The following is a 57,671-nucleotide window of genomic DNA, read 5'->3' on the forward strand; positions in this document are numbered from 1 at the left end:
GATCCGCTCGGACTCGACCGTCGTCGCGGGCTGGGCAGTGGGCTCCGGCTGGCGGTTCTCCAGCTTGATCCCGCACTTGCTGACCAGCGCGACCCCCGCGCCGATCGTCGTGGCCACCGGAGCGGCGAACGCGGCGACCACCCCGAGGGCGACCGGCACCTCCAGGACCACCTCGTCCTTGCTGTCCCGCACCACCACGCGGCGGTTGAGGCCTTCGCTGACCAGCCCGCGAACGGCGTCGACCACCGAGTCGACGGCGGAACGGGCGGACTCGGACTTGGACTCGCTCATTGTTCTCCCTGCACTGCGGATCTCCCCTGACAACATCCAGCTTGCCCGCGATCGCGCAAGCTGCCATCAGGGTTTCTCCCTGACCTCCTCCTGAATTGCCCCTCAGGACGGTTGATCTCGGTGTCAGGCGTGGTTCAGCCGCACCGCGTGAACGTCCGCTCCGTCGGCGATCGTCGACGGGAAGAACGCGATGGTGTTGTTGCCGGAGATCGTTTCGAGCCCCGAGTAGTCACCGAGGAACAAGCCCCTCGGATCGCCCGGCGCGAAGTACGAGACCGGTGCCCGGTAGTGGTCGAACGGGCCGTGCAGGTGCTGTTCGGGTTCCCAGCTCAGCGTGCCGTTGTGCGAGTGGCGGACCCAGATGTCGGTGGTCGCGACACCGTCACCGGGCACGTTGTTCCGGTCGTCCCAGTAGGTCAGGGTGACCGTGCCGGTGTCCGACACGTCGATCGCGTGGTTGTAGGACTGCACGCCGGCGCCACCGGTGGCGACCACCGCCGGGCTGCTCCAGTGCCGGCCGCCGTCGGTGGAGCGGACCAGCACGACCTTGTTCAGCGCGGTGCCGAGGCCGTCGGCCCAGACCACGTAGATCGCGCCGCTGGTCATGTCGACGGCGATGTCGGGGATGTAGTCGCCCGCCCGGATCGGGAAGTTGTCGTCGGGCACGAACAGCTGCGCGAACCGGATCGGCGCGATCTTCGCGGGAGCCGACCAGTGCAGGCCGGCGTCGCGGGAGGTCATGACGGCCATGTACACGCCGTTGTCGTTGAAGGTTCCACCGGTGAACAGATTCGCGGCGACGTCGTACAGCGTGCCGTCCGGGCCGACCGCGATCTGGTTGCCCTGCATGTAGGTGTTCGAGTTGCGCATCGGCACCGGGGTGGACCACGTCAGCCCGGCGTCGGTGGTCCGGGAGAACATCGGCTGGCCGCGGTAGGCGAACGAGTGCAGATCCGCGATCGGGTTCTGCTTGCCGTTGTTCGGGTAGTCGCCGCGGATCCAGGTCGCGTAGGCGTAGCCGGCGCGGGTCGGGTCGCCCGTGATGGAGATCTTGTCGTTGAAGACGCCGCGGTCGCCGGGGTCCTCCTGGATGATCTGGGGCGGCCGCCAGGTGCCGGTGGACCGGTCGAGGCTGGTCACCGAGACCGCGGACTGGCCGAGCGCGGCCGAGTCGATGGGCTGGCCGAGGAAGTAGGCGTTGCCCGCCTTGTCGTAGCTCACCCACGGGTCGGTGACGCGGCCGAACCGGACCGGGCCGCCCTGGCAGGCGCTCCACGGCACGTCGGGCAGCTTGGTCCAGGACGCGCCGCCGTTGTGCGAGATCCACGAGGTCAGGCCGCGCGCGCCGCCGTCGGGCCAGCGGTCCTGCTGGCTCGCGCCGATCATCTCGGCCGGGTTGACCGGGTTGACCGCGACCTGGGGTTCGACCTCGGTGTTGTCGTAGGCGGCGGCGAAGTCGGCCGAGCCGCCGAACGGGCACGACGTCAGCGCCGACGGGCCGCTGACCAGCACGTCAGCGCCGACGGAGAAGGGTGCCGCCGACGCTGCCGGTGCCAGGCTGAACAGAATCAGAACAACGACCGCCGCAGCGGCGGTGAGCCGTCTGGTCGCACGCATGAGGGTACCTCCGCATGTCTGCTTCCCCCTCATGGGTGAATCGTCCTGAGTCAGCCCGGTGTTGCGCTCCACCGCCGGCGCAGCCACAAACTCACGTGGACGAGCGCCACGAGCACCGGCACCTCGATCAGCGGGCCGACCACACCCGCGAGCGCCTGCCCGGAGGTCACGCCGAACACTCCGATCGCGACCGCGATGGCGAGCTCGAAGTTGTTGCCCGCGGCGGTGAACGCCAGCGTCGTGGTGCGCTCGTAGGACAGCCCGGACGCCTTGCCGAGCGCGTACGAGCCCGCCCACATGATCGCGAAGTAGACCAGCAGCGGGAGTGCGATGCGGGCGACGTCGACTGGCCGGCCCGTGATGGTCTCGCCCTGCAGGGCGAACAGGACGACGATCGTGAACAGCAGTCCGCACAGGGCGATCGGGCCGACTCGGGGCAGGAATTTCGCCTCGTACCAGTCGCGGCCGCGGGACCGCTCCCCCAGCTTCCGGCTCAGGTAGCCGGCCAGCAGCGGGATGCCGAGGAAGATCAGCACGGACCTGGCGATCTCCCAGGCGGAGAAGTTCACGGACGTGGTGTCGAGGCCCAGCCAGCCGGGCAGCACGTCGAGGTAGAACCAGCCGAGCACACCGAACATGACGACCTGGAACACGGAGTTGAGCGCGACCAGCACGGCCGCGGCTTCTCGGTCGCCGCGGGCGAGGTCGTTCCAGATGATGACCATGGCGATGCAGCGGGCGAGGCCGACGATGATCAGGCCGGTGCGGTACTCCGGCAGGTCGGCGAGGAAGATCCAGGCCAGCGCGAACATCAGGGCCGGGCCGAGCACCCAGTTCAGCACCAGCGACAACAGCATCGTGCGGCGGTCGCGGGTGACGGTGCCGAGCCTGTCGTAGCGGACCTTCGCGAGCACCGGGTACATCATCAGCAGCAGCCCGAGCGCGATCGGCAGCGACACCTCGCCGATCTTCACCGCGTCCAGCACGCCCTGCAGGCCGGGGACGAACCGGCCGAGCAGCAGGCCGGCGAGCATGGCGACGCCGATCCACACCGGCAGCAGTCTGTCCAGAAAGGACAGTCGAGGCAGCACGTCCGGTGCCGCGGATTCCTTGATGCTCAACGAGGTTCTCCGGTCAGTCGCAGCAGGTGCTGGCGTCGCGCAACGGCCCGCCGGGCGCGAGCGCCGCGGCGAGGGTGTCGATGGCGGCGTTCTCGATGCGGTACCAGCTCCAGGTGCCGCGGCGCTCACGGCTGAGCAGGCCGGCCTGCACGAGGATCTTGAGGTGGTGGCTGAGCGAGGACTGCGGCATGTCGAACTGGTCCGCGAGGTCGCAGAAGCACGCCTCCTGCCCCTCGGTCCTGCACACCAGGCCGACCAGCTCGACGCGGATCGGGTCGCCGAGCGCCTTGAACAGGCGTGCGGCGGCCGTCGAGTCGAGCAGCGTCCGGTCCGGGCTGGTCATGACGATCACCCTAGCCGCTTGGATTGACAAAAGTCGATGCAGGAGGTGTGATCTGACCGTGCCCAACACTCCCGAGGTGCTGTTCGTCTGCGTGCACAACGCGGGCCGTTCCCAGATGGCCGCCGCCCTGCTGCAGCACCACGGCATGGGCCGGATCGCCGTGCGTTCGGCGGGATCGGCGCCCGCCGAGAAGGTCAACCCCTCCGCTGCCGCCGCGCTGGCGGAGTGGGGGCTCGACATCACCGCCGAGGTGCCCTCGAAGCTCACCACCGACGACGTCGAGGCCTCGGACGTCGTCATCACGATGGGCTGCGGCGACACCTGCCCGGTGTTCCCCGGCAAGCGCTACCTGGACTGGCAGCTCGACGACCCCGCCGGTCAGGGCGTCGACGCCGTCCGGCCGATCCGCGACGAGATCGACCGTCGCGTGCGCGGGCTGGTGGCCGAACTGCTCGACTAGCGCGGCACGCTGGCCGTCGACAACGCGGCCGCCAGCACCCCGATCACGCCCAGCACCACGAACACGGCCGGATAGCCGCCGAGCCAGGCCGCCAGTGCGCTGCCCGCCCACGGTGCGACCGCCGCGGTGAGCATGACGGGCGCGGTGAGCACACCGTTGAGTTGTCCGTAGTGGACAGAACCCCACCTGTCCGTGATCGCGGTCGCCTGCACCAGGGTGAAGATCCCGCGTGCGACTCCGGCGAGCACCGAGCCCGCGATCAGCAGCAGCGCCGGACCGGGCACCACGCCCAGCAGCGCGGTCACCACCGCGCTGACCAGCAGCACCAGCAACGTGCGGGTGCGCACCGAGGTTCGCGCGGCCAGCCGGGCGTAGCCGAGCCGGCCGGCCACCTGTCCGAGCCCGCCCAGACCGAGCGCGACCGCGGCGGCCGAGGTCGTCATGCCGCGCCCGGTCAGCAGCGGCACGAGGTTGATCACCACCGCGTACACGCTGAACGCGGCCAGGCTCATCGCGACCACGAGCACCAGGAACGGCCTGCTGCGCGCCACCGCCGACGGGGTGTGCGCGGTCTCGTGCTCGATCGCGGGCCACGGCAGCCGCAAACCCCACAGGTGCAGCGGAATCGTGGTGACGGCGAGGAATCCGGCGAGCACGAGGTAGGTGCCGCGCCAGTCGACGGCGGTGTTCAGCACGGCGGTCAGCGGCGCGAACACCGTGCTGGCGAGGCCCGCGACCAGGGTGAGCGCGGTCAGCGCGGACACCCGGCGCGGCCCGTACCAGCGGGTCAGCGCGGCGAAGGCGGGAGCGTAGAAGATCCCCGCCATCGCCACCCCGGCAACCAGCCAAGCGGCGGTGAACAAGGCCAGCGAGCGCGCGCTCGCGAGCGCGACCAGCGCCAGCACGGCCACGACCGAGCCGGTGGTCATGATGGCGCGCGGGCCGTGCCGGTCGAGCAGCCTGCCCACCGGGATGCCCACCAGGCCCGCCACGATCTGGCTCCCGGAGAACCCGGCCGTGATCGCCGCGAGCGACCACCCCGTCTGCGAGCTGATGGTCGGCAGCAGCACGGGGAAGGCGTAGTAGAGCACGCCCCAGCTGATGATCTCGGTGGTGCACAACACGATCAGCACGCGACGCAGCCCGGTGCCGGGCCGCGTCGCCGTGTCAGCCCGCATTGGGCGCGAGGCCGATCGTCACGTCGACGGGCTCGCCGCAGCATCCGCTGGTCTGGTCCGGGGCGTCGAACACGCCGGCACCGCCGCACACACCGGTCTCCGGCAGCACGAGCTCCACCCGCGCGGACGCCTCGTGATCGCCCGCGAGCGCCGCGACGACCGACCTGACCTGCTCGTACCCGGTGAGCGCGAGGAACGTCGGCGCGCGGCCGTAGCTCTTCATGCCCACCAGGTAAACACCCCGCTCGGGGTGCCGCAGCTCCTTTTCGCCGTGCGGGTACACGGTGCCGCACGAGTGGACGTTCGGGTCGATCAACGGCGCGAGCTCTGCCGGCGCCTGCAGCACCGGGTCCAGGTCGAGCCGGATCTCGGACAGCCAGGACAGGTCGGGCCGGAACCCGGTCAGCACCACGACTTCGTCAATTCCTTCGACGCGATGGCCGTCGAACGACTCCAACACGAGCTTGCCGTCGACACGCTCCACCGCGGCCGTCCGGAAGCCGGAAACGATCTCGACGTGACCGGCTTCGACCGCCTTCTGCGCCCGCAGCCCCAGAGCTCCCCGCGCGGGCAACTGGTCCGCCTCGCCGCCGCCGAAGACGTTGCCGACGGCACCGCGCCTCAGCAACCACACGATCTTCGTGGCAGGCTCCAGCTCGGCGAGCGCGACCAACGCGGTGAGCGCCGAGTGCCCGCTGCCCGCGACGGCGATCCGCTTGCCCGCGTACCGGGCACGTTCAGTCGCGAGGTCCGGCACGCGATAGCTGATCTGCGAAGCCGCCGCTTGCTCCCCCACCGCCGGCAGTCCGTCTCCGCCGAGCGGGTTGGGCGAACCCCACGTGCCGGAAGCGTCGATCACTGCGCGGGCTGCTATGCGCTCCTCGCCCACGTGCACGGTCAGCGGTTCGTCCTCACGACCGGCGTCAACGACGCGGTCCCGGCCGCGTCGCGCGACCCCGACGACACGCGCCCCGAACCGCACCACGTCACCGAGAACCTCAGCCAGCGGCGCCAGGTAATGGTCGGTCCACTCCGCACCGGTCGGATACACGTCGCCGCCCGGACGCACCCACCCGGCCTTGATCAGCAGTCGTTCGGCAGCCGGGTCGACCAGCTCGCCCCACTGCGAGAACAGCCGAACGTGATTCCACTGCGACACGGCCGCACCGGCCCGATCGCCTGCCTCCAGCACGAGCACCTGCTCGCCCCGTTCGACCAGGTGTGCCGCCGCGGCCAAACCGGCTGGCCCGGCACCGACCACGACCACTGGCAGCTCAGTCACCGCGCACCCCCTGCATCGAATCTTTTCGAATCAGCGCGGGACTCTATCGATCGGGATCGATGGACGCAACCATCGATCGGCATCGATACTTCGCTCGGCTGTCTCAGGCCGGCTCCACCGCCACCAGGTTTCCCTTTCGTCCCACCGGATCGGTGAGCTGGGCGTGGTACCCGACCGCACCCGGCGGCACGGTGCGGGTGAAGGTGGCGGACCCCGGCAGGGTGACGCGGGTACTACGGCCGGGCCGTTGCCGCGATGACCGTCGAGGAGATGTGCCCGTGCGCGGGATCGGCCGGGAAGAAGAGCGTCTCAATGCCGCTGAGGTGCAGGTTCATCTGCGCCATCGGCAACTCGTGCACCAGGTCGCGCTTGGTGCGCGCGCCTCGCACGATCACGCCGATGTCGTGCGCGCGGCAGTAGTCGACGAGCAGCTGCCCGGTGCTGGAGTCCAACGCGACGTTGGGCAGCTCGCTGGTCATCTCCGCAAGAACGGCCAGTCGTTCGGCGAGCGGGAGCCGGCCGGTCTTCCGAGGGTTCGTGAAGACGCACACGACGAGCTCGTCGAACAGGCCCGCGGCCCGGCGCGCCACGTCGAGGTGGCCCTGGGTGGCCGGGTCGAAGGAGCCGGGGAACAAGGCGCGCATGCTCGCCATGCTAACGATCAGCTGGTGCTCGCGGAGGCCGCGAGCACCAGCTGACCGACATCACCGGGCGGCGCGCACGCCGTTCTCGAAGAACGCGAGCCGAACCTCGCGGTCCACGGCCCGTTCCGGGTGGTCCATCAGGCCGAACGACAGACCGTCGAGGCTGGTGATGCCCGCGATGTTGTCGAACGAGCCGTCCGGGTTGGACTCCTTCTCGTAGCGCAGCGCGACGCGGTACGCGGCACCCTCGGCGTCGGGGTGGAAGCGGCCCTCGCCGTGCGCACACGGGAACTCGAGGGTCTGCCCGGCCAGACCCGTGAGCCACGGGCTGTCGTTGTCCTCCTCGACGACGTGGCGAACGTGCTCGTCGTTGCGGAAGGTGCCGGAGCTGTTCACCTTCAGGCCCACCTTGCCGAAGCAGCCTCCGCGCACGGCGATCTGGAAGCCGTTGCAGATGCCGATCAGCGGGCGGGTGCGACAGGCCTCGAACTGGTCCGCGAGGTGGCTGCGCAGCAACGCGCCCGCCACCGCACCGGCACCGAGGTGGTCACCGAACGAGAAGCCGCCCGGGATGCAGAGGATGTCCGCGTCGTCCAGGCGCTCGGCGCCGGACAGCAGGTCGGCCGCGAAACGCAGCCGCGGCGTCGCTCCCGCGGCAGCGAACGCCTTGACGGTCTCCTCCTGGCAGTTGGTGCCGGGGAGGTACAGGACGTTGACGGTCGGCTTCATGCGATCCTCGCCGTGAACGAGTTGAGCCAGCCGTCGCGCGCGGCCGGGGTGAACAGGTCGGTGCCGTCGAGCTGGATGCCGGCGCCGGGCACGAGGGTGCCGAGCACGACGGGGTTCAGCTCCGCGGGCAGCTTGCCGACGTCGGACTGCGCGACCTCGACGACCGCGCCCACGCGGTGCTCGGCGAAGAGCGACTCGGTGGTCGCGGACTCCAGCCGCACACCGGTGCCGCTCGCGAGCACGCCCTGGGCGAGCACTCCGGCCACACCGCCGGAGCCGATGCGGGCGCCGCTGCGGAACAGGTTCCGGTGCGCGGCCAGCGCGGCCAGATAACCGTCCACATCGGACAGTGCCAGGTCGTCCAGAGCTCCACCGGGCAGGTCGAGCTTGCGTGCCGCGACCGTGCCCACCGGCGACGAGGTGGACAGGCCGATCCGGACGAGGACGTTGTCCGGCGCGGTCCACTGCTCGCGCAGCAGGTCGTCGTGGTGCGGCACCTTGCCCAGCGCGGTCAGGAACACCGCGGGCGGCACGCTGACGAGACCCTCGTCGGTGTGCACGGAACCGGCCGAGGAGTCCTTGCCGGAGATCAGCGGCACGCCGAAGTGACGGACCAGCGCGGCCAGCTCGTCGACCATGCCGACCAGCCACTCGCGCCAGTTCTCCGACAGGTGCGGGGTGTAGAAGTTGTCGCACATGCAGATGTCGTGCACCGCGACGCCCGCGAGCACCTGGCCCGCGATCGCCGAGCAGAACATCTGGCGCGTCGCGGCCACCGGGTCCGCGTCGAACATCCACGGGTTGAACGCGGTGTTCAGCACGGCGGCGGCGGGCGAACCCGCGACCGGGGTGCCCGCCCAGTAGGCCGTGCGGACCGGCTGCGCGGTGCCGTAGTGCGGGCCGTAGAACGTGTTGCCCTGCACCGTGGAGTCGTACTGCGAGTCGGCGTAGTGCTGCGACGCCACCTCCGCGTCGGAGACGACCTGCTCCAGCAGCCCGGCCAGCTCGGCCGGCGCCAGCGACGGCCACTCCGGCACACCGGACGGACGCGGCGGCGCGCCCACCTCAACACGTTCGACCTCGATGTCGAGCAGGTCGTACGCCACGTCGAAGCCGGTCTCGCCCTGGTGCGCGGGCACGGTGTCCGGCGCGGAGGCGATCAATGCCTCCTCGGTCAGGTCCGGTGCGTGGAACACGTGGTAGCGACCCGTGTCCGCGAACCGGCCGATGACCGTGGAGCGGACCATGTGCTTGTCGAGGATCTTCCGCGCACGCTCCTGGTGCTCCGGCGGCACGGCGAGCAGCATGCGTTCCTGCGACTCGGACAGCAGGATCCGCCACATCGGCAGCGCCGCGGTCTTCAGCGGCACGAGCGCGGTGTTGATCCACACCCCGCACGCCTCGCCGATCTCACCGACGGCGCTGTTCAGGCCCGCGCCACCGACGTCGGTCAGCGCGCTCATGCAGCCCTCTTCGCGCAGCTCGATCAGCGCCTTGCGGAACTTGACCTGCTCCAGCGGGGCGCCGATCTGCACCGCGGCGGTGTCCATCGTGGCGCCGGCCGAGCTGGCGGACGCGCCGTGGATGCCCTCGTTGCCGGTCAGCCCGCCGATCAGCACGACGAAGTCGCCGGGACGGGGGGTGCCGCGCTGCGCCGCCGACACCGGCAGCAGGCCGATGCTGCCGCCGAGCGCGAACGGCTTGGCGCGGTACGCGGGGTGGAACGTCATGCGCGACGACATCATCGGCACGCCGAACGTGTTGCCGTACTCCTTGATCGCCCGGATCGTCTCGCCGGCGAGCCTGCGCGCGTCCGGCCGGCCCGCGATCGGCGCCGGTGCCTCGGGCTCGCCGACCGCCGTGTACTCGAAGCTGCCGATCGGGTCGGCACTCAGGCCGGTGCCCAGGATGTCGCGCAGCACGCCGCCGAGCTTGGTCAGCTGGCCGAAGTAGCCGGAGATCGCGGAGGGGCCGTTGTGCGTCTCGGCCTTGATCGCGATGGCGTGGCCGTCGTAGAAGTCCCACACGCCCGCGTTGTCGTGGAACATGCTGAGCACGTTGGAGTTGTCGACGTCCTTCGCGGCCTGGACGAGCCGGCCGAGCAGGCTGCCGAGCGACTTCCAGGTGGTGTGCGCGCAGTGGTCGCTCCAGCGGGCGTCCAGCGCCTCCAGCAGGACGTCCGTGACGTACTCGTCGCCGAGCGTCACCTGGACGTGCTGCACGTGCTTCATCTGCGCGAGAGAGAGGTTGCGGCCGCCGGCCACGCCCAGCTCGGCGAGCGCCGCGTCGTCGAGCCCGCGCAGGTCGTGCTGCGCGGCGGGCTCGTAGTGGCCCTGCGGCACGAGCGTGTCGTACTGCGGCTCCGCGTCGTGCACCTCTTCGATCGTCGCGTTGAACCGCGTCGACACGACCAGGTCGCGCAGCTTCGGCGACTCCGACCGGTACGTGGTCGCGACCTTGCCCGCGCGCGCCTTGACGCCGAGCAGACCGCACACGGTGATGATCGAGTCGCTCTCGTTGTCGACCACACCGCGCTTGTAGGCGACCTGCACGGCGCCCGGTTCCAGCGGCTGGTCCACGGAGACCTCGACGTCCAGCTGGTCGCCGAGCACGGCGGCCACGTCCGTCAGCGCGGCCGGATCCGGCGCGCCCTCGAACTCGACGTAGTAGTCGCGCCACACCTCGAGGTCGTCGAGCTCCCACGAGCGGCCGAGTTCGCGGATGTCGGGCTCCGCGACGCCGGCGGAGCGAACCGAGAACTTGTGGATCAACAATCCTCCTGGAGCCGGACCGGGTGGTCTGGAGGAGATTCTCCCAAGTACGTCCGCGCCCGCAGCACTAACCCCCGGTAGACCGCTTGGAGGATCATCGGGCTCGACCGCGCGTGATCGGGTTTGGCCGGCGTGGCGAGATGACGTTGAGCGATGACGCCACCCTGGCGCTGCCCGAGTTCGACGCACCATCCGCCGATCCGGCCGCGCTGCTGAGCCCCCAGGCCGTTCTGCCGGAGGCAGGACGACCCGCTCACTTGGATTTAGTCAACACTGAAGCTATAGAGTAGGATCACCACGTGCGCATCGTGTCCTTGCTGCCCGCCGCGACCGACATCGTCGCCGAACTGGGGCTGCTACCCGCCCTGGTCGGCCGCACCCACGAGTGCGACTGGCCTGCCGAGGTGAGCTCGGTACCGGTGGTCACCACGACCGGCATCGACCAGAACGTGTTGACCAGCAAGGAGATCTCCGCCGCGGTGGGCGGGAGTCACCAGGGCTCGGGGCTGTACGACATCGACGCGGAACTGCTCGCCGCACTCGCACCTGACGTCGTGCTCACCCAGGACCTGTGCGACGTGTGCGCGGTGTCCTACCAGCGGGTCTCCGAGGCCGTGCGGGTGCTCGACGCCGGGCCGCGGGTGCTCAGCCTGGAACCCCGCACCCTGGACGAGGTGCTCGGCTGCCTGGACACGGTGGCCACGGCGCTCGGCACCACGGCGTCGGCGCGGATCGCCGCACTCCGGGCGCGGCTCGACGCGGTGCACGCCGAGGTCGGGGGACGGCCTCGGCCGCGGGTGGCCGCGATCGAGTGGCTGGACCCGATCTGGCCCGCCGGGCACTGGGTGCCGGAGCAGATCACCTGCGCCGGAGGCATTCCGCTGCTGGCCTCGTCCGGTGAGCACACCAGGCCGATCGCGTGGCAGGCGGTCCTCGACGCGCGCCCGGACGTGGTTCTGCTGCTGCCGTGCGGGTTCCCGCCGGACCGGACGATGGCCGAGCTCCACGTGATGACCGGCCTGCCCGGCTGGGACGACCTGCCCGAGGTGTGGGTGCTCGACGGGCCGTCCTACTTCAACCGGCCTGGCCCACGAGTGGTGCGCGGCGCCGAGGTGCTCGCTCACGTCCTGCACGGCGCCGGTTCGATCAGCCCGGCCGAGGCACGCCGGATCCGCTGAGGGACCAGGTGGGGAGAGGCCGGCGAGCCTCTCCCCACTTCTGATCACTTCAGCGTGTACGCCTGGAGCACCGTCTGCTCGGCAGACCCGTGCGCGTCAGCGACCTTCGTCCTGAAGGACACCGACTTCGCGTCCTTCGGATGGACGAGCGTGGTCAGCCACTTGTGCCCCGCCCTGAACACGACGATCCGCTGCCACGTCCTGCCCTCGTCGTAGGACACCTCGGCCTGCGGCGTGCGGACATCCGTGACGTCGGCCTTGGAACCGTTGCGCTGCACCGTGATCGGCACCGTGAGCAGGCTGCCCGCCCGCGCCTGGTTGTGGTCGTCGAGCTTCGGCGCGAACCGCACCGCGAGCAGCGGCAGGTCCTGCGTCGCGGTGCCCGGGACGGTCTCGGACGTGAACGTCCAGTCCGCGGTCACCTTCGACGTCAACGGGGTGCGGTTGCCCTCGGTGTGCAGCTGATACGTCGTCTTCGCCGCGGGCACCGGCGTGACGAGGTGGCCCGGGACCGTGGAGGAGGCCACCACGGTGCCGTTCGCCGTCAGCCTGGTGCCGCCGGTCGTGCTGTCGAAGTCGAACACCGAGTGCTCACCGGTGCCGTCGGCGTACAGCTGTGCGTTCACGATCAGCTGGTCGCCCCGCCGGCCCGCCCAGTAACCGGGCATGTCGGCTGCGGGGAACGCCGGGCCGAAGACCGCCGTGTTCCACTGCTCGGTGCTCCTGGCGCCGCGCCGGAACGTCTTCGGCCGGGCGTCGTCGTGGAACACCGGCATCGCGGTCGGGCCGGTGTCCTCCATCAGCGAGCGGCTCCACGCCACGCCGGGCGTGTAGTACTCGGTCAGCTTGAACGGCAACGGGCCGTAGACGCCGTTGTTGCGGCCGCCGTTCGCGCCGGGGACGCGGGCCTTGTGCGTGGCCTCGACCCTCGCCATGTCCCGTTCGCGGTCGCGGTGCCTGATCGCGGCGGGCATGCCCTCCTTGCCGCCGGTCTGCGAGTGGAACTGGTACGGGCTGCCGTAGAACCGGCCCTCGGCGTTCTTCTTCGCGAGCACGCTGCCCGCCGACCACTCGAAGGCCGGGTGCGCCGTCGCGGACGACTGGACGTAGAAGCCGTCCCAGTCGCGCAGGCCCCAGCCGCCGACGTAGCCGAAGTCCTGAGTGGACATTCGCACGGTCAGCGAACCCGACGCGAGCGAGGCCTCCTCGCGGTCGACGGTGATCGACGGCTGGACCGCCTTGCGGGCGTCGAAGGTGAAGGTGCCGGTCCCGGTGACCTCGATGGCCGGCTCGTACGCCGTGATCAGCTTGGGACGTACGGCCGGGTCGGTGGTGGGCGTCACGTAGACGGTGTTCAGGAAGTACTTTCCCTTGGGCAGCCGGAGCTTGGCCGTGCCGGTCGGAGCGGCACCTTCGTACCCGGTGGGATTGTCGTGGCTGATCAGCAGGTAGCGCAACGCATCGGCCGGTTTGCCGTCGTGGCCGACGTAGTTGAGCGTGACGTCGTAGCTCTCCTGTTCCTTGTGCACGCCGATCGGCACGCGGATGCCGCTGGAGGCGACGACCGCGGCGCCGTACACGCCGTCCGGGCCGGCCACGCGGGTGTCCGCGGTGACCGAGGCCTCGGCCGTGCCACCCACCGGGACGGTCAGCTTCGCCGGCGACAAGCTGAACAGACCGGCCGCCGCCGGCTTCTGCTCGGCGACGGACAGGTCGAGCGCGAGCGGCTCGGTGCCGGTGTTGCGATAGGTGATCTTCTTGGTGACCGGCTGGTCGTCGTCGTGCGGCCACTGGGCCGTGCCGAAGCTGACGCTGGCCGGGGTCGCGACCGGGCTGGTGGCGACCGCGCGGGCCACGTCGACGCGTCCGGCGCCCTGGTCGAACACACCGGCGTCGGCGCTGGGCCTGGCGCTGTGCATCAACGCGGTCTTGATGTCCGCCGGCGACCACGCCGGATTCTTCGCCGCGAGGATCGCCGCGGCGCCCGCGACGTGCGGGGTCGCCATCGACGTGCCGGACAGCGCCACGTGGTTCGCGTCGACCGGGGTGCCGATGGTGCCGTTCTTCGCCTTCGCCGCGACGATGTCCACGCCGGGCGCGGTGATGTCCGGCTTGATCGCGCCGTCACCGGCGCGCGGGCCGCGGCTGGAGAAGTCCGCCAGCCCGTCGGCGCGATCGACCGCGCCGACGGTCAGCGCGGCGTCGGCGGCCGCGGGCGAGGAGACCGCGCGGCCCGAGTTGCCCGCCGCCACCACGAACAACGCGCCGTGCTCCGCGGTGAGCCGGTTGACGGCCTGCGACACGATGTCGGTGCCGTCGCTCGGGCTGTCGCCGCCCAGGCTCATGTTGACGATCTTGGCCTTGGTGGCGGCCCACTCCATGCCCTCGATGACGCCGGACTCGGAGCCGCTGCCGTGGTCGTCGAGCACCTTGCCGTTGACGAGCTTCGCATCCGGCGCGATGCCCTTGTACTTGCCCTCACCGGTGATCGTCGACGCGACGTGCGTGCCGTGCCCGAACTTGTCGTCGGTCGTGGCGGCCGGGGTGAAGTTCTTCTCCTCCACCACGGCACCCTGCAGATCGGGGTGCGTGACGTCGATGCCGGTGTCGAGCACGGCGACCGTGGTGCCGGCGCCGGTGAAGCCCTGCTGCCACGCCTGCGGCGCACCGATCTGCGCGGCGCTGCGGTCCAGCGTGGCGGTGATCTTGCCGTCGAGCCACACCCTGGCCGCGCCACTGGTCCGCGCCGCGCTGAAGAACCCGCCCTTCTTGTCCGCCTTGACGGCGAACGCGTTGATGCTGGGCAACGACTTCGCGTCCGCCGACCGCAGTCCCCCGCCGCCCTGGACGATCAACGGGATCGTGTCGCGGCTCGCGTCGTCGTAACCGGACCGCGCGAGCAATGAGACGTCGAACAGCCGATCGTCAAGCGCACCAGCGGTGATCTGCCGCTGCACGTCCATCGGGATGACGTGCAGGTCGCCCCGCGCGTCGGTGTAGTGGTGGAAGCGGACGTCCTCACGCCCCTTGGCGGCGTGCGTCCGCACCTGCCCGTTCGCCACGTGCACGAGATCGCCCGTGATCAACGTGACCGTTGTCGTCAGCCCACCTGGTTGCGGTGCGGTGGTCTCCCCCACGGCCGGGGGCACGGTCACCGCGGTCGCGGCCACGGCGGCCGCGAGCCCTGCGGCGAGAATGGATTTCTTCAACGCGAACTCCCCTTGTTCGGCGTCGAAGGGCGAGGTCGCCCTCCGTGACACAGATACCGCAGAGAGTGGCCGCGTTGCGTCGCTTCAGGCGATCTGTCCCGATTGCGGCCGGGCCCGCCGATCCGGCCGTTCGATCCGGAAGTGTGGCGCTCTCAGCGTTTCGTCTCGTACCTCGTCAGCACCACGCCGCCGGGGAACGTCCGCGTCTCGGCCAGGTCGAGGTTCACCCAGCTGTCGAGCGCGGTGAAGAACGGCGTGCCGCCACCGATCAGGACCGGGTGGGTGACGACCAGGTACTCGTCGATCAGCCCGGCGCGCATGGCCGCCGCGGCGAGCGTGGCGCCGCCGACACTGATCTGCGCGCCGTCCCCGGCCTTGAGCCGGGTGATCTCGGCGACGGCGTCGGTCTGCACCACGCGGGTGTTCCAGTCGGCCTTCTCGATCGTGGAGGAGAACACGACCTTCGGCGTGTCGCGCCAGTTCCGGGCGAACTCGACCTGCGCGGGGGTGGCATCGGGCTGCTCGTCGCCGGTCGGCCAGTAGGAGCTCATCGCCTCCCACAGCTTGCGCCCGTACAGGACCAGCCCGTTCGCCTTCTCGTGGTCGAGCCAGAACTGGAACAGCTCGTCGGACGGCCCGCCCCAGCTGATGTCGTCGCCGGGAGCGGCGACATATCCGTCGAGGGTCAGGTTCATGCCGTAGATGAGTTTGCGCACGGCGAATTAGACCAGCGCGGTGCGGCGAACTCATCGCCCAAGCCCGCTAATGAGACTGATGAACCTGAACACGTTAGCTAGACGGTTGCTTCCCAGGCGTTGGCCCTGCTGGCGTCTGCAAGGACCACCAACTCTTGAAATCGCCGCTGACCACACCCAACCGGCCATCGCCGACGCCGCGTGGCGCGGCGCTCCATGAACGGCTGTGCGCGGTGCCCACGACGATGGGAAGGCTCGAACCTGCTAATGTCGAATCAAAGTGGCAGAGGGTTAGGACGAGCGTGCGCACGACACTGGCCGAGTTCCAGGCCGCCGGCTTCCCGATGGCCGCCGAGCCGGTCGTCGCGCTCGACCTGGTGGACACGCTGATGCTCGCCACGGACACCGACCTCCTCGGCGACGACACGAAGTACGCGAAGTGGTGGGAGCTGCAGGCCGACCGGCTCCCGGACGCACCGCCGCCGCCCGTCAGCGCGACCCGCCGGCTGCGTTCCGTGCTGCGCGAACTGTTCGACGCCGCGCTGACCGAACGCGACCCCGAGCCGTCCGCGATCGAGGATCTCAACGCGTTCTCGGCCGGGGCGCCGACCAGCCCGCGGCTCGAAGGCTGGGGTGAGCGGGCCGAACTCGTGGTCCGGTGGCACGACGACTACAACGGCCACCCGGCGCTCGCGGCGATCGCGGGCGGGGCGATCGGGCTGCTGTCCGATCCCGCCAGGCTGTCCTCGTTGCGCCGCTGTGCGAACCCCGCGTGCTCGATGCTGTTCCTGGCCGAGAACAAGCGGCGCGTGTGGTGCACCGCCAACCTCTGCGGCAACCGCGCCCGCGTCGCCCGGCACTACGAACGCACCCGCGGCTGACCCAGCTCGCTCCTCCTCGTGCCCGAGTCCACAAAGGACGGCTTATCAGGCGCTCTCATGGGCGGCATGACTCGCTCGTACAAGATCGCCTGACCAGCGCTTGTGCGCTCGTGACAGCGTCCCGTGCGCGGCGTGACAGCGGATCTCGGCAACCTGGCCGTGTTGCCGAGATCCGGCTGCGGAGGGGGATTTCACAGATGTACGACGTGGTGATCGTGGGCGCGGGCCCGGTCGGCCTGCTGCTCGCCTGCGAGCTCGGCCTGCGGGACTGTTCCGTCCTGGTGCTGGAACGGGAGCCGGAGCCCGGTTCCCCGTGGCGGGCCGCGCCGCTCGGGATGCGGGGCCTGTTCGGGGCGTCCCTGCAGGCCTTCCAGCGGCGCGGACTGCTGGACCAGCTGCTGGCGGCGTCGCCCAGCACGGCCGGGCGTCTTCGCGGTGCCGGACATTTCGCCGGCATCATGCTCGATCCGGCCAAAGCCGACCTCGACACGCTGCCGTTCCGCCTGCCGAGTCCCGGGCCGGAGGCGATGATGACGAACCTCGAAGCGGTCGAGCAGGTGCTGGCCGAGCGAGCCGTCAAGCTGGGCGTCGAAATCCGTTACGGCGTCCTGGTTTCCGCGGTCGACCAGGACGACGAGACCGTCATCGTCAGCGACGGTGAGCACGAGTACCCGGCACGCTGGGTCGTCGGCTGCGACGGCGGCCGGAGTGCGGTCCGCAAGCTCGCGGGCTTCGATTTCACCGGAACCGAGCCGAACTTCACCGGCTACGTGCTGCTCGCCGACGTCGCCGAACCGGAGCAGCTCACGCCGGGGTTCAACCTGACCCCGAACGGCATGTACATCCAGATGCCCACTTCCGGGCACATCGGGATCATGGACTTCGACGGCGGCGCGTTCGACCGCACGCAAGAGCTCACGCGCGAGCACCTCCAGGCCGTGCTGCGCCGCGTGTCCGGCATCGACGTGACGCTGACCGACGTCCAGCGCGCTTCCAGCTTCACCGACCGCGCGATGCAGGCGACGACCTACCGGCGGGGACGTGTCCTGCTCGCGGGCGACGCCGCGCACATCATGTCCCCCCTGGGCGGCCAGGGCCTCAACACCGGCCTCGGCGACGCCGTGAACCTGGGGTGGAAGCTCGCCGCGACCGTGCGCGGGCAGGCGCCGGAAGGCCTGCTCGACACCTACACCGGCGAACGCCATCCCGTTGGCGCGTGGGCACTCGACTGGACCCGTGCGCAGGTCGCGATCATGCGACCCGATCCGCACGGCCAGGCGATCCAGGCCGTCGTCCGGGATCTGCTCGCGACGGGTGACGGCACGAACTACGTGCTCCAGAAGATCACGGGCGGGTCGGCCCGGTACGACCTCGGGAGCGAGCACCCGCTGGTGGGGCGCAACTCCCCGGACTTCTGCCTGGCGGACGGCACCCGCCTCGGCGACCTGATGCAGGACGGCAGAGGGGTCGTGCTCGACTTCAGCGCCGACGGTGTCCTGGCGGGGTGGGCCGCGGGCCGGGAACGCGAGCTGCGGTACGCGGCCGGTCCCGCCGCCGAGGACTTCGGGCTCGGGGCGGTCCTGGTCCGGCCCGACGGCATCGTCGCCTGGGCGGGCGAACCTGACCGGGAAGCCTTCGGCCGAGCCGCCCGGCAGTGGTTCGGAGCCTAGGGCCCGGAGCGGGCGGACACGGTGTGGGCGGTGATCTCCTCCCCGCAACACCGGCACGCCAGGTACGCGTCGCCTACCTGCCCGCACACCGTGTGCTCCAGCACGATCGGCGGCCCGTCGGGATCCGGCACGTACCGGTCACCCCACTTCATCAGGATCACGATCGCCGGGAACAGCTCCAGCCCCGCCGGAGTCAGCCGGTACTCCTCGCGGTCCTCCGCGTACGGCACCCGGTGCAGCAACCCGAGCTCCACCAGTGACTTCAGGCGGGCGGACAGCGTGGGCCGCGGGATGTTGAGGTTCCGCACGAACTGGCCGTAGCGGCGCACGCCGAAGAAGGCCTCGCGCAGGATCAGCAACGTCCACCGCTCCCCCACGACGTCCAGCGCCCGCCCGACGGACTCGCCGCGGAACCGGCGGTCGAGGGAGTCGGTCATCGGTGTCCCTTCGTCAGCAGTGGGGAGAGCGTGGTCAGCAGCCGGGCGCCGGCCGGATCCTCGGCCGTCGCGGGCACCAGGCCGACGTGCGAGGCGCCCGCGTCGAAGTAGGCGGAGACGCGATCGGCGATGGCGGACGCCGACCCGATGGCACCCACGGCTTCAAGCAGTGCCAACGGAACATCGGCGGCCAGCGACGCACGGGGTTCACCGGCTCTGGCACGGTCCACCAGCGGACCGTGCCCGAGCGCGGTGAACATCTCGCCGTAGCCGGGAGGCGCGAGGTAGACGGCGAGCTGCGACCGCAACTGCCGCAACGTCTGAACCCCGGGCTCGAGCGCTGCCGGAATCCACACCGCGATCGGTGGCGGCACGGGCGTCACCCCGGAAAGCGTGTCGACCACGTCAGCGACGTGATCAACGCTGACCAGGTTCAGCACCACCTCGTCGCCCTCCGCGGCCGCCACCCGCATCAGCGCGGGGCCGAACGCCGCGACCGAGATCGACGTGCCCGGAACCGGTTGCCGCAAGCGGAAACCATCGACCCGGTTGCCGTCCAGCAGCGCCCGCGTGTCCCGCACGGCAGCACGCACCGAGGCCACCGGCGTGAACGGCCGACCGTGCCACGACGACACGATCAGCGGACTCGAAGCACCCAATGCCAGCCGCGCTCGCCGACCAGTGCAGGCGACCACTGTGGACAGTCCGAGCGCCAGCGCGACGGGACTCCGCACACCGGCCGCCAGCGGACCGATCGTCAACGAGATGTTCGACGTCCGCGCACCGATCGCCGTCGCCAGCGCGAACGCGTCGAACGTGGCCATCTCCCCGATCCACAGCCTCCCGAACCCGGCCTCGTCCGCGGCGGCCGCGATCGACAGGGCTTCCGCTGGCGGACGGTCGAGCCAGAACGGCGTCACCACGCCGACAGACTTCACAGCTGCCCCGTCTGCGCGGGCAGCCCCAGCAGCACCTTGCCCGGCAACTCGTACGAGGCGAGGTTCACCTGGAAGTGCGCGGTCGCCGTGTGCGCGTCGCGGAACCGTCGCTGGATCGCCGCCCCGTCGTAGATCGCGCCGCCACCCGACAGGTCGTAGAGGCTCGACACCACCGACCGCGCCGTCCGGGTCGCATGCGTGGCCGCCAGCCGCAACGCCGCCCGAGCCGGTACGGACACCGAGCCAGCCTGTGCGGCCTCCCAAGCCTCGTCCACCGCCGCGTGGAAGAACGCCCGAGCAGCCCGCAGCGAAGCCGACGCCTCGGCAACGGCGGCCTGGGTCGACGACCGTTCCGCCAGTGTCCGGCTGGATCCCAACGGGCTGCGGCCCACCGCCAGCTCGACGAAGTCGTCCAGCGCGCCGAAGGCGTTGCCCAGCGCGGCCGCGGCCACCGACAGGGCGAAGAACCCGAAGATCGGGAACCGGTACAGCGCGGGAGCGTCCGGCGGCGGACCGTCCACAACGGACAGCACCCGGGCAGACGGCACGAACACGTCACGTGCCACCGCGTCGTGGCTGCCGGTGCCACGCAACCCGGTCGTGTGCCAGGTGTCCAGCACCTCCAGCGACGACTTCGGCAGCGCCGCCACCTTCAACGCCCCGGCCGAGTCCACGAACCCGGCGAACAACCAGGAAGCGTGCCCGATCCCGGAGCAGAACGACCACTGCCCGGACACCACCACACCGCCGTCGGCGTCGACCGCACGCCCACGAGGTGCCCACACGCCGGCGGCCACGGCCCGGGGATCCCCGAACACCTCCTGCGCACCCGCGGCAGGCAGGTAGGCACCGAGCAGCCCGCTCGTCGCCGCGATCGACACGCACCACCCGGCGGAGGCGTCACCCCGGGCGATCGTCTCGGCGACGGCCAGCGTCTCGCCGGGCGGACGTTCGCTCCCACCCAGCGACCGCGGCACGCCGAGCCCGAACATCCGCTCCGAGTGGAGGAGTTCCAGCAGCTCGGGGGCCAGCGCCCGGCCGGCCTCGGTCTTCGGTGCGACCGAACGGGCCAGATCGGCCACGGTCTGCGCGGCAGCCGGCACGGGTTCCTCCAGGTTCAGTTTTCTTACCGGTTCAATTTCCTTACCGTAGCCACGGTGGTCCCGGCAAAGCAAGAGGGACCCCACCCGGCACGGGTGAGGTCCCTCCAGCAAACGACGATCAGGCGAACGGCCCCTTGTCGATGCCGCACGTCTTCTGCGTGGGCAGAACACCGGTGAAGAGGTACTCCCGCTTCACCTTCTCCGCGCACGCGCTGTGCACGTACATCGACGTGTGCCCGTACCCCTCGACCGTCAGGAACCCGGTGCGGGACATCTCGGCAGCGCCGTCATGCGCACCGTGCAACGGCGTCGACGGGTCGAACCTGTTGTTGATGAACAGGACCGGCGCCGACGTCCAGCGGTTCCACGGACCGGTGTAACGGTCGTTGTCACGACCCTGCCAGAACGCGCAGGCCATCATGTCGTAGACCACCGGACGGCCCCAGTACGGCACGCGCTCGTCCTCGCTCTTGCCGTACGCCGTGTACGCGGCCGTGTCACGCGGGAAGTTGCTGTCCGCGCACTGGATCGCGTTGTAGCTCTCGAACCGGTTGGTGATGTAGGGCTCGCCGGCCGCCCGGAGCGTTGCCGGTGCGTCCCACACCCCCTGCAGGATCCTGGCGGTGTCCTGCCAGGTCTCCGGCTGCGCCAGCGCGTCCCAGACGGTGCTGATCAGCGTGACGCGGTCGAACCGGCCGTCCGGAGTGGTGACGGGCGAGGCCGTCACCTTGGCCACGAGCGTTGCCCACTTCTGCTTCAGGTCGCCACCCGCGAACGCGCACTTCGCTCCAGGAGCCGCACACAGCGACAGGAACTGGTCGAACGTCTCGGCGACCCCGCGCGGCACGTCCTGGCGCGTGTCCAGCGGCACCGTGGTGCCCTGGTTCCCGTGCCCGGTCGCGTTGCCGACGAAGTCGAGCGAGCCGTCGAACGCGAGCGCGCGAACCTTGTCCGGGAACATGTTCGCGTAGATCGCGCCGAGGTGCGTGCCGTAGGAAATGCCGTGGTACGTCAGCTTCTTGTCCCCGACCGCCTTGCGCAGCAGGTCGAGATCCCGCGCCGTGTTGGCGGACGAGACGTGGTCCAGCAGGTCGCCGGACTTCGCCTCGCAGCGCCGCACGAACTCCCGGTACGACTCGTAGAACGCCGGCTCCTGAGCCGCCGTGTCCGGGTAGACCGGGATCGAGTTGAGGAAGTTCTGCTGCTCCTCGACGCTGTCGAAGCACCGCACCGTCGCGGACCGCCCGATGCCGCGCGGATCCCACGACACCAGGTCGAACCTCGCCCGCAGTTCGGGCGAGAACAGCCACTCCCACTTGCCGCGGCCCCGCAGCCGGTCCACACCGGACGCACCGGGCCCGCCGAAGTTGACGAACAGCGAGCCGATGCGCTTGGCCGGATCCGTCGCGGGCAACCGGATGACCGCGAGGTCGATCTTCGTGCCGCTGGGCTGGTCGTAGTCCAGCGGCACCTTCGCGGTCGAGCACTGGAACCCGTCCTGACAGTCCTGCCACGTCAGGACGGGTGTGGCGGCTTCTTCCGCGGCGCCGGCAGCCGGCGCCAGCCCGATCACCAGCGCAGCCGTGATCAGCAGTGATTTCACATTGAGCTCCCCAGGTCTGACCTCTCGATCATGAAGACGCGAGAAGGCCTCCCGAGGTTGCCCGGACGTCAGCGGATGTTGAAGCAGGGCGCGCCGCGCAGCGCGTACCCTCCGCCGGTGTTCTCCCAGAGGTTCGCGCAGAAGCGCGTGCCGATGGCCACGAACTTCTCCACGGTCGTGTCCCGCGAGCCGGCCAGCCACACGTCACCGGACTGCGGCTCGTTGCGGATGTGCCCGCTGCTGTCGCGGAACTCCCAGTGCCCGACCAGGCCGATCGAACGGGTCACCGTCACCCGCACCCCGCCGATGAAGTTGCCGCAGTTGAACCTCTCCAGCCTGGCCGACACGTGCGAGCTGCTCCCGCACGCCTGGGCGCCCACGTCGGACGCCGAGGCCGCGCCGGCACCGAGCAGTACCGCCGAGAACGCCACGACCGCACCGATTGCTGCTGTCTTGCGCATGTGTTTCTCCTCCCCAGTTTCCCTGCGGAGTCGACGCCAGGCGCGGCAAGTTGATTGCGATCGGCACTCACCGGCTGAACAACAACCGGTGACCAATTCAGCCGCACGGCGGGCGGAAATCGAGGCCGGGGAAGTACTTCTGCCACTCCTGAGGTGTGATCGCGGGATGAGCCTTCGAGCAGATGCGTTGTGCCACCCGGGAAGGATCGACCTCCCACAGCCGCGCGGTGTCGTCCTCGCTACCGGTGCTGAGCAGCTGGCCGTCCGGGCTGAACGCGACGGAGTACACCCGGTCCTCATGTCCTGACAGCACAGCGGAAAGCATCGGCGAGTGAAGGTTCGACACGTCCCAGAGCCGTGCGGTGCGGTCGAAGCTCGCGGTCGCGAGCCGGCGGCCGTCCGGGCTGAACGTGACCGACCAGATCGCGTCGAGGTGGCCGGACGCGGTCGACAGGTGGCGCGGTGAGCCGGGATCGCCGATGTCCCACAACTGCGCGGTGCGGTCGATTCCGGCGGTGGCCAACGTTCTGCCGTCCGGGGAGAACGACATCGAGTACACGCGATCGGTGTGGCCACGTGCCTCGCCGAGCCGCCGTGGGTGAGCCCGGTCCGTGATGTCGTACAACCGCACCAGATCGCTCATCGCCACCGCGAGCAGCCGGCCGTCGGGACTGAACTGGATCATCGGGAGCGCGTCGGTGAAGTCCTCGATCACCGCGACCAGCGCGGCCGACCCGACGTCCCACAGCCGCACGGCGTGCTCGGTGCCCGCGCCGGCCACGGTCCTGCCGTCCGGGGTGATCGCCACCGCCCGCAACGGCGCCGGGTGCTGGAGCACCGCGCCGTTCGACAGCCGGATCGTCTGGTCGATGCCGGCCGTGGCGAGCAGAGAACCGCTGAACGCCGCCATCTTCACCTCGTGCTGATGTCCGGCCAGCGTCTCCCGCAGCACCGGGTGGAACGGATCGGTGACGTCCCAGCGGCGTGCGGTGTGGTCCTCGCCGCCGGTCGCCACCGTCTTGCCGTCCGGGCTGAACGGCGTCGTCCACACCCCTCCCGCGTGGCCGGCCAGCACCGGTCCCGGCAGGTCCGTCATCAGCACCGTGCGGTCCGCGCTCGCCGTCGCCAGGCTGCGGCTGTCCGGGCTGAAAGCCACGCCCCACACCACGTTCGTGTGCCCGGTGACCTTGCTGATCTTGACGACCTTGCGCGGATCCGTCACGTCCCAGACCACGCCGAGGTGGTCCCAGCCGACCGAAGCGAGCATCCGGCCGTCCGGGCTGAACGCGACCGCCTGCACGGGTTCTCCGTGCCCTTCCAGCACCGACAGCGGCGCCGAACCGTTGATGTCCCACAACCGGGTCGTGTGGTCGAACCCGGCCGTGGCCAGCACTTTGCCGTCGGGGCTGAACGCCACGGACTCGACCGAGTCGGTGTGCGCGGTGATCACGCCGAGCTGCCGCGGGTGGTGCCGGTCGGAGATGTCCCACACGCGTGCGGTGTCGTCGTCCCCGCCCGTGGCGATCATGCGCCCGTCCGGGCTCATCGCCAGCGCGCCGACCGGGCCGTCGTGACCGCGCGCTTCGGCAAGCTGCGTCGGTGCGGTCGGTTCGGCCAGATCCCACAGCTTCGCAAGTCCGTCCGCGCCAACAGAAACGAGCGTGCGCACGTCGGGGCTGAACACGACCTTGTAGACGCCGTCGGCATGCGCGTTCACGGTGGCGAGCAACCGGGGTGAGCGTCGGTTCGTGGTGTCCCACAAGCGCACCTCGCCGGACGACAGCGCGGCCGCCATCCGCAGTCCGTCGCTGCTGAACGCGACCCCGCTCACCGCACCGCCGACGTCGTTCAACGTAATGAGCTCGGTCAGCGTCTTCGTGTCCCACAACCGGATCGACCGGTCCATGCCCGCGGTGGCGAGCACCTCACCGTCCGGGCTGAACGTCGTCGTCAGCACCCACCCGGCGTGCCCGGTCAGCGGCACCCGGTACGGCGTGGAGAAGGCGCTCAGCAGACTGCCGCGCGCCTCCACGGTCGGGCTCAACCGGTACGCGGCCAGGCTCAGCTGGGCGGCCAGCGACGGGTTGACCGACCTGAGCGCGGCCGCCTGGATCGCGACATCACGGGACAGCGCGGAGTTCCGCTGCTCGGTCGCCTTGTTCTCGGAGTGAACCGCGAAAACGGTCGCACTGACCGCCACCAGCAACAGCACCGACAGCAACGCCACCAGCCGGTGCAACATGCGGGCGCGCAGGCGTTCGGTGGTGCGTTCCCGTTCCGCCGCAACGACACCCGCGGCGAGGAAGCGGCGTTCGGTGGAGTTGAGAGCCTGCGGGTTGCGACTCGCCCAGTCCTTCGCGAGCGCCAGCCTGGTCCCCCGGTACACCGAGCCGTCGTCCTCGCCCACCGCCTCCCACGCCTGCGCGGCCGTGGTGAGCTGCCGGTGCACCCGCAGGCCCTCGCGGTCCTCGGCGATCCACTCCCGCAGCCGCGGCCAGGTCCGGATCAGCGCCTCGTGCGAGATCTCGACGCCGGCCTCGTCGACCGTGACGAGCCGGGCGGCCGCGAGCCGGCCGAGCACGTCCGTCGTGTCGTCGTCCAGCTCGTCACGAGGAACCCGCCGCTTGGTGTCCTCGGTGCCCTCACCCGGCGCGGTCAGCCGCAGGAACACCTGCCGTGCGAGCAGCTGCTGCCGTTCGTCGAGCGCCTGGTAGGCGTCCTCGGCGGTCTTGGCCACCGCGCCCCGGATCCCGCCGGCGGCCTCATATCCGAGCAGCGTCAACGTGTTACCGCGGCGGCGTCGCCAGGTCTCCAGCAGGGCGTGCGAGACCAGCGGCAGCACACTCGCCTGACCAGCCGCGTCCGCCGCGACCTGAGCCATCAACGCCGTCTCGATCGCCAGTCCCGCAGCGGTGGCCGGACGGGTCACCGCCTGCCGCAGCTCTTCCGCCGTCATCGGGCCGACGGGCACCTGCACCGCGAGCAGTTCCGGATACGCCAGGCAGTGCTGGTAGAAGTCCGCCCGCAACCCGAGCACGACGCGACGCTCCGTCGTGAGCAGCTCCGAGATGTACTCGGCGCGTTCGGCCTCGTCGTGGCACAGCGTGAAGATCTCCTCGAACTGGTCGATCACGACCAGGCCCGCACCGTGCGGCAGCGGCGTGCCGGGGGTGATCACGACGGCCGGCCCGTCGGCACGAGGGATGAGCCCGGCTCGCAGCAACGAGGACTTGCCCGCCCCGGACGCCCCGATGACGGTCACCAGGCGGTGCTCGGCGACGCGCGCCACGAGTTCGCCGACCAGGCGTTCGCGGCCGTGGAACCGATCGGCGTCCTCCTCCTGGAACGCCGCCAGCCCGACGTACGGCGCCTCCTCGTCCGGCTCCGCGGGCTGAGCCAGTGCCGCGGACACCTCGTGCCACCGCGCGGTCCACTCGGCCTCGTCACCGTCGCACACCCGCACATACGCACGCGTCACGGCGAGGCTCGGCAGTTTGTGCCCGGCGGCGGCCTGCGACAGACTCGCCGCCGAGTAGTGCGCGAGCCGGGACAGTTCCCGGTACGTCGGGTTGCCCGCTTTCTCCCGCAGTTTCCGCAGGTCCGCCGCGAACCGCAGCAGGATCTCGTCGCCGGACACCAATGGACGTTCACGCCTGGCCATAAATCCCCCAGATGGTTCCCTGTCCGGAGGATCGCGCAGCCGGCCCCTTTGATACCCGGGTTCAGCTCAGAGCGTGAGTGGCCGTGGCTCCACCGTCCACAGCGAACTCGGCGCCGGTGCAGTACGCGCTGTCGTCGCTGGCCAGGAACAACACCACGTTGGCGACGTCGTCCGGCTGGCCGACCCGGCGCAGCGCGACCTTCTTGCCGATCGGCGTGATGTCGACCGGCCGGCCCAGCGCCTCGCCGACCATCGGGGTGTTGATCGCGCCGGGATGCACCGAGTTCACCCGGATGCCGTGCTGGCCGAGTTCCATCGCGGCCACCTTGGTCATGCCGCGGATGGCGAACTTGCTCGCGGTGTAGGCAACCAGGTACGGCATGCCGCCGAGGCCCTCGACACTCGATACGTTCACAATGGATCCACCACCGGCTCGCGTCATCGACTCCACGACGGCGCGCATGCCGAGGAACGTGCCGACCTGGTTGATGCCGATCACCCGCTGGTAGTCCGCGAGTGTGGTGTCCGCCAGCGCCGAGAAGTGCAGAATGCCCGCGTTGTTCACCAGAACCGTGATGTCACCGAACGTGCTGATGGTGAACGCGACGACCTCGGCCCACTCGTCCTCGCTCGACACGTCCAGGTGGCAGTACTCGGCCCCCAGCTCGGCCGCGAGCTCCTTGCCCTGGTCGTCGAGGACGTCCGTGATCATCACCCGCGCGCCTTCCGCGACGAACCGGCGCGCGGCGGCCGCGCCCTGACCCCGGGCCGCGCCGGTGATCAGGGCGATCTTGCCGTCGAGCCGCATCTACATCAGCTCGTCGGTCAGCGGCATCATCACGGTCTTGAGCTCGGTGTAGGCCTCGTAGGCGCTCTGCCCGCCCTCGCGGCCCAGCCCGGACTGCTTGTAGCCGCCGAACGGCACGTGCGGTTCCAGCTGGAACCCGTTGATGCCGACCATGCCGACGCGCAACCGCTTCGACACGCGGAACGCCCGGCGCACGTCGTTCGTGTAGACGCCCGCGCCCAGGCCGTACTCGGTGTCGTTCGCGAGTCGAACCGCTTCTTCCTCGTCGTCGAACGGCACGACCGTGAGCACCGGGCCGAAGATCTCGTCCCGGGCGATCGTCATGTCGTTGGTCGCGTCGGCGAAGATCGTCGGTGCGACGAAGTTCCCGGACGCCAGGTCGCCTTCCAGCCTCGTGCCGCCGGTGACGAGGCGGGCGCCGTCCTCCTGGCCCTTCGCGATGTAGCCGAGGACGCGGTCGAGCTGTTTGGCGTTGATCAACGGGCTGGCGAGCACGGCCGGGTCGAACGGGTCGCCGAACGTCACCGCGCTCGCGAGCATCGTCGCCATGTTGACGAACTCGTCCTGCACCTCGCGCGCCACCAACGCCCTGGTGTGCGCGACGCAGGCCTGGCCGGACAGACCCATCGTCACCATGCCCATGCAGGTCATCGCGGCGAGGCCGACGTTCGGGGCGTCCGCGAACACGAGTGCCGGCGACTTCCCGCCCAGCTCCAGGGAAACGCGCTTCATCGTGCCCGCGCTGGCCTCCACGATCCGGCGGCCGATCGCGCGGCTGCCGGTGAAGCTGATCTTGTCCACGCCGGGGTGGGTGATCAGCGCTTCGCCGGTCGGGTCGCCGGGGCCGGTGACGAGGTTGACCACGCCTTCCGGGACTCCGGCCTCGATCAGCAGCTCGACCATGCGGATCACGCAGAAGCTCGCGTACTCACTCGGCTTCACCACGACCGTGCAACCGGCGGCCAGTGCCGGCGCGAGTTTCTGGGCGAACAGCACGAAGGGCGCGTTCCACGGCAGGATCGCCGCGACGACGCCGACCGGTTCGCGGAAGGTCATCGCCAGGTGGTCACCGCCCTGGTACGGCGGGAACGTCTGGCCGCCGACCTTGTCGATCCAGCCCGCGTGGTGGTCGAAGATGTCCGCCGCGATGCCGACCGAGGTGGCGTAGATCTGGCCGAACGACAGCGGCACGCCGTTGTCCAGCGCCTGCAGACCGCGCAGCTCCTCCTCGTGCTCCCGCAGGAGATCGCCGTACCTGCGCAGGATCTTGATGCGCTCGCCGGCCTTCGACCGCGGCCACGTGCCCTCGTCGAACGCCTTGCGCGCGGCCTGCACCGCGGCGTCGACGTCCTTCGCCGAGGCGACCGCGAAGCTGCCGATCTCCTCGCCGGTCGCCGGGTGGTGGTGGGTCCAGGTCTCGTCCGCCTCGCGGAACTCGCCGCCGATGAGGAGCCGGCCGTCCTTCAGGCCCAGCGTCTCGCGATGCGGTTGGACGGTGAGCGTCACAGCTCCTCCTACAGGGCCATCGTTTCAGTACAGGCAAAGGTCTTCTGCGGGTCGCGGTCGGCGAAGTAGCCGTCCAGGTCGCTGAAAGCGCCGAACTTCCGCTCCACGGTGGGCGGTGCCATCAACGCGACCATGCCGCCGTGCACGACGAAGACCTGTCCGTTGATCTTGTCGCCTTGCGGCCCGGCGAGGTGCTTGACGAACTTCGCGACGTGCTCAGGTGCCAGCGAGTCGTCGCCTTCCGGTGCCTCACCGAACACATGCGCCGTCATGCCCGTACGAGCGCGCGGGCAGATGGCGTTGGCCCGCACGCCGTACCTGGACGTGCCGCGCGCGGTCGCGACTGTCAGTGCCGCGATGCCCGCCTTGGCCGCCGCGTAGTTCGCCTGCCCCTCACTGCCGAGCAGGAACGCCTCGGACGAGGTGTTGACGATCCGCGCGTAGACCGGTTCGCCGGCCGACTTGGACTGCTGCTTCCACAACGAGACCGCGTTGCGCGACAACAGGAAGTGACCGCGCAGGTGGACCTTGATGACCAGGTCCCACTCCTCGTCCGTCATGTTGAAGAGCATCCGGTCGCGCAGCACACCGGCGTTGTTCACCAGCACGTGCAGGCCGCCGAAGTGCTCGATCGCGGCGCCGACGAGCGCGTCCGCGGTGCCGCGTTCGCCCACGTCACCCTCGACCACGACGCACTTGGCGCCCAGCTCCTCGATCTCGGCCGCAGCGGCGTCGGCCGAGCCCGGCAGGTCGTTGAGGACGAGCGAGGCACCGGCTCTCGCCAGCTCCAGCGCTTCCGCCCGACCCAGCCCGGCTCCTGCTCCGGTGACGACGGCGACCTTCCCCGCGAGGTCCACAAGAGACTCCCAAAAGAAATGTTTCAGTCGAAGAGAATGACCTGGCGGATCAGAGAACCCCCGCCGCGCAAGGCCTGCAGGCCTTCGTTGACGTCCTCCAGCCTGATCCGCTTGCTGATCATGCCTTCGAGGTCGAGCCTGCCCTGCCGCCACAGCGCGATCATGCGCGGCACGTCGCGGCGGAAGTTGGCCGTCCCGTAGAACGAACCGTGCAAGGTCTTGTCGTGCAGGAAGAGTTCCTGCGCGCTGAACGACACCATCGCGTCGGCTCGTCCGGCACCGACGACGACCGTGTGGCCGCCGCGCCGGGTGAGGTCCCACGCCTGGCGGATCGTGGCGGGAATGCCGACCACGTCGAACACGTAGTCGAAGCCCATGCCGCCGTTGAGCTGGTTGTTGAGGTCGGCGACACCGTCGGGCGCGGTCGCGTGCGTCGCGCCGAACCGTTGCGCCACCTCGTGCTTCTCGACGACCGGGTCGACCGCGACGATCTTCGCCGCCGCCGCGAGCCGTGCACCCTGGATCACCGCGACACCGACACCACCGCAGCCGATGACGGCGACGCTGGAGCCCGCTTCGACCTTCGCGGTGTTCAGCACGGCACCGACGCCGGTCAGGATGCCGCACGACAGCAGCGCGGCGATCTCCCACGGCACGTCGTCGTCGATCTTCATCGCGGCGTCGGCGGGAACGACCATCTCCTCGGCGAACGCGCCCAGTCCCGCGTACCCGAACGCGGGGTTGCCACCCACGACGAAACGCGGCGACGTGAACGCGGAAATGGTGTGAATCAAGCACAAGTGGGACTGGCCGGTCACGCACTGAGGGCACTTCCCGCACGGTGGCACGAACGTGATCGCCACGTGGTCGCCGACCGCCAGCTGCGTGACGGCGCTCCCGATCTCGACGACCTCACCGGCGCCTTCGTGGCCGATGACACCAGGTGCGAGCGCCGGCAGCGTTCCGTCCATTGCGGACAGATCGCTGTGGCACACCCCGCACGCCCTGATCTTGATCTTGACTTCCTGCGGCCCCGGCGCGGTGGTCGTCACGTCGTCGCGGAGCTCGAGCTTGTCGTCGCCTACCTGGTTGAGCACGGCAGCTTTCACCGGTATCACTCCTCGCTGAGCTCACGGCTGACCCGACGGACACTAGAATCTGTTCCTGTTCTTGACAAGGCCCATCACGGTGAGAGCCGCAGCGCGCCCATCGGGCACGACGCGACCGCCCGTTCGGCGAGCGGAACCTCCTCCGGACTCAGCTCACCCTCCCGGATCTGCAGAACCTCGTCATCGTCAAGGTCAAACACCTCAGGCAGGATTGACATGCACTCACCGTGCGCCTCGCACACCGAAGGGTCGACGCCGACCTTCATCGCGGCCTCCTGACAGCAAGTAGAACTTGTTCTAGAGTAGCGGTCATGCGCATCGGTTTCACGCCCGAACAGGAGCAGTTGCGCCAGGAGTTGCGGGCGTACTTCGCCGCGCTCATGACGCCGGACCGCCGGGCCGGGCTCGCCGGCAGCAGTGACTACGGGAACGCCGAGGTCTACCAGGACACCGTCCGCCAGATGGGGCTCGACGGCTGGCTCACCATCGGCTGGCCAGAGGAGTACGGCGGCCGCGATCGGCCGATGATCGAGCAGCTGATCTTCCTGGACGAGGCGTCGGCGGCCGGTGCTCCCGTGCCGTTCCTGACGCTGAACTCGATCGGGCCGACGATCATGGCGTACGGCACGCCCGAGCAGAAGGCGTTCTACCTGCCGAAGATCGCGTCCGGCGAGATCCACTTCGCGATCGGCTACTCCGAACCTGAAGCCGGGACCGACCTCGCGAGCCTCAAGACGCGCGCGGTTCGCGACGGCGACGAGTACGTGATCAACGGCCAGAAGATGTGGACCAGCCTCATCCAGTACGCGGACTACGTCTGGCTGGCCTGCCGCACCGACCAGGAGTCCCAGCGGCACCGGGGGTTGAGCATCATCATGGTGCCGACCACCTCACCCGGCTTCTCCTGGACGCCGGTGCCGACCATGTCCGGGCCGACCACCAGCGCGACCTTCTACGACAACGTGCGCGTGCCGGCGTCGAACCTGATCGGCGAGGAGCACAAGGGCTGGAAGCTCATCACCAACCAGCTCAACCACGAACGCGTCGCCCTGTGCTCGGCCGCGCCGCTGCAGACCGCGCTGCGCGAAGTTCGTCAATGGGCGGACGAAACCGGCGCCGTGGAACAGGAATGGGTGCGGCTGCACCTCGCTCGCGTACACGCCAAGACCGAGTTCCTGAAACTGATCAACTGGCGGATCGCGTCCGGCGGCGACGAGGCGCCCTCCCCCGCGGAAGCGTCCGCGACCAAGGTGTTCGGCACCGAGTTCGCCACCGAGGGCTACCGGCTGCTGATGGAAGTGCTGGGCGCCAACGGAATCGTGCGCGGCGGCTCACCGGGCGCGGTGCTGCAGGGCCGGGTCGAGCGCATGCACCGGTCGTCGCTGATCCTGACGTTCGGCGGCGGCACCAACGAGATCCAGCGGGACATCATCGCGCGCGTCGGCCTCGGGCTGCCCGCGGTTCCTCGGTAAAGGGAGACTGCCATGGACTTCACGCTGACCGAGGCGCAACGGGAACTGGCCGCGCTGACCCGCAAGATCCTCGACTCCTCCGACACGCCGTGGCTCGACCTGGTGAAGTCGGGCGTGGTCCCCGAATCGCCGGACGAGTTCGGCGTCCTGGAGCACTGCGCGGTCCTGGTCGAGCTGGGCCGGGCCGTCGCCACGGTGCCGTATCTGCCGACGGTGCTGGCCCAGCAGGCGCTGGCGCAGTTCGACACCCCACGTCCCGGAACCGTGCTGTCGGTGGCGCTCGCCGAGGACCAGAACGGCGCGAAGACGGCGGTCCCGTTCGCCACCACCGCCTCAGCTTTCCTGGTGGCCCATGACGACCAGGTGTTCCTGGTCGAGGCCGACGAGCTGGACATCAGCGCCCAGGAACTGGTCGACGGCTCGGACGCGGGCACGTTCGAGTTCACCGGCGGAAAGCTGATCGAGGGCCTCACGCCGGAGTGGCTGATCACGCGCTACACGGTGGGCCTGTGCGCTTACCAGCTCGGCGTCACCGAACGCGCACTGGAACTGACCGCCGAGTACGCCCGCACCCGCGTGCAGTTCGACCGCCCGATCGGCAGCTTCCAGGCCGTGGCGCAACGGCTCGCTGATGCGTACATCGACGTGGCAGCCATCCGGTTGACGCTCTGGCAGGCAGCCTGGCGGCTCTCCGAGGGCCTGGACGCGGCCGCCGAGGTGGCGACCGCGAAGTTCTGGGCCGCCGACGCCGGGCACCGCGTCGCGCACACGGCCGTGCACGTCCACGGCGGCACGGGCATCGACATGAGCCACGAGGTGCACAAGTACTTCACCGCGGCGAAGCGGGCCGAGTTCGAGCTGGGCGGGGCGACCGCCCAGCTCCTCAAGCTCAGCGCAGTTTTGTGAGGCGCTCGACCGCTTCGTCGAACTCGCGCAGCAACCCGGCCATCACCTCGGCGACCGGGCGCACCTCGTTCATCCGCCCGACGACCTGTCCGACCGGCATCGACACCACGGACGGGTCGTCGGACCGGGCGATCCGCAGGTGCGCCTCGCTCACCAGCAGGTTCTGCAACGGCATCGGCAACGGTTCCGGCGCGTCGGCCGCCGCCCACTCCTCGGTCCACCGCGTCTTCAGCAGCCGCGCGGGTTTGCCGGTGTAGATGCGGGTGCGCACGGTGTCGCTGGAACCGGCGGCGAGCAACGCCTGCTGCGTGCTGGAGTTCCCGAGCGCGTACTCGGCGGTGGTCAGCCAGTACGAGCCCATCCACACGCCCGACGCGCCCAACGCCATGGCCGCCGCGGCCTGACGCCCCGACCCGATTCCGCCCGCAGCGAGCACCGGGACGGACACGGCGTCGACGATCTCCGGCACGAGCACCATCGTCGCGACCTCACCGGTGTGCCCACCGGCCTCGTAGCCCTGCGCCACCACGATGTCGACGCCGTTCTCGACGTGCCGCTGGGCGTGCGAGGCCTTGCCCGCGAGGGCAGCCACCGGCACCCCGGCCGCGTGCACCTGCTCGATCACGTCGGCCGGCGGCGAGCCCAGTGCGTTGGCGATCAACCGGATCGGGTGCTCCAGCGCCACGTCCACGTGGGAGCGCGCCACCGAGTGCAGCCAGCCGAGGACGCCCTCGCTGTCCTCGCCGTCGGGCAGCGGTGGCACGCCGAGCTTCAGCAACGTCCGCTGCACGAAGTCCTTGTGCCCCTGCGGGATGAGCTGCGACAGGTCGACCTGGGTGCCCTCGGTGGGCACCTTGGCCGGCATGACGATGTCCACCCCGTACGGCTTACCGTCGGTGTTCTCGTCCATCCACGTCAACGCGCGGTCGAGGTCCTCCGCGTCGTTGAACCGCACGCACCCCAGCACGCCGAGTCCGCCCGCCCGGCTGATCGCCGCCGCCACGTGCTCGGACGGCGTGAAGCCGAAGATCGGGTGCTCGATGCCGAGCTGGTCACACAGGCTGGTGCGCATGTTCCTCCACGTGGCGGCGGGCCCACTGGTAGTCGGGTTTGCCGCTCGGTGTCCGGCCGATCTCGTCCACCAGCCACAGCAGTCGCGGCACCTTGTAGCCGGCGAGCGTGTCGCGCACGTGAGCGTCCAGTTCGGACAGTGTCGGCGCAGCGCCGTCACGTGGCCGCACGATCGCGCCGATGCGTTCGCCGAGCAGCTCGTCCGGTACGCCGATCACGAGCGCGTCGAACACGTCCGGGTGCGACTTCAGGACTCCCTCGACCTCCTCCGGGAACACCTTCTCGCCACCGGTGTTCACGCAGGTGTTGCCGCGGCCGAGCAACGTGATGTCGCCGTCCTCCTCGAACCGCGCGTAGTCGCCGGGCACGGTGAACCGCCTGCCGCCGACCTCGACGAACATCCGCGCGGTCTTCTCGGGATCCTTGTAGTAGCCCAGCGGGATGTGCCCGCCGCGCGCGAGCTTGCCGATCACGCCCGGCACCGGTTCCAGCTTGTTGCCGTCGTCGTCGATGACGATGGTGTCCTCGTTGAGCTTCACCTTGGTGCCGTCGGTCTGCACGATCTCCTTGGGCACCGCGCCGATGCCGGTCGACCCGGTCTCGCTCGACCCGATCGACTCCAGCAGCGTCGTGTGCGGCAGGAGTTCCTGGTACAGCTTCTTCACCGGATAGGAGAAGAGCGCCGCGCTGCTGTTGAGGACGAACAACGACGACCCGTCGTAGGAGCCGCGCTGGAACTCCTCGATCAACGGCCGGCCCATCGCGTCGCCGGTCATCGCCGCGACCTGGACCTTCTCCCGCTCGATCACCCGCCAGATCTCGGCGGGGTCGAACTTCGGCACCAGCACCACCGTGCTGCCGCAGAACAGCGCGCCCAGCACGGCCCACTGCGCGGCGCCGTGGATCAGCGGCGGCAGGCAGAGGCGCACCAGGCCGTAGTCCTTGCCCGACTTGGCCTGCTGCCACTCGTCGGTGAGCCGTTCGCCGGTCACGAAGTCGATGCCGCCGCCGAGCGTGCGCCACACGTCCTCGTGCCGCCACATCACGCCCTTGGGCATGCCGGTCGTGCCGCCGGTGAACAGGATGTAGAGGTCGTCGGGACTGCGCGGCGCGAAGTCCCGCTCCCCCGACTCCGCGGCCAGCGCGGTCTCGTAGTCGGCGCCGGCGAACTCCTCGTCGGTCTCGTCGTCGATCACCACGGTGTGGCCGGGCGCGCCGACCTCCGCGACCAACGGCGAATACCGCCGTTCGTGTACCAGAGCGACCAGGTCCGCTTCGCCGAACAAGTACTGCAACTCGTTCTTGGTGTAGCGGTAGTTCACGTTGATGGCGACCGCACGCAGCTTGTAGACCGCGAGCATCGCCTCGACCAGCTCGATCGAGTTGCGTGCGTAGAGCCCGACGTGCGACCCCTGTGTCACGCCGTTCTTTGCCAGGTGGTGAGCCAGTTTGTTGGCTCGTGTCTCAAGTTCGGCATAGGTGACCCGCTTGGACCCGCACACCAGCGCGGTCCGGTCGGGCACGGTGTCGGCGGCGTGTTCAACGAGGTCTGCGACGTTGAGGGCCATGGTAGGCAAAGTAGAACGTGTTACTGTTCTGGACAATCCCCCGTGCGGTCAGACTCGATCCAGGAGGCGCCCGAATGACGACTACGACCCAACCACACGCGTTGGTGGACCTGGTCGGCAATGTTCTGGTCGTCACGATGAACCGGCCCGAGGTCCGCAACGCCTTGTCCGGACCGATGATGGCCATCATGCGCGAGGCGTGGGACCGCGTGGACAACGATCCCGACGTGCGCGTGTGCATCCTGACCGGCGCGGGCGGGTCGTTCTGCGCGGGCGCCGACCTCAAGGCGATGACCCAGAACCATCCCAGCGAGTCGGACGGGAAGTTCGACTTCTCGGTCATCGAACCGCTGCTGAAAGGTCGTCGATTGACGAAACCGCTCATCGCCGCGGTGGAAGGCCCGGCGGTCGCGGGCGGCACGGAAATCCTTCAGGCGACCGACATCCGCGTGGCCGGCGAGAGCGCGCGGTTCGGCGTCTCGGAGGCGCGCTGGGGCCTGTTCCCGCTCGGCGGGTCAGCGGTGCGGCTGCCGCGCCAGATCCCGTACACGGTGGCGGCGGACCTGCTGCTGACCGGCCGGCACATCAAAGCGCCCGAGGCCAAGGAGATCGGCCTGATCGGTCACGTGGTGCCGGACGGCGAGGCGTTGAACAAGGCGATGGAGCTCGCCGAGCTGATCACCGCGAACGGACCTCTCGCGGTGCGCGCGATCCTGAGGACCATGCGGGAGACCGAGGCCATGCACGAGAACGAGGCGTTCAAAGTGGACGCCCGGCTCGGCATGGAGGTGTTCCGCAGCGAGGACGCGAAGGAGGGTCCTCGCGCCTTCGCCGCGAAGCGCAAGCCGGAGTTCAAGGGCCGCTAGTGGTGTGGCCCGGAACGTTGCCAGGGGAATTCGCGGTCGGACGGGTGCATCGTGGTGCCCTGCTGAGCGTGGATCACCTCGCCGACGTTCCGAGACGCGCCACTAGCAGCCCGGGACGGAGAAGTCACCCGGCGGTACCCAGGGCGTGCCAGGGCGGAAGACCCGGTCGTCCGGCCGGATCTGGCGGCTGAACGCGTAAGCGTGGCTGTCCCGCGCCACCGCCGGGTCGTGCGGCCAGTACTCGTCCCAGATCTCGATCTTGCGGGTCTGCCAGTACCCGAACACGTTCTCCGGCAGGTCCCGGCTGTGGTAGCCGGTGTACTCGTCGCGGCGGATCCACGTGTTGCGCGCGCTGTCGAGGTCCGCCTCGGCCGCGAAGATCGCCCCGGAGGTGTGGTCGACGTGGTCGCTGTTGGGATCGTCGCGGTGGCCGATGGTGCTGGACGACCGGATGTGCGCCGGGTTCACGTAGCCGATGAGCGTGTGCAGCACGGCGGTGAAGGACTCCCGCGTGTACGAGGGCCGTCCGTCGATCGGGCGGGCGACGTACGAGGGGTCCTTCAGCATCCTGTACAGGTCGCCCCGCGGATCGCCGTTGACGTCCTTGCACTCGCCGGACGCGCCGTGGACGAACGTGAAGACCAGGCGCACATTCGTGCCGTTGAGCCTGTTCGTCGCCAGAGGACGGCCGTTGACCCACAGCTCTTCGTACGTCCACTTGTTCGGCACGCGGGCGGTCTTGGCGTACGCGGCGCGCTCGCCCTCGATGCGCATGTTGGCGTACGACATCGGGTCCCTGGTGTGCACCTCGCCCGCCGTCAGGTACACGACCCAGACGTTGTTGCCCGCCTCAACGTCCATCGCGATGTCCGGGTTCATGAACAGCAGGTCGTCGTCCTGATGTGCGACGAAGGTGAGCGTGGTCCCGGCTGCCGGAGCCTCTGCCTGCGCGGTGGTCAGGACGGCCGCCCCCAGGACCACCGAGCTCAACAGGGACAGCATCGATCTGCGCATGAACTCTTCCCCCCAGAAGACGTGTGCTGCGCGGAGACTACCTCTCGCCGGCCGGGCAGATGTGCAACGGGATCTCGAGGTTGAGCAAGTACGCGTCGACGCCACCGCGGGTGCAGGCGGTGCGCGGATACGCCACATGGCCCCAGCCCTCGTAGGTCAGCAACGCGGTGTTGCGCGGCGCCTGCCGGTGGATGTTCACCGCCCAGTCGTACGGAGTCGTGGGGTCGTGGCGCGCGCTGAGCACGAGGATCTTCGGTGCGTCGCCGATGTCCAGGCGATGCGGCGGGTTGCTGGGCGGGCCGGGTACACCGACGCACGCGGTGGCCTCGTCGTGGCCGATCAGGCTGCCGCGCATGACCGGCGACCTCCGGAGCTCCTCGGCGCGCAGCTGTGCGTACTGTGCGAAGTTCCTGATGCGCAGCGCGAAGTCCTGACACACCGCGGCCAGGCGGACCGACTCGTAGTTGGGTTCGAAGGACAGTGCCCGCACGCCGGCGATGAGCTGCGCGGCCCACGGCCAGTCCGGTCCGCCCAGCGCGTGGTACATCGAGTCGATCAGCCGCTGCTGCTCACCGCCGGCGCGGACGAGCGCGGCTTCCCAGGCCTGGTGGACGTTCTGGCCGTGCAGGGCGCAGGACTCCTCGCGGTCACACCACTTCGCGAACTCGGCGAACGAGTCGTCCACTGCCGCGGCTCGATCGCCCACGAACTGCTCGGCGTCCGCGCTGTGGTTGACGACGCTGTCGAGGACCATGGCACGTACGCGGCTCCCGAACCTCTCGGCGTACAACTGGCCGAACATCGTGCCGTAGGACAGCCCGAGGTAGCTGATCTTCCGTTCGCCCAGCGCGCGCCGGGCCGCGTCCATGTCCCTTGCCACGGCGCCACTGTCAGCGTGGTCGAAGATCGGCCCGCTGCGCTCGCGGCACTTCCGCAACACGCCCTGGTTGAAGCGCAGCAACGCGGTGAAGGCCGCCGCGTCGGCCGGGTAGCTCGTCGGCTGGCCGGCCATCAGGTCGGCGCAGCGGATCGCCAGGCTGTTGCCGGTCCCTCGCGAGTCGATGCCCACGATGTCGAACCGAGCCCGGATCTCCGGGCTGAAGAGGCCCGACAACGCGAACTCCGCCGCCGATCCACCAGGTCCGCCGGGGTCGACCAGCAGCACGCCGATCCGTCGCGCCGGATCAGTGGCCTGGTGGCGCGCTACCGCGAGGTCGATGCGCTGGCCGCGAGGTCTGCTCCAGTCCAGCGGCACGGTCAACGTCCCGCACTCGCCTTCGGGGTTCTCCGCGCAAGGTGCCCACGCAATGGACTGGGCGGGCTCGGCCTGCGCCGAACCCGCCCAGATCACCAGCAGGAGGACAGTCGCCAGTGCTCGTCTCACCGAGTGCCTCCGGTCAGGATTGTGGGAGCGCTCCCGCAACCCTACCGGGCCTGGTACCGAGCCTTTCCATCGTGATCGGCGGCACCGTGCACAGGCTGTTCCGGCCCACGCCATGAACGCGCATACCGGGCACGGTTGCCCGTCGAGAGCGCTCTCCAGCCATGGCCGGTTCCGGGGCCGGTTGGGTGTGGTCAGCGGCGATGTGATCAAGAGTTGGCGGTACTTGCAGACGCCAACAGAGCCAACCCCTGGCAGCGACGGTCTAGACGTCGTTGCCCGCGATGTAGCCGAACGTCATGGCCGGGCCGATGGTCGAGCCCGCGCCGGCGTAGCTGTGGCCCATCACGGCCGAGCTGACGTTGCCCGCCGCGTACAGGCCTGGGATGACCGAGCCGTCGGGCCTCAGGACGCGCGCACGGGCGTCGGTGACCAGGCCGCCCTTGGTGCCGAGGTCACCCGGCACGATCTTGAACGCGTAGTACGGCGGTGCCCACAGCGGGGCGAGGCACGAGTTCGGGAAGACGGCCGGGTCGGTGTAGTAGTGGTCGTATGCGCTGTCGCCGCGCTTGAAGTCGGGGTCGCGGCCGGCGAAGGCCTGGTTGTTGAACAGGGTGACGGTCGCCTTCAACGCGGTGCCGGGAACGCCGATCGCGCCTGCCAGCCCGTCGAGCGACCAGTTCTTCACCACCGCGCCGGCCTGGTACCAGGCGTCCGGCAGCGGCAGCGTGGGCGCGACGTCGGCGAACAGGTACCTGTTGCGGTAGTTCTGGTCGACGACGAGCCACGCCGGGATGCACGGGTCGGCGGGGTTCTTGTCGTACATGGTGTGCACGACGTCGCTGTAGGGGGCCGCCTCGTTGACGAACCGCTGACCCGCGGCGTTGATCATCAGGCCGCCGGGCAGGGTGCGTTCGGCGAGGCAGAAGTACGGCGAGCCGGGCGTCGGGACGACCGGGCCCCACCAGGAGTCGTCCATCAGGTCGAACGCCGCGCCCGCGCGCTGGCCCGCGCGGTGGCCGTCGCCGGTGTTCTCCTTGGCGCCGACCGTCCACTGCGTACCGATCGGCTGCCGCTGGTACTGGGCGCGCATGGCCGCGTTGTGCTCGAAGCCGCCCGAGCCCATGATCACGCCACGGCGTGCTTTCACCAGCCCGCGCGAGGTCAGCACGCCGCGAACCGCGCCGTTCTCCACGACCAGATCTTCCAAGCCGGTGTTCAGCCAGACCGGGACGTTCGCCTGCATCAGGCCCGCGCGCAGACCGCCCGCCAGCGCCTGACCCATCGTCAAGGGCTTCTGACCCGCCAACGCCGCTGCCGTGCCGCGGGCGAGTGCCGCGGCGGCCGTGGCGGCTCCCTTGGCGTTGACCAGGGCGAGCGCGAGCCACTTGTAGTCGGCGCCGTAGATGACCATGCCCGCCGGGGTGGCGAGGTAGGGGGCGTTGAGGTTGGCGAGCTCGGCACCGAGGACGCGGCCGTCGAGCATCTCCGGTTCGATCGACCGGCCCCTCGCGATGCCGCCGGGGTATTCGGGGTAGTAGTCGCTGTAGCCGTCCATGTGCCGGAACCGCAGCGGGCTGTTCCGCATGACGAACGAGATCATCTGCGGGCCCTGCGTGAGATAGGCCTGCTGCCGCACGGCCGGGATGTCACCGACGACGGCCGCCAGGTACTGCCGGGCCTTCTCCGGGGTGTCCGGGATGCCGGCGGCGAGGATGATCTCGTTGTTGGGGATCCAGATACCGGCACCCGACCTGGCGGCGGAACCACCGAACGTCGGCGCCTTCTCCAGGACCACACAGCTCAGACCTCGTTTGGCGGCGGCAAGAGCGGCGGTCATTCCGGCCGCGCCCGAGCCGACGACCACGACGTCGAACTCGCCGAGGTCTGCCGAGGCCGGTGAGGTCCTGACCAGTCCGGAGGCCAGCGCGAGACCGGCTCCGGCGAGCACCTGACGGCGGTTCAGGGTCATGGGGTCACTCCAGACATCAGCTTCCGGTGGTCCCAGCTGGCCGTCCTGGTCGGACGGAAGACGACGGCGACGCGCCTGGACATGGCTTTGCGCAAGGCTTCTCGTTCGACGTCGCTGTCGCCGACATGGCCGAAGTTGCGCGCCACGACGGCGTCGACGACTCGGCCGAGGTCCGGGGTGAACTCGGTGACGCCCTCCATGTGCACGCCACGCAGCTGGTCGTAGGTCTCCCCCGCCTCGGCGAGCACGCTGCAGCGCGGGTCGCGTCGCAGGTTCACGATCTTCTGCGACTTGCGGTCCGTGCAGAACACGATTTCGCCGTCCAGCACCGCGAACCACATCGGAGCGAGGTGCGGCAGGCCGTTGCGGCCGATGGTGGCCACGATCAACGTCTTCTGCCCGGCCAGGAACTCCTCGACCTCGGCCGGGGTCATCTTGATCGCGTCACGCACGGTCCCTCAGCTTTCGCTTGTACAGCTTGCCGTTGGGGTCGCGTGGCAGCTCGGCCAGGTACGAGATCGTGCGCGGCAGCTTGAACTTCGCGAGCCTGGTGCGCGCGAACTCCAGCAGCTCCTCCGTCAAAGTCTCATCCGCTTCAACGCCATCGGCCGGCTGCACGACCGCCTTGATCTCCTCGCCCCAGTCCGGATGCGGCACACCGAACACGGCCACGTCCGCGACCTTCGGATGGCAGACGAGCTCGCCCTCGATCTCCGCGGGGTAGATGTTCACGCCACCGGAGATGATCATGTCGTTCTTGCGGTCGCACAGGAACAGGTAGCCGTCCTCGTCGAGATAGCCGATGTCCTGCAACGTGAAGAGCTTCCCCACCCGGGCAGCGCGAGTCTTCTCCGCGTCCTTGTGGTACTCGAACGTCGCGTCACCCATCCGCATGTAGACCAGGCCGCGCTCGCCCACCGGCAGGTCGTTGCCGTCCTCGTCCAGGATCTTGATCTCCGACGTCGGCCACGGCAGGCCGACGGATCCGGGCTTGCGCAGCCATTCCTGCGCGGAGATCGCCGTGCCGCCGCCCTCGGTCGCCGCGTAGTACTCGATCACGACCGGTCCCCACCAGTCGAGCATGCGGCGCTTGACCTCCAGCGGACACGGAGCGGCACCGTGGATCATCGCGCGCAGCGAACCCATGTCGTACTTGGCTTTCACGTCGTCCGGCAGCGCGAGCAGCCGGTGGAACTGGGTCGGCACCATGTGGCTGTGGGTGACCTTGTGCCGCTCGATCAGCCGCAGCATGTCCTCTGGCGCCCAGTGGTCCATCAGCACCGCGGTGTGGCCGAGCTGAATGGAGATGACGACGAAGTTGAGCACCGCCGTGTGGTAGAGCGGTGATCCGCACAGGTGCACGTGCCCGTCGTGCGGCTTGATCCCGAAGATGCCGAAGAACCACGGCGCCGACGGCGGAATCACATCGGGATCCGCGCCGGTCAACGGCCTGCGCACGCCTTTGGGCCGACCGGTCGTGCCGGACGTGTAGAGCATCGGCGAGCCGGTCGTGCGGACATCGGGACGTCCGGTCTCCCCTTCGCCGAGCTTGCTGAGCGGCGTGAATCCGTCGATGTCACCGACGGAGTACTTCGCGTCGTCCGGCAGGCCGGCCGATGCTTCCGTTGCCGCCGCGGCGAACCGTTCGTGCGCTACGAAGGCTTTGGCGCCGCTGTCCTGCACGAGGTACGCGACCTCGGCCCCGGTCAGGTGCCAGTTGGCCATCACGACGTAGAGGCCGGTCTGGTAGGCGGCGAAGTACACCGCCACCAGCTCGGCGCTGTTCGGCAGCATCAGCACGATGCTGTCGCCGGGTGCCAGCCCCAGGGCCTGGAACCCGCGCCCGTAGCGGTCGGCCTCCGCCGCCAGCTCCCGGTAGGTGATCTCGCGACCGCTCGGATCGACCAGCGCGGTCAGGTCCGGCCGGTCGGCGGCGATGTTCCAGAGTCCAGTGACCACACCCTCAAAGTAGAACGCGTTTCACCTACTGACAAGCCTCCGCTACTGCCTTGATCGAGGCAACGTCGCGGCAGCCGACGATGAGCATCGTGACGCCGGCCTTCTCCCACCGCCCGATCTCGTCGCGGACGTGCTCGGCCGTGCCGACGATGCTGATCTCGGCGACCAGCTCGTCCGGAACCACCTGTGCGGCCTCGTCCTTGCGTCCGGCCTGGAACAGCTCGTCGATGTCCCGCACGGCCTCGCCGTATCCCATGCGGGTGAAGACCTCGGCGTGGAAGTTCATGCCGGGTGCGCCCATTCCGCCGATGTACAAAGCGACAAACGGCTTGAGCATGGCCCTGACCGACACCGGATCGTCCGTCACGACGACCTGACAGGTGGCAGCGACCTCGAAGTTCTCCCTGCTACGGCCCGATTTGGCGAAGCCGTCGTCGAGCCATTCGTTGTACATCCCGGAGAGCCGGGGAGCGTAGTAGATCGCGAGCCAGCCGTCGGCGATCTCCGACGTCAGCGCGACGTTCTTCGGACCCTCCGCGCCGAGCCAGATCGGCAGGTCAGCGCGCAGCGGGTGGGTGATGGGCTTGAGCGGCTTGCCGAGCCCGATCGCGCCCGGCCCCTGATAAGGCAACGGGTAGTGCGGGCCGTCGTTGCGGACCGGCGCCTCGCGGGCCAGCACCTGGCGCAGGATGTCGACGTATTCCCTGGTCCTGGCAAGGGGTTTCGCGAACGGCCGCCCGTACCAGCCCTCCACGACCTGTGGCCCGGAGACGCCCAGGCCGAGCACGAACCGTCCTCCGGACAGGTGGTCGAGGGTCAGTGCGTGCATCGCGCAGGCGGCCGGTGTGCGTGCCGACATCTGCACGACGGAGGTACCGAGCCGGACCCGGTGCGTGTCGGATCCCCACCAGGCCAACGGGGTGAAGGCGTCCGAGCCCCACGCCTCGGCCGCGAACACCGCGTCGAAGCCGAACTGTTCCGCCGCCGCCACGAGTTCGGGGGCGTTCGAGGGTGGCGCGGCACCCCAGTAGCCGAGCTGCAGACCGAGCTTCATGCACCCATCTTGCCACCATTTCGAGAACCTGTTTCACTTTGATCTGTGACTCGGCCACTGAGTGCTCCGCTCGACGTGGGCTTCGACTACACGCGCTCCACCGGCCCCACGCTGGGCCGGTTCCTCACGGATCTGCGCCGCCGGAAGGTGACCGGGATCCGCGGTTCCGACGGCCGGGTGCACGTGCCGCCGCTCGAGTACGACCCGGTGACCGCCGAGCGGCTCACCGAGTTCGTCGGCGTGGCGTCGACCGGTGTGGTGCGCGGCTGGTCGTGGATTCCCGCGCCGCTCGAAGGCCAGCCGCTGGACCGGCCGTTCGCGTGGGCGCTGATCCAGCTCGACGGCTCGGACACCTCGCTGCTGCACGCCGTGGACGCTGGTACCCCCGACGCGATCGCCACCGGCGCGCGCGTACGGGTGCGATGGCGTGCCGAACGGGTCGGCGCGATCACCGACATCGAGTGCTTCGAGCTCTCCGATGAACCTGGCGATGCACCGGTTGAAGCCGACGAGGTCTCAATGGTGATCACGCCGGTCAACCTGCACTACACGCATTCCGCGTCGCCGACCGAGGACCCGTTCCTGCGTGGGCTGATGGAAGGCCGGCTGATCGCGCAACGCTGCCCGTCGTGCGCGAAGGTCTACTTCCCGCCGCGCCCCGCGTGCCCGACCGACGGTGTGCCGACGACGGACCAGATCGAGCTGTCGGACCGCGGCACCATCACGACGTTCTGCGTGGTCAACGTGCCGTTCCTGGGCCAGCGCATCCCACCGCCGTACGTCTCGGCCTACGTGCTGCTGGACGGCGCGGACATCCCGTTCCTGCACCTGCTGCTCGGCATCGCGCCGGAGGACGTGCGGATGGGCATGCGAGTGGAGGCGGTGTGGAAGCCGCGCGAGGAGTGGGGCCCGACGATGCAGAACATCGACCACTTCAAGCCTTCCGGTGAGCCGGACGCGCCGTTCGACTCCTACTCCCAGCACCTGTGAGGCCCTGATGCGTGACATCGCGGTAGTCGGGTTCGCACAGACGCCCTGCGTGCGCGAGACCGACGGCACCACCAACGGTGTCGAGATGCTGGTACCGATCTTCCACGAGGTGCTGGGCTCGCTCGGGCTCACGAAGTCCGACATCGGGTTCTGGTGCTCCGGCTCGTCCGACTACCTGGCCGGGCGTGCCTTCTCGTTCGTCTCCGCGGTCGACGCGATCGGTGCCTTCCCGCCGATCATGGAGTCGCACGTCGAGATGGACGCGGCCTGGGCGTTGTACGAGGCCTGGGTGAAGCTGCTCTGCGGCGAGGTCGACACCGCGCTGGTCTACGGCTTCGGCAAGTCGTCCGCGGGTCAGCTCCGCCGCGTGATGGCGATGCAGCTCGATCCCTACGTCGTGACGCCGCTGTGGCCTGACTCCATTGGCCTGGCGGGGATTCAGGCTCGGATGGGCATCGAGGCCGGGCTGTGGGACGAACGTGCGATGGCGTCCGTTGCCGCGCAGAGTCGTGCTGCTGCTCTCGCGAACCCGCTGGCGCAGCTGTCCGGCACGGTCGGCGTGGACGAGCTGCTGGCCGAGGACTACGTCGCGGATCCGTTGCGGCGGCACGACTGCGCGCCCATCACCGACGGCGCGGCGACGATCGTGCTGGCCGCTGGTGACCGCGCCAGGGAACTGTGCGAGCGACCGGCGTGGATCACCGGCTTCGAACACCGCGTGGACTCACCGTCCTTCGGCGCCCGCGACCTGCTGACGTCTCCTTCCGCTGTCGCTGCGGGCAAGGCCGCGGGCGCGGAGGGAGTCGAGGTGGCGGAGCTGCACGCGCCGTTCACCCACCAGGAGATCCTGCTGCGCCAGGCACTTGGCCTCGGGGACATCAGCGTCAACCCGTCGGGTGGCGTGCTGGCGGGCAACCCGATGTTCGCGGCCGGCCTGGCCCGAATCGGTGAGGCGGCCCGACGGGTGCACGACGGCTCGGCGTCGAAGGTGCTGGGACATGCGACGAGTGGACCGCTGCTTCAGCAGAACCTCGTGTGTGTGATGGAAGGGCGGGATTAGATGCGACAGCCAGCCACCGGCCGGACGCACCGCGCCCCGCAGCACCTCGGCCCGACGATGGAAGGGCGGGACTGATGCGCCCGGCAGCAGTGGTCGGCACCGGCCAGACACACCACGCCGCGAAACGCCTCGACGTCTCGATGGCGGGCCTGTGCCGCGAGGCGATCGACCGCGCGATGGCCGACGCGGGCGTGGACTGGTCCGACATCGACGCGGTGGTCCTCGGCAAGGCACCGGACCTGTTCGAGGGCGTGATGATGCCCGAACTGTTCCTCGCGGACGCGCTGGGCGCGGTCGGGAAACCGTTGCTGCGCGTGCACACCGCGGGTTCGGTCGGCGGCAGCACCGGCAACGTGGCTGCCTCGCTCGTCCAGTCCGGTGTGCACAACCGAGTGCTGGCCGTGGCGTTCGAGAAGCAGTCCGAGTCGAACGCGATGTGGGCGTTGTCCGTGCCCACCCCGTTCACCATGCCCGTGCACGCGGGTGCGGGCGGCTACTTCGCCCCGCACGTCCGCGCCTACATCCGCCGCGCCGGCGCTCCGGAACACATCGGCGCGATGGTGGCGGCCAAGGATCGTCGAAACGGTTCGAAGAATCCCTACGCGCACCTCAAACAGCCGGACATCACCGTCGAATCGGTTCGAGCGTCCACGATGCTGTGGGACCCGATCCGGTACGACGAAACGTGCCCCTCCTCGGACGGCGCCTGTGCGGTCGTGATCTCCGCCGAGCCGACCTCGGGTCGTGCCGCGTGGATCCGCGCGACCGCGATGCGCACGGAACCCACCACGTTCGCCGGTCGCGACCAGGTCAACCCGCAAGCCGGTCGCGACGCCGCTCGCGCTTTGTGGAAGCAGGCGGGGATCACCGACCCGCTGTCCGAAGTGGACGCGGCCGAGATCTACGTGCCGTTCTCCTGGTTCGAGCCGATGTGGCTGGAGAACCTGGGCTTCACCGACATCGGCCAGGGCTGGAAGCTCACCGAGGCGGGCGAGACCGAGATCGGCGGCCGCCTGCCGGTCAACCCGAGCGGCGGCGTGCTGTCGTCCAACCCGATCGGCGCCTCCGGGCTGCTCCGGTTCGCCGAGGCCGCCATGCAGGTCATGGGCACCGCCGGGGAGCACCAGGTGGACGGCGCGCGGGTCGCCCTGGGCCACGCGTACGGCGGTGGTTCGCAGTTCTTCGCCATGTGGGTCGTCGGATCGGAGAAGCCGTGAAGTTCACCGTTGGCATCGCCATGAGCCCGCTCGACCAGCTGACCGAGCTCGCCCGGTGCGCCGAGGAGTGCGGCTACGCCTCCATCGCGCTGCCGGACTCGCTCTTCTTCTCGGAGAAGGTGTCCGCCGACTACCCCTACACGCCTGACGGCTCGCGCATGTGGAACGCCGAGACCCCGTGGGTGGACCCGTTCGTCGCCGCCGCCGCGATGGGCGCCGTGACGTCGCGCATCCACTTCTACACGCAGGTGCTGAAACTGGGTTCCCGCAATCCGTTGTTGCTGGCGCGCCAGGTCGGTTCGGTCGCGCACATGACCGGCAACCGCTTCGGGCTGGGTGTGGGACTGGGGTGGTCGCCGGAGGAGTTCGAGTGGTGCGGCGCTCCCTACAAGAACCGCGGCCCGCGCGTCGACGAGATGATCGACATCCTGAAGCTCGTGCTGGGCGGCGGGATGGTCGAGTACCACGGCGACTACTTCGACTTCGACCGCCTGCAGATGTCGCCGGCCCCGACCTCGCCCGTGCCGTTCTACGTCGGCGGCCACTCCCCCGCCGCGTTGAAGCGCGCGGCCCGGGCCGGTGACGGCTGGACGTCCGCGATGATCAAGTTCGAGGAGCTCAAGTCGGTGATCGCCCAGCTCACGGATCTCGGCGCGTTCGAGCGGCCGTTCGAGATCCAGGCGGTGTGCATCGACCGGTTCGGCCTCGACGGGTACAAGCAGCTGGACGAGATCGGCGTGACCGACGTGATCGTGGTGCCGTGGCTGTTCTACGGCGTCGGCTTCGACGGCACCCTGCAGGCCAAGAAGGACGGACTTCGGCGCTTCGCCGACGAGGTGATCGGAGAGTTCGCGTGACCGCCATCAACTGGACGGCCTCTCGCACGGAAACCCCTGCCCGCATGGCTTCATGGCGCTCGATGGAGGCGGTCACCAGCGGCACCAAAGAGGCCTGGCTGGCGTTGTTCGCCGAGGACGCCGTGGTCGAGGACCCGGTGGGCCCGTCCATGTTCGACGCCGAGGGCAAGGGCCATCACGGCAAGGAGGCCATCGCCGCGTTCTGGGACCTGGCCATCGCCAACGTGGAACGCTTCGAGTTCGCCATGCACGACTCGTTCGCGGCGGGCTCCGAGTGCGCGAACGTCGGCACCATATCCGCGTTCCTGCCCGGCGGCGCACGCGTGGACACCGAGGGCGTCTTCGTCTACAACGTCGACGAGAACGGCCTGATCAAGTCGATGCGAGCCTTCTGGGAGACCGAACGCGCGCTGGCGACGCTGAAGATGCCCTGACGTGCTTGCTGAAGCCCCTCCCGGCGTCCGGGAGGGGCTTCTTCGTGTTCTCACGCGTACTGGACGCGGAACTCCTTGATGCCGTTGAGCCATCCCGACCGCAGCCGCCGCGGTTCGGCGATCTGCTTGATGTTCGGCATGGCGTCGGCGATCGCGTTGAAGATCAGGTCGATCTCGAGGCGGGCGAGGTTCGCGCCGATGCAGAAGTGCGCGCCGCTGCCGCCGAACCCGAGGTGCGGGTTGGGATCGCGGGTGATGTCGAACTTCTCCGGTGCGTCGAAGACCTCCTCGTCGAAGTTCGCCGACGAGTAGAACATGCCGACCCGTTGCCCCTGCTTGATCTCCACGCCGCTCAGCACGGTGTCCGCCATCGCGGTGCGCTGGAACGACACCACAGGCGTGGCCCACCGCACGATCTCGTCACCGGCCGTGGCGGGCCGCTTCGCCTTGAACAGCTCCCACTGGTCCGGGTGATCCAGGAACGCCTTCATGCCGTGCGTGATGGCGTTGCGCGTGGTCTCGTTGCCGGCCACCGCGAGCAGCAGCACGAAGAAGCCGAACTCCTCCGACGCCAGGAACGCACCGTCCGCATCGGCCTGGACGAGCTTGGTGACGATGTCCGAACGCGGGCACTTGCGGCGGTCCTCCGCCATCGTCCAGGAGTAACCGAGGAGCTCGGTGGCCGCGGCGAGCGGTTCGATCTCGAACTCCGGGTCGTCGTAGGCGATCATCTGGTTGGACCAGTCGAAGATCTTGCGCCGGTCCTCCTGCGGGATGCCGATGAGCTCGGCGATCGCCTGCAGCGGCAGCTCACACGCCACGTCCGTGACGAAGTCGCCGCTGCCCTTCGTGATCGCCTCCGCCACGATCCGCTCGGCGCGCTCGGTGAGAGCGTCGCGCAGTGCGTTGACCGCCTTGGGAGTGAAGCCGCGGGAGACGATGCCACGCTGCTTCGTGTGTGTGGGCGGATCCATGTTGAGCAGGAGCAGCCGCTGCATCTCGATGTTGTCGCGCGGCATGTCGTCCTTGAACCGGATGATCGCGGTGTTCTCCCGGCTGGAGAAGAGCTCGCTGTTGCGCGAGACCTCCTTGACGTCGTGATGCCGGGTCACCACCCAGTAGCCCTCGTCCGGGAAACCGCCCTGGCCGTGCGGTTTGGAGTTCCACCAGATCGGCGCGGTCTTGCGCAGTTCGGCGAGTTCCTCGACCGGCAGACGACTCGCGTACATGTCGGGGTCGGTGAAGTCGAAGCCTTCCGGGATGCGCGGTTTGCCCACAGGCACCTCCTAGGTGGAACGCGTTCTATCCGATTCAAACACGCTTGCGCCTTGTGTTGAAGCCCCCAGGCGGCCAATCTGGAGCCCTGCAGGAACGTGTTCTAGTTTTCGAGGAGGCTCGCGTGGGCAGTCCGGTGATCGTGGGAGCGGTGCGCACGCCCATCGGCAGGCGGGGCGGCTGGTTGGCGGGCCTGCACGCCGCCGAGCTCCTCGGTGCGGCACAACGAGGTCTTCTTGACAGGACCGGTGTCGATCCGTCCACTGTCGAACAAGTCATCGGCGGCACCGTCACGCAGGCGGGCGAGCAGTCCAACAACATCGCCCGCACCGCCTGGCTGCACGCGGGCCTGCCGTACACGACCGGCGCCGCCACCATCGACGCCCAATGCGGCTCGGCCCAGCACTCCACCCACCTCATCGCCGGGCTGATTCATGCGGGGGCTCTTGAGTGCGGCATCGCGTGCGGTGTCGAGGCCATGAGCCGCGTTCCCTTGCGCAGCAACATCGGCGACGCCGGCTCGCCCCGCCCGGACTCGTGGTCCATCGACGCGCCGAACCAGTTCGTCGGCGCGGAACGGATCGCGCTCAAGCGCGGCATCGGGCGGGAGGAGGTCGACCGGTTCGGCGTCCAGTCGCAGACCCGCGCGGCGCGGGCCTGGGCGGAGGGACGGTTCACCGCCGAAGTCGTCCCGGTGAAGGTCGGCGAGGAGCTCGTGGAGACCGACCAAGGTCTGCGGGAGACGTCTTTGGAAGCACTGGCCGCACTGAAACCGGTGCTGCCCGACGGCGTGCACACGGCGGGCACCTCGTCGCAGATCTCCGACGGCGCATCAGCGGTCATGGTCGTGGACGAGGACTTCGCGCGGGCACACGGACTGCGGCCACGAGCGCGGATCGTCACCCAGTGCCTCGTCGGCTCCGACCCGTACTACCTCCTCGACGGCCCGGTCGACGCGACCACGCGGCTGCTGGAGCGCAGCGGCATGAAGATGGCCGACATCGACCTGTTCGAGGTCAACGAGGCGTTCGCGTCCGTCGTGCTCTCGTGGGCCGCCGTGCACCGCCCGAACCTCGACCGGGTCAACGTCAACGGCGGCGCCATCGCGATCGGCCACCCGGTGGGCAGCACCGGCACCCGCCTGATCACCACGGCGTTGCACGAGTTGGAGCGGCGGGACGCGACGACGGCCTTGATCACGATGTGCGCTGGTGGCGCGATGGCGACCGGGACGATCATCGAACGAATCTGAGAGCCCGACGCTGTCAGACCCGTCTGAGACGATTGGAGTGGGGAGCTTCGGCTACCCCGGAGGGGCTCGAATCCGGATCGATTCCGAGGTCAGGCGCCGTACACCGGCACCGGGTGATCGTCGGCCACCAGCTTGCGGACCACCTCGCCCAGTTCGTCCGGCGACCACCGGGAGCCCTTGTCGACCTCCGGCCCGCGCTGCCAGCCGTGCGCCACGCAGATCCGTCCGCCGTCGACCTCGAACATCCGGCCGGTCACGTCCCCGGCTTCCGCCGAACCCAGCCACACCACCAGCGGCGAGATGTTCTCCGGGGCCATCGCGTCGAACCCGTCCTCGGGCGCCGCCATCGTCGAGGCGAACGTCGCCTCGGTCATCCGGGTCCGCGCGGCGGGAGCGATAGCGTTCACCGTCACGCCGTAGCGAGCCAGCTCAGCCGCAGCCACCAGCGTAAGAGCCGCGATTCCCGCCTTGGCCGCCGAGTAGTTCGCTTGCCCGACACTGCCGAACAGCCCGGCACCGGACGACGTGTTGATCACGCGGCCGGACACGCGACCGCCTGCCTTGTGCACGGCGCGCCAGTGGGCACCGGCATGCCGAAGCAGTGCGAAGTGGCCTTTCAAATGCACCCGCACGACCTCGTCGAACTCGTCCTCGCCGCAACTCACGATCATGCGGTCGCGCACGATGCCCGCGTTGTTGACGAGCACGTCCAGTCCGCCGAACGTCGACACCGCCGCGTCCACCACTCGTGCGGCGCCGGCCCAGGTGCCGATGTCGTCGGTGTTCACGACGGCCCGCGGACCGATCAGCGACGCCACCTCGGCGGCCGGGCCCACGGAGAGGTCGTTCACCACGACCCTGGCGCCGGCAGCGGCGAAGGCCAGGGCATGTGCTCGCCCGATGCCACGGCCCGCACCGGTCACGATGACGACCCGGTCCTCGCACAAGCTCATGACGAACCCCCATCCGTGTCGGCGGCACCCAGGAACGCGGGTACCTCACCCCCGCCGTGCACAACCAAAGTCGCCCCGGTGACGTACGAAGCCAGCGGAGAAGCCAAAAACACCGCGCACGCACCGACCTCGTCCGGCGTGGCGAGCCGGCCGAGCGGGACCGTGCGCTCAACAGCCGCAATGCCCTCCGCGGACCCGTAGTGCAGGTGCGACTGCTCGGTCCGCACCATCCCGACTGCCAAGGAGTTCACCCGCACGCGAGGCGCCCACTCCACCGCCAACGACGCGGTCAGGTTGTCCAGCCCGGCCTTCGCGGCGCCATAAGCAGCGGTACCAGGCGAAGGACGGCGGCCGGAGACGCTGCTGACCATCACGATCGAGCCGCCGGTCCCGCGCATCACCCCATAAGCCGCCTGCGACACCAGCAACGGCGCCAGCAGGTTCAGCTCCACGATCTTCTGGTGGAACCGCGGCGAAGCCTGGTCCGCCCAGGCGAACGGCGCTCCACCAGCGTTGTTCACCACGACGTCCAACCGCCCGAAACGATCGACGACGGAGGCCACCAGCGCGGAAACCTGATCCGCGTCCCGGACATCGCACGGCACAAAAGCAGCGCCGGGCACCTCAGCCGGACGCCGGGCACAAGTCACCACCACAGCCCCGGCCGACAGGAAGGCGCGGGTGATGCCGAGACCGACACCCCGCACGCCGCCCGTCACCAGGACGACGCTTCCGTCGAGGGACAGTTCCACGATGCACCTACCCCGGTCGCTCCGGCGCTGCTAAATTACCAAGCAATCGCTTGGTTCGGAAGGCGGCGCGATGGGAATCTCCAGCAGCCACACCGAAAACGGCATCATCGAGGTCACGATCGACTATCCCCCGGTCAACGCCATCCCGTCGCAGGGCTGGTTCGAGCTGGCCAGGACGATCACCACAGCCGGTGAGGACCCGGAAGCGCGAGTGGTGATCCTGAGGGCCGAGAACCGCGGGTTCTGCGCGGGCGTCGACCTCAAGGAGATGCAGCGCACGGAAGGCCATGCGGCGCTCATCGCCGCGAACCGGGGGTGCGCCAAGGCTTTCGCGGCCGTGTACGACTGCGAGGTGCCGGTCATCGCCGCGGTCAACGGCTTCTGCCTCGGCGGCGGCGTAGGGCTGGTCGGCAACGCGGACATCATCGTCGCCTCGGACGACGCCACGTTCGGACTGCCCGAGGTCGACCGCGGCGCGCTCGGTGCCGCAACGCACCTGGCCAGGCTCGTCCCGCAGCACCTGATGCGGACCTTGTACTACACGGCCAGGAACGTCAGCGCGCACACCCTGCACCACCACGGCAGCGTCGTCGAGGTGACCACGCGCGCCCAGCTCGACGACGCGGCGCGCGAGATCGCCAAGGAGATCGCCAAGAAGGACCCGACCGTGATCCGCGCCGCCAAGGAGGCGATCAACGGCATCGACCCGCAGCGCGTGCACCACAGCTACCGCTTCGAGCAGGGCTTCACCTTCGAGCTCAACCTCACCGGTGTGTCGGACCACGCCCGGCAGGCCTTCCTGGACGGAAACCATGCGCGACAAGCGAATGACAGCTGACGAGGCCGTCAGCACCATCAAGGACGGCATGACCGTCGGCATCGGCGGCTGGGGCTCGCGGCGCAAGCCGATGGCCCTGGTCGAAGCCATCCTCAGGACCGACGTCGAAGACCTCACCGTCGTCACGTACGGCGGCCCGGACGCCGGGTTGTTGTGCGCGGCGGGCAAGATCCGCAAGCTCGTCTACGGCTTCGTCTCGCTCGACACCATCCCGTACGACCCGTGGTTCAAACGGGCCAGGGAAACCGGCGCGATCGAGGTGCTGGAACTCGACGAAGGCATGTTCCAGACCGGGCTCCGCGCAGCCGGACACCGCCTGCCGTTCCTCCCGATCAGGGCAGGGCTCGGCTCGGACGTCCTCAAGTACGCGCCAGAGCTCAAGACCGTCCGCTCCCCCTACGACGACGGCGAAGAGCTCGTCGCCATGCCCGCGCTCAAGCTCGACGTCGCGCTGGTGCACCTCAACCGAGCCGACAAGCACGGAAACGCCCAGTACCTCGGCCCGGACCCGTACTTCGACGACCTGTTCTGCCTGGCCGCGGACCGCCGCTACGTCTCCTGCGAACAGATCGTGGACAGCTTCGAGGGACCACCGCAAACCCTGCTGCTCAACCGGATGATGGTCGACGGCGTGATCGAAGCACCAGGTGGAGCCGGGTTCACGAGCTGCGTGCCCGACTACCCGCGCGATGAAGCCAAACAACGCGAGTACGCCGAAGCCGCCGCTGAAGGGAGGCTACCGGCATGAGCGACATCACCAGGGCCGAGATCTGCGTGACCGCGTGTGCCGACCTGTTCGTCGGCGCGGGTGAGACGCTCGCCAGCCCGATGGGTCTCATCCCGTCCCTGGGCGCGAAACTGGCCAGGCTCACCACCGAACCAGACCTGCTGCTCTCCGACGGCGAAGCCTTCCTCCTCACCCCTGAGTCCACTGTGGAGGGATGGCTCCCGTACCGCAGGGTGTTCGACGTCGTCGCGCACGGCCGCAGGCACGTCGTGATGGGCGCGAACCAGGTGGACAGGTTCGGCAACCAGAACATCTCCGCGATCGGCGACCACGCCAAGCCCACCCGCCAGCTGCTGGGCTTCCGCGGCGCACCCGGCAACACCATCAACCACCGCACCAGCTACTGGGTCCCCAGGCACAGCCCCAGAGTGCTGGTCAACGCCGTCGACGTCGTCTCCGGCGTCGGCTACGACCACGCCGTCGGCCCGTTCCACGACATCCACCGGGTCATCACCAACCTGGCGGTCCTCGACTTCGACACCCCGGACCACTCGATGCGCCTCGTCTCCACCCATCCCGGCGTGTCCGTGGACGAGGTCCAGAAGCAGACGTCGTTCCCGCTCAACACGGACGACGTCACCGAGACCAGGCTCCCGACCGACGAGGAGCTCAAGCTCATCAGAACACTGCTCGACCCGGACGCCAAGCGGGACAGGGAAGTCCCGTCATGAGAACCGCGTTCACCGAGCTGGTCGGCGTCAGGCACCCGATCGTGCAGACGGGCATGGGCTGGGTAGCCGGGCCAAGACTCGTCTCCGCGACGGCGGAAGCCGGCGGCCTGGGCATCCTCGCCTCGGCGACGATGACCTACGCCGAACTGGAAGCCGCCATCAAGGAGACCCGCGCTCGCACGTCCAACCCGTTCGGCGTGAACCTCAGGGCCGACGCCCAGGACGCTCCGGAACGCGTCGACCTGCTCATCCGCGAACAGGTCAAGGTCGCTTCCTTCGCCCTGGCCCCGAAACCGGACATGATCGCCAAGCTGAACGACGCCGGAGTCGTGGTCATCCCGTCGATCGGTGCCGCCAGGCACGCCGAGAAAGTCGCCAGGTGGGGCGCCCACGCGGTGATCGTGCAAGGCGGGGAGGGCGGTGGCCACACCGGCGGCGTGGCCACCACTCTGCTGCTGCCGAGCGTGCTGGACGCCGTCGACATCCCGGTGATCGCGGCCGGCGGTTTCTTCGACGGCAGAGGCCTGGCCGCGGCACTGGCGTACGGCGCGGCCGGAATCGCGATGGGCACGAGGTTCCTGCTCACCCAGGAGAGCACGGTCCCGGACGCCGTCAAACAGGCCTACCTGCAACGCGACCTCAACGGCACGGTCGTCACCACGAGGGTCGACGGCCTGCCGCACCGAGTCCTGCGCACCGACCTCGTCGACCACCTCGAAAGATCAGGCAAGGTCAGCAGCCTCGCCAGGGCGATCACGAACGCCGCCAAGTTCCGCCGGCACACCGGCTTGAGCTGGCGAACCATGATCAAAGAGGGCTTGGCCGTGAAGCACGGCAAGGACCTCACCTGGTCCCAGGTGATCATGGCCGCGAACACCCCGATGCTGCTGCGCGCGGGACTGGTCGAAGGCAGGACCGACGCGGGCGTGCTCGCCTCCGGTCAGGTCGCAGGCCTGCTCGACGACCTGCCCACGTGCGAAGAGCTCGTCCAAAGCATCATCGAGGAAGCCGAGACCATCATCGACAGGCTCAGAGACGTTCGATGATCGTCACGTTCGCCTGACCGCCGCCCTCGCACATCGTCTGCAGCCCGTACCGGCCACCCGACCGCTCCAGCTCGTGCAGCATCGTCGTGAACAGCTTCGTCCCGGTGGCACCGATCGGATGGCCCAACGCGAGCGCTCCCCCGTTGACGTTCACGCGTCCGAGATCGATCTTCAGCTCCTTGGCCCACGCCATCGGCACGGACGCGAACGCCTCGTTGATCTCGAACAGGTCGATGTCCGAAATGGACATCCCGGCCCGGTCCAGCGCGTACCGGGTCGCCCGGATCGGGGCCGTCAGCATGTAGATCGGGTCGGATCCGCGCGCCGAGATGTGATGCACCCGAGCCCGCGGCGTCAACCGGTGCTCACGCACAGCCTGTTCCGACACCACCAGAACCGCCGACGCACCATCGGAGATCTGCGACGACAACGCCGCCGTGGTCCGCCCGCCAGGACGCAACGGTTGCAGCGCTGCCATCTTCTCCGCACTGGTGTCGGAACGCGGGCACTCGTCGTGCACCACCCCGTCCACCGGCGCGATCTCCCGGTCGAACCGCCCCTCCTTGATCGCGGTGATCGCCCGCAGATGGCTCTGCAGCGCGAACTCCTCCATCTCACGGCGAGACAGGTCCCACCGCACCGCGATCAGGTCGGCCGCGCGGAACTGGTTGACCTCCTCGTCGCCGTACCGGTGCTGCCAGCCCTCGCAGCCTTCGAAGGGGCTCCCTGCTTGTGACATGGCCGTCATGGCCGACCCGATCGGCACCTGCGACATGTTCTGCACGCCACCGGCGACGATCACGTCCGCCGTCCCGCTCATCACCGCCTGCGCCGCGAAGTGCAACGCCTGCTGGCTCGACCCGCACTGCCGGTCGACCGTCACCCCCGGCACCTGCTCCGGGAACCCGGCAGCCAGCCACGAAGTCCGCGCGATGTCACCGGCCTGCGGCCCGACGGTGTCCACGCAGCCGAAGATCACGTCGTCCACGTCCGTCGGGTCGACGTCCACGCGGTTGAGCAGCGCGGTGATCACGTGCGCGCCCAGATCGGCCGGGTGCTTGTGGCTCAGCTCGCCGCCACGCCGTCCCGCCGGGGTCCGCACAGCCTCGATGATGTACGCCTCGGCCACGAGGGCCCTCCTTCATTGCGTCTTCGAGTTCTTCCGGCGACCCGTGGCGATGCCGTCGAGCAAGATCGCGAGATATTGGTCGGCGATCGTCTGGGCGGACAGGCCACCTTCCGGCCGGTACCACCGCACGGCCACCCACACCGTGTCGCGGATGAACCGGTAGGCGAGGTCGACGTCGAGATCCGCGCGGAACACGCCCGCGCCCATGCCGTCCTCCAGCAGCACCGTCCACAGCTTGCGGAACTCCACGTTGCGGTCCTCGATGTAGGAGAACCGCGGCAGCGGCATCAGGTGCTTCGACTCGTTCTGGTAGATCGCGACCTCGGCGTGCCGCGCGTCGATCGCCTCGAACGACGCCACGACCAGGGCCTTCAGCGTCTGCTTCGGTTCGAGGCCGGCGTCGACGATCTCCCGGTACGACGCGAACAGCTCGTCCAGGAACGTCCGCAGGATCTCGTCCACCATCGACTCCTTCGAGTCGAAGTGGTGGTAGAGGCTGCCGGACAGGATGCCCGCCGCGTCCGCGATGTCCCTGACCGTGGTCTGCCCGTAGCCACGTTCCGCGAACATGCGTGCCGCGAGCCCCAGCAGCTCC

52 protein-coding genes (1 of these 52 running past the window's edge) are annotated in these 57,671 nt (G+C 69.4%); 17 read left to right on the forward strand and 35 right to left on the reverse strand.

Going from position 1 to position 57,671, the window contains the following annotated elements:
- From ABZX92_RS03355 to ABZX92_RS03370, 4 genes are all read right to left on the reverse strand, one after another.
- On the reverse strand, positions 1-291 hold a 291-nt coding region (locus tag ABZX92_RS03355; RefSeq protein ID WP_355553314.1), incomplete at its 3' end, for a DUF4342 domain-containing protein.
- Between the two features lie 123 nt (positions 292-414).
- A complete protein-coding gene (locus ABZX92_RS03360) occupies positions 415-1,908 on the reverse strand; it encodes a sialidase family protein (protein ID WP_355553317.1) in 1,494 nt (497 codons plus the stop codon).
- A 50-nt stretch (positions 1,909-1,958) separates the two neighbouring features.
- A complete protein-coding gene (gene arsB, locus ABZX92_RS03365; RefSeq protein ID WP_355553320.1) occupies positions 1,959-3,029 on the reverse strand; it encodes an ACR3 family arsenite efflux transporter in 1,071 nt (356 codons plus the stop codon).
- Between the two features lie 13 nt (positions 3,030-3,042).
- Positions 3,043-3,372 carry a metalloregulator ArsR/SmtB family transcription factor gene (locus tag ABZX92_RS03370; protein WP_355553323.1) on the reverse strand — a complete coding sequence of 110 codons (330 nt, stop codon included), beginning with the start codon at positions 3,370-3,372 and terminating at the stop codon, positions 3,043-3,045.
- A 58-nt stretch (positions 3,373-3,430) separates the two neighbouring features.
- Between ABZX92_RS03370 and ABZX92_RS03375 the strand changes: the two genes are divergently transcribed.
- Complete coding sequence (locus ABZX92_RS03375) at positions 3,431-3,832, forward strand: arsenate reductase ArsC (RefSeq protein WP_355553325.1); 402 nt, start codon at positions 3,431-3,433, stop codon at positions 3,830-3,832.
- Here ABZX92_RS03375 and ABZX92_RS03380 read toward each other — a convergent pair.
- From ABZX92_RS03380 to ABZX92_RS03400, 5 genes are all read right to left on the reverse strand, one after another.
- Positions 3,829-5,010, reverse strand: coding sequence for an MFS transporter (locus ABZX92_RS03380; RefSeq protein WP_355553328.1), 1,182 nt, complete (start codon positions 5,008-5,010; stop codon positions 3,829-3,831). The genes ABZX92_RS03375 and ABZX92_RS03380 overlap by 4 nt on opposite strands.
- Complete coding sequence (locus ABZX92_RS03385) at positions 5,000-6,292, reverse strand: FAD-dependent oxidoreductase (protein ID WP_355553330.1); 1,293 nt, start codon at positions 6,290-6,292, stop codon at positions 5,000-5,002. The genes ABZX92_RS03380 and ABZX92_RS03385 overlap by 11 nt, the downstream gene beginning before the upstream one ends.
- Before the next feature lie 233 nt (positions 6,293-6,525).
- Positions 6,526-6,936: a pantetheine-phosphate adenylyltransferase gene (gene coaD / locus ABZX92_RS03390; RefSeq protein WP_355553333.1), complete on the reverse strand. Its 411-nt coding sequence runs from the start codon at positions 6,934-6,936 to the stop codon at positions 6,526-6,528.
- Between the two features lie 60 nt (positions 6,937-6,996).
- Positions 6,997-7,665 (reverse strand): phosphoribosylformylglycinamidine synthase subunit PurQ, encoded by a 669-nt coding sequence (locus ABZX92_RS03395; protein ID WP_355553336.1) that lies wholly within the window; start codon positions 7,663-7,665, stop codon positions 6,997-6,999.
- On the reverse strand, positions 7,662-10,436 hold the full coding sequence (locus ABZX92_RS03400) for an AIR synthase-related protein (protein ID WP_355553338.1): 2,775 nt from the start codon (positions 10,434-10,436) through the stop codon (positions 7,662-7,664). The genes ABZX92_RS03395 and ABZX92_RS03400 overlap by 4 nt, the downstream gene beginning before the upstream one ends.
- Before the next feature lie 299 nt (positions 10,437-10,735).
- Here ABZX92_RS03400 and ABZX92_RS03405 point away from each other — a divergent pair, with 299 nt between their 5' ends.
- Complete coding sequence (locus ABZX92_RS03405; protein WP_355553340.1) at positions 10,736-11,614, forward strand: cobalamin-binding protein; 879 nt, start codon at positions 10,736-10,738, stop codon at positions 11,612-11,614.
- A gap of 44 nt (positions 11,615-11,658) precedes the next feature.
- Here ABZX92_RS03405 and ABZX92_RS03410 read toward each other — a convergent pair whose 3' ends face one another.
- Both ABZX92_RS03410 and ABZX92_RS03415 read right to left on the reverse strand, forming a co-directional pair.
- Positions 11,659-14,823 carry a S8 family serine peptidase gene (locus ABZX92_RS03410; protein WP_355553343.1) on the reverse strand — a complete coding sequence of 1,055 codons (3,165 nt, stop codon included), beginning with the start codon at positions 14,821-14,823 and terminating at the stop codon, positions 11,659-11,661.
- 152 nt (positions 14,824-14,975) lie between these two features.
- The gene (locus ABZX92_RS03415) at positions 14,976-15,539 is read right to left on the reverse strand and encodes a dihydrofolate reductase family protein (RefSeq protein WP_355553346.1); all 564 of its coding nucleotides are present in this window, start codon (positions 15,537-15,539) and stop codon (positions 14,976-14,978) included.
- Between the two features lie 281 nt (positions 15,540-15,820).
- Here ABZX92_RS03415 and ABZX92_RS03420 point away from each other — a divergent pair, with 281 nt between their 5' ends.
- Both ABZX92_RS03420 and ABZX92_RS03425 read left to right on the forward strand, forming a co-directional pair.
- Positions 15,821-16,399 (forward strand): ABATE domain-containing protein, encoded by a 579-nt coding sequence (locus ABZX92_RS03420; RefSeq protein ID WP_355553349.1) that lies wholly within the window; start codon positions 15,821-15,823, stop codon positions 16,397-16,399.
- A gap of 197 nt (positions 16,400-16,596) precedes the next feature.
- Positions 16,597-18,069 (forward strand): FAD-dependent monooxygenase, encoded by a 1,473-nt coding sequence (locus ABZX92_RS03425; RefSeq protein WP_355553352.1) that lies wholly within the window; start codon positions 16,597-16,599, stop codon positions 18,067-18,069.
- Here the strand turns inward: ABZX92_RS03425 and ABZX92_RS03430 are convergent.
- From ABZX92_RS03430 to ABZX92_RS03480, 11 genes are all read right to left on the reverse strand, one after another.
- Positions 18,066-18,506: a helix-turn-helix domain-containing protein gene (locus tag ABZX92_RS03430; RefSeq protein WP_355553355.1), complete on the reverse strand. Its 441-nt coding sequence runs from the start codon at positions 18,504-18,506 to the stop codon at positions 18,066-18,068. The two genes, ABZX92_RS03425 and ABZX92_RS03430, sit on opposite strands and share 4 nt — an antisense overlap.
- Entirely contained in the window at positions 18,503-19,444 is a 942-nt protein-coding gene (locus ABZX92_RS03435; protein ID WP_355553358.1) for an LLM class F420-dependent oxidoreductase, read from the reverse strand. Before ABZX92_RS03435 ends, ABZX92_RS03430 begins: the two co-directional genes overlap by 4 nt.
- Positions 19,441-20,547: an acyl-CoA dehydrogenase family protein gene (locus ABZX92_RS03440; RefSeq protein WP_355553361.1), complete on the reverse strand. Its 1,107-nt coding sequence runs from the start codon at positions 20,545-20,547 to the stop codon at positions 19,441-19,443. Before ABZX92_RS03440 ends, ABZX92_RS03435 begins: the two co-directional genes overlap by 4 nt.
- Positions 20,548-20,665: 118 nt before the next feature.
- Complete coding sequence (locus ABZX92_RS03445) at positions 20,666-22,150, reverse strand: alpha/beta fold hydrolase (RefSeq protein WP_355553364.1); 1,485 nt, start codon at positions 22,148-22,150, stop codon at positions 20,666-20,668.
- 68 nt (positions 22,151-22,218) lie between these two features.
- Positions 22,219-22,611 carry a hypothetical protein gene (locus tag ABZX92_RS03450; protein WP_355553366.1) on the reverse strand — a complete coding sequence of 131 codons (393 nt, stop codon included), beginning with the start codon at positions 22,609-22,611 and terminating at the stop codon, positions 22,219-22,221.
- A gap of 97 nt (positions 22,612-22,708) precedes the next feature.
- On the reverse strand, positions 22,709-26,272 hold the full coding sequence (locus ABZX92_RS03455; RefSeq protein WP_355553368.1) for a hypothetical protein: 3,564 nt from the start codon (positions 26,270-26,272) through the stop codon (positions 22,709-22,711).
- 61 nt (positions 26,273-26,333) lie between these two features.
- Positions 26,334-27,080 carry a glucose 1-dehydrogenase gene (locus ABZX92_RS03460; protein WP_355553371.1) on the reverse strand — a complete coding sequence of 249 codons (747 nt, stop codon included), beginning with the start codon at positions 27,078-27,080 and terminating at the stop codon, positions 26,334-26,336.
- Positions 27,081-28,586, reverse strand: coding sequence for an aldehyde dehydrogenase family protein (locus ABZX92_RS03465; RefSeq protein ID WP_355553374.1), 1,506 nt, complete (start codon positions 28,584-28,586; stop codon positions 27,081-27,083).
- 8 nt (positions 28,587-28,594) lie between these two features.
- A complete protein-coding gene (locus tag ABZX92_RS03470) occupies positions 28,595-29,443 on the reverse strand; it encodes an SDR family NAD(P)-dependent oxidoreductase (protein WP_355553377.1) in 849 nt (282 codons plus the stop codon).
- Positions 29,444-29,466: 23 nt separating this feature from the next.
- Positions 29,467-30,552, reverse strand: a complete 1,086-nt coding sequence (locus tag ABZX92_RS03475) for a Zn-dependent alcohol dehydrogenase (protein WP_355553379.1) — start codon at positions 30,550-30,552, stop codon at positions 29,467-29,469.
- Positions 30,553-30,626: 74 nt separating this feature from the next.
- A complete protein-coding gene (locus ABZX92_RS03480) occupies positions 30,627-30,818 on the reverse strand; it encodes a ferredoxin (protein WP_355553382.1) in 192 nt (63 codons plus the stop codon).
- 45 nt (positions 30,819-30,863) lie between these two features.
- Here ABZX92_RS03480 and ABZX92_RS03485 point away from each other — a divergent pair, with 45 nt between their 5' ends.
- Both ABZX92_RS03485 and ABZX92_RS03490 read left to right on the forward strand, forming a co-directional pair.
- Positions 30,864-32,024, forward strand: a complete 1,161-nt coding sequence (locus ABZX92_RS03485; RefSeq protein ID WP_355553384.1) for an acyl-CoA dehydrogenase family protein — start codon at positions 30,864-30,866, stop codon at positions 32,022-32,024.
- Between the two features lie 12 nt (positions 32,025-32,036).
- Positions 32,037-32,930 carry an acyl-CoA dehydrogenase gene (locus ABZX92_RS03490; protein ID WP_355553387.1) on the forward strand — a complete coding sequence of 298 codons (894 nt, stop codon included), beginning with the start codon at positions 32,037-32,039 and terminating at the stop codon, positions 32,928-32,930.
- Here ABZX92_RS03490 and ABZX92_RS03495 read toward each other — a convergent pair.
- Both ABZX92_RS03495 and ABZX92_RS03500 read right to left on the reverse strand, forming a co-directional pair.
- Positions 32,914-34,002, reverse strand: a complete 1,089-nt coding sequence (locus ABZX92_RS03495; protein ID WP_355553390.1) for a nitronate monooxygenase family protein — start codon at positions 34,000-34,002, stop codon at positions 32,914-32,916. The genes ABZX92_RS03490 and ABZX92_RS03495 overlap by 17 nt on opposite strands.
- A complete protein-coding gene (locus ABZX92_RS03500) occupies positions 33,983-35,569 on the reverse strand; it encodes an acyl-CoA synthetase (RefSeq protein ID WP_355553393.1) in 1,587 nt (528 codons plus the stop codon). Before ABZX92_RS03500 ends, ABZX92_RS03495 begins: the two co-directional genes overlap by 20 nt.
- A gap of 74 nt (positions 35,570-35,643) precedes the next feature.
- Here ABZX92_RS03500 and ABZX92_RS03505 point away from each other — a divergent pair, with 74 nt between their 5' ends.
- Positions 35,644-36,435: a crotonase/enoyl-CoA hydratase family protein gene (locus ABZX92_RS03505; RefSeq protein ID WP_355553396.1), complete on the forward strand. Its 792-nt coding sequence runs from the start codon at positions 35,644-35,646 to the stop codon at positions 36,433-36,435.
- A gap of 102 nt (positions 36,436-36,537) precedes the next feature.
- On the opposite strand, the gene ABZX92_RS03510 is transcribed toward ABZX92_RS03505, so the two are convergent.
- From ABZX92_RS03510 to ABZX92_RS03535, 6 genes are all read right to left on the reverse strand, one after another.
- Positions 36,538-37,449, reverse strand: coding sequence for a PIG-L family deacetylase (locus ABZX92_RS03510; protein ID WP_355553399.1), 912 nt, complete (start codon positions 37,447-37,449; stop codon positions 36,538-36,540).
- 37 nt (positions 37,450-37,486) lie between these two features.
- Positions 37,487-38,833 (reverse strand): alpha/beta hydrolase, encoded by a 1,347-nt coding sequence (locus ABZX92_RS03515; protein ID WP_355553402.1) that lies wholly within the window; start codon positions 38,831-38,833, stop codon positions 37,487-37,489.
- 262 nt (positions 38,834-39,095) lie between these two features.
- Positions 39,096-40,802, reverse strand: coding sequence for a 3-oxosteroid 1-dehydrogenase (gene kstD, locus ABZX92_RS03520; protein WP_355553405.1), 1,707 nt, complete (start codon positions 40,800-40,802; stop codon positions 39,096-39,098).
- On the reverse strand, positions 40,799-41,254 hold the full coding sequence (locus tag ABZX92_RS03525) for a pyridoxamine 5'-phosphate oxidase family protein (protein ID WP_355553408.1): 456 nt from the start codon (positions 41,252-41,254) through the stop codon (positions 40,799-40,801). The genes kstD and ABZX92_RS03525 overlap by 4 nt, the downstream gene beginning before the upstream one ends.
- Positions 41,247-42,761 (reverse strand): acyl-CoA synthetase, encoded by a 1,515-nt coding sequence (locus ABZX92_RS03530; RefSeq protein ID WP_355553411.1) that lies wholly within the window; start codon positions 42,759-42,761, stop codon positions 41,247-41,249. Before ABZX92_RS03530 ends, ABZX92_RS03525 begins: the two co-directional genes overlap by 8 nt.
- Positions 42,762-42,786: 25 nt before the next feature.
- Positions 42,787-43,815, reverse strand: coding sequence for an LLM class F420-dependent oxidoreductase (locus ABZX92_RS03535; RefSeq protein ID WP_355553414.1), 1,029 nt, complete (start codon positions 43,813-43,815; stop codon positions 42,787-42,789).
- Positions 43,816-43,860: 45 nt separating this feature from the next.
- On the opposite strand from ABZX92_RS03535, the gene ABZX92_RS03540 reads away from it, so the two are divergent.
- The 5 genes from ABZX92_RS03540 (at position 43,861) to ABZX92_RS03560 (ending at position 48,373) form a co-directional block, all read left to right on the forward strand.
- Positions 43,861-44,805, forward strand: coding sequence for an OB-fold domain-containing protein (locus ABZX92_RS03540; RefSeq protein WP_355553417.1), 945 nt, complete (start codon positions 43,861-43,863; stop codon positions 44,803-44,805).
- Between the two features lie 7 nt (positions 44,806-44,812).
- The gene (locus ABZX92_RS03545) at positions 44,813-45,865 is read left to right on the forward strand and encodes a thiolase domain-containing protein (RefSeq protein WP_355553420.1); all 1,053 of its coding nucleotides are present in this window, start codon (positions 44,813-44,815) and stop codon (positions 45,863-45,865) included.
- Positions 45,866-45,939: 74 nt separating this feature from the next.
- Complete coding sequence (locus ABZX92_RS03550; protein ID WP_355553423.1) at positions 45,940-47,082, forward strand: thiolase domain-containing protein; 1,143 nt, start codon at positions 45,940-45,942, stop codon at positions 47,080-47,082.
- The gene (locus tag ABZX92_RS03555; RefSeq protein WP_355553426.1) at positions 47,079-47,939 is read left to right on the forward strand and encodes a TIGR03619 family F420-dependent LLM class oxidoreductase; all 861 of its coding nucleotides are present in this window, start codon (positions 47,079-47,081) and stop codon (positions 47,937-47,939) included. Before ABZX92_RS03550 ends, ABZX92_RS03555 begins: the two co-directional genes overlap by 4 nt.
- 44 nt (positions 47,940-47,983) lie before the next feature.
- The gene (locus tag ABZX92_RS03560; RefSeq protein WP_355553647.1) at positions 47,984-48,373 is read left to right on the forward strand and encodes a nuclear transport factor 2 family protein; all 390 of its coding nucleotides are present in this window, start codon (positions 47,984-47,986) and stop codon (positions 48,371-48,373) included.
- 50 nt (positions 48,374-48,423) lie between these two features.
- Here the strand turns inward: ABZX92_RS03560 and ABZX92_RS03565 are convergent, their stop codons facing one another.
- Positions 48,424-49,650: a cytochrome P450 gene (locus tag ABZX92_RS03565; protein ID WP_355553429.1), complete on the reverse strand. Its 1,227-nt coding sequence runs from the start codon at positions 49,648-49,650 to the stop codon at positions 48,424-48,426.
- Between the two features lie 122 nt (positions 49,651-49,772).
- Here ABZX92_RS03565 and ABZX92_RS03570 point away from each other — a divergent pair, with 122 nt between their 5' ends.
- Positions 49,773-50,900: a steroid 3-ketoacyl-CoA thiolase gene (locus ABZX92_RS03570; protein ID WP_355553432.1), complete on the forward strand. Its 1,128-nt coding sequence runs from the start codon at positions 49,773-49,775 to the stop codon at positions 50,898-50,900.
- Between the two features lie 89 nt (positions 50,901-50,989).
- Here the strand turns inward: ABZX92_RS03570 and ABZX92_RS03575 are convergent, their stop codons facing one another.
- Positions 50,990-51,853: an SDR family oxidoreductase gene (locus ABZX92_RS03575; RefSeq protein ID WP_355553435.1), complete on the reverse strand. Its 864-nt coding sequence runs from the start codon at positions 51,851-51,853 to the stop codon at positions 50,990-50,992.
- Positions 51,850-52,605, reverse strand: coding sequence for an SDR family oxidoreductase (locus ABZX92_RS03580; protein WP_355553438.1), 756 nt, complete (start codon positions 52,603-52,605; stop codon positions 51,850-51,852). Before ABZX92_RS03580 ends, ABZX92_RS03575 begins: the two co-directional genes overlap by 4 nt.
- A gap of 70 nt (positions 52,606-52,675) precedes the next feature.
- On the opposite strand from ABZX92_RS03580, the gene ABZX92_RS03585 reads away from it, so the two are divergent.
- The 4 genes from ABZX92_RS03585 to ABZX92_RS03600 are packed head-to-tail and all read left to right on the forward strand — an operon-like array spanning position 52,676 to position 55,947.
- Complete coding sequence (locus tag ABZX92_RS03585) at positions 52,676-53,443, forward strand: enoyl-CoA hydratase family protein (RefSeq protein WP_355553441.1); 768 nt, start codon at positions 52,676-52,678, stop codon at positions 53,441-53,443.
- The gene (locus tag ABZX92_RS03590) at positions 53,418-54,191 is read left to right on the forward strand and encodes a CoA-transferase (protein ID WP_355553444.1); all 774 of its coding nucleotides are present in this window, start codon (positions 53,418-53,420) and stop codon (positions 54,189-54,191) included. The genes ABZX92_RS03585 and ABZX92_RS03590 overlap by 26 nt, the downstream gene beginning before the upstream one ends.
- A complete protein-coding gene (locus ABZX92_RS03595) occupies positions 54,188-54,901 on the forward strand; it encodes a CoA-transferase (protein ID WP_355553447.1) in 714 nt (237 codons plus the stop codon). Before ABZX92_RS03590 ends, ABZX92_RS03595 begins: the two co-directional genes overlap by 4 nt.
- Positions 54,898-55,947 (forward strand): nitronate monooxygenase, encoded by a 1,050-nt coding sequence (locus ABZX92_RS03600; protein ID WP_355553450.1) that lies wholly within the window; start codon positions 54,898-54,900, stop codon positions 55,945-55,947. Before ABZX92_RS03595 ends, ABZX92_RS03600 begins: the two co-directional genes overlap by 4 nt.
- Here the strand turns inward: ABZX92_RS03600 and ABZX92_RS03605 are convergent.
- The gene (locus tag ABZX92_RS03605) at positions 55,931-57,076 is read right to left on the reverse strand and encodes an acetyl-CoA C-acetyltransferase (protein ID WP_355553453.1); all 1,146 of its coding nucleotides are present in this window, start codon (positions 57,074-57,076) and stop codon (positions 55,931-55,933) included. The genes ABZX92_RS03600 and ABZX92_RS03605 overlap by 17 nt on opposite strands.
- 12 nt (positions 57,077-57,088) lie before the next feature.
- A protein-coding gene (locus tag ABZX92_RS03610) for a TetR/AcrR family transcriptional regulator (protein WP_355553456.1) crosses the window boundary here: on the reverse strand, positions 57,089-57,671 show its 3' portion. 17 nt of this gene lie beyond the right edge of the window; only the last 583 of its 600 coding nucleotides appear in the window; the start codon falls outside the window, past its right edge; its stop codon occupies positions 57,089-57,091.

This window comes from Lentzea sp. NPDC006480 (genome assembly GCF_040611995.1).
In the GTDB taxonomy this organism is placed as follows: Bacteria; Actinomycetota; Actinomycetes; order Mycobacteriales; family Pseudonocardiaceae; genus Lentzea.

What these genes read in the sequence shown, in the direction of transcription:
- ABZX92_RS03360 (WP_355553317.1), bottom strand. Translation starts at nt 1,908, where the DNA reads ATGCGTGCGACCAGACGGCTCACCGCCGCTGCGGCGGTCGTTGTTCTG.
- ABZX92_RS03370 (WP_355553323.1), bottom strand. Translation starts at nt 3,372, where the DNA reads ATGACCAGCCCGGACCGGACGCTGCTCGACTCGACGGCCGCCGCACGC.
- ABZX92_RS03380 (WP_355553328.1), bottom strand. Translation starts at nt 5,010, where the DNA reads ATGCGGGCTGACACGGCGACGCGGCCCGGCACCGGGCTGCGTCGCGTG.
- coaD (WP_355553333.1), bottom strand. Translation starts at nt 6,936, where the DNA reads ATGCGCGCCTTGTTCCCCGGCTCCTTCGACCCGGCCACCCAGGGCCAC.
- ABZX92_RS03395 (WP_355553336.1), bottom strand. Translation starts at nt 7,665, where the DNA reads ATGAAGCCGACCGTCAACGTCCTGTACCTCCCCGGCACCAACTGCCAG.
- ABZX92_RS03425 (WP_355553352.1), top strand. Translation starts at nt 16,597, where the DNA reads ATGTACGACGTGGTGATCGTGGGCGCGGGCCCGGTCGGCCTGCTGCTC.
- ABZX92_RS03430 (WP_355553355.1), bottom strand. Translation starts at nt 18,506, where the DNA reads ATGACCGACTCCCTCGACCGCCGGTTCCGCGGCGAGTCCGTCGGGCGG.
- ABZX92_RS03450 (WP_355553366.1), bottom strand. Translation starts at nt 22,611, where the DNA reads ATGCGCAAGACAGCAGCAATCGGTGCGGTCGTGGCGTTCTCGGCGGTA.
- ABZX92_RS03455 (WP_355553368.1), bottom strand. Translation starts at nt 26,272, where the DNA reads ATGGCCAGGCGTGAACGTCCATTGGTGTCCGGCGACGAGATCCTGCTG.
- ABZX92_RS03460 (WP_355553371.1), bottom strand. Translation starts at nt 27,080, where the DNA reads ATGCGGCTCGACGGCAAGATCGCCCTGATCACCGGCGCGGCCCGGGGT.
- ABZX92_RS03480 (WP_355553382.1), bottom strand. Translation starts at nt 30,818, where the DNA reads ATGAAGGTCGGCGTCGACCCTTCGGTGTGCGAGGCGCACGGTGAGTGC.
- ABZX92_RS03485 (WP_355553384.1), top strand. Translation starts at nt 30,864, where the DNA reads ATGCGCATCGGTTTCACGCCCGAACAGGAGCAGTTGCGCCAGGAGTTG.
- ABZX92_RS03490 (WP_355553387.1), top strand. Translation starts at nt 32,037, where the DNA reads ATGGACTTCACGCTGACCGAGGCGCAACGGGAACTGGCCGCGCTGACC.
- ABZX92_RS03495 (WP_355553390.1), bottom strand. Translation starts at nt 34,002, where the DNA reads ATGCGCACCAGCCTGTGTGACCAGCTCGGCATCGAGCACCCGATCTTC.
- ABZX92_RS03500 (WP_355553393.1), bottom strand. Translation starts at nt 35,569, where the DNA reads ATGGCCCTCAACGTCGCAGACCTCGTTGAACACGCCGCCGACACCGTG.
- ABZX92_RS03505 (WP_355553396.1), top strand. Translation starts at nt 35,644, where the DNA reads ATGACGACTACGACCCAACCACACGCGTTGGTGGACCTGGTCGGCAAT.
- ABZX92_RS03510 (WP_355553399.1), bottom strand. Translation starts at nt 37,449, where the DNA reads ATGCGCAGATCGATGCTGTCCCTGTTGAGCTCGGTGGTCCTGGGGGCG.
- kstD (WP_355553405.1), bottom strand. Translation starts at nt 40,802, where the DNA reads ATGACCCTGAACCGCCGTCAGGTGCTCGCCGGAGCCGGTCTCGCGCTG.
- ABZX92_RS03535 (WP_355553414.1), bottom strand. Translation starts at nt 43,815, where the DNA reads ATGAAGCTCGGTCTGCAGCTCGGCTACTGGGGTGCCGCGCCACCCTCG.
- ABZX92_RS03545 (WP_355553420.1), top strand. Translation starts at nt 44,813, where the DNA reads ATGCGTGACATCGCGGTAGTCGGGTTCGCACAGACGCCCTGCGTGCGC.
- ABZX92_RS03550 (WP_355553423.1), top strand. Translation starts at nt 45,940, where the DNA reads ATGCGCCCGGCAGCAGTGGTCGGCACCGGCCAGACACACCACGCCGCG.
- ABZX92_RS03560 (WP_355553647.1), top strand. Translation starts at nt 47,984, where the DNA reads ATGGCTTCATGGCGCTCGATGGAGGCGGTCACCAGCGGCACCAAAGAG.
- ABZX92_RS03575 (WP_355553435.1), bottom strand. Translation starts at nt 51,853, where the DNA reads ATGAGCTTGTGCGAGGACCGGGTCGTCATCGTGACCGGTGCGGGCCGT.
- ABZX92_RS03585 (WP_355553441.1), top strand. Translation starts at nt 52,676, where the DNA reads ATGGGAATCTCCAGCAGCCACACCGAAAACGGCATCATCGAGGTCACG.
- ABZX92_RS03590 (WP_355553444.1), top strand. Translation starts at nt 53,418, where the DNA reads ATGCGCGACAAGCGAATGACAGCTGACGAGGCCGTCAGCACCATCAAG.
- ABZX92_RS03595 (WP_355553447.1), top strand. Translation starts at nt 54,188, where the DNA reads ATGAGCGACATCACCAGGGCCGAGATCTGCGTGACCGCGTGTGCCGAC.
- ABZX92_RS03600 (WP_355553450.1), top strand. Translation starts at nt 54,898, where the DNA reads ATGAGAACCGCGTTCACCGAGCTGGTCGGCGTCAGGCACCCGATCGTG.